Source organism: Hansschlegelia beijingensis, assembly GCF_014196425.1.
GTDB classification, from domain to species: Bacteria; Pseudomonadota; Alphaproteobacteria; order Rhizobiales; family Methylopilaceae; genus Methylopila; species Methylopila beijingensis.
This window is the reverse complement of the sequence record NZ_JACIDR010000007.1, coordinates 1-56,852: the sequence shown is the minus strand read 5'-3', so window position 1 is coordinate 56,852 and position 56,852 is coordinate 1. Positions and strand designations below refer to the sequence as shown.

The following is a 56,852-nucleotide window of genomic DNA, read 5'->3' as shown; positions in this document are numbered from 1 at the left end:
CTGTCCGGGGGCGGGCGCAGGCCTTGGGACCTGCTCGATCCTGATCCGCCCCGGGCCGGTCAGAACCGCCGCCCGCATCGCGCCGTCCGCAGTCGCTCGCCCGGTCATGCGCCCTCGCTGTTCGCCGCCCCGCCGAAGGACCTCGGCCGCGCCTCGCATGCGGTTTTGGGGCGCGGACCAGAAAAGACATCCCGCAAGCGCGCAACCCCGCGGGAAAGCTGGCGACAGAGGTCGACGCCATCAAAATACAAATTCTATGTAGATTATTGACATTGTGGTGCCGGCGTGGCGCTCTCCGGATGGTCCATCGGAGCCGCCGCCATGCCCCGCCTCGCCCAGCCTTCGTCAGGCGTTCTCGCCCGTGAGTGGTCGAAACCGGCCGCCGCTCTATGAGCGTCATGGCTTCAAGCGAGTTCGGCGGAACCGCGGTTTCGCGCGTGGCGACGCGGGCCCCGCGGCGTCCGTTCCGGGCGCCGAGCGCGCTGCCGGGCTTCGGCCTCGCCTATGGCTTCACCTGGCTCTATCTCGGGCTGATCATCCTGATTCCGCTCGGCGCGGTCGTGCTGTGGGCCGGCTCGCTCGGCCCCGCCCGGCTGCTGGCGATCGCGACCGAGCCGCGCACGCTCGCCGCGCTCAAGCTGAGCTTCGGGCTGTCGCTTGCGGCGGCGGCTCTCAACGCCGTGTTCGGCCTGCTGCTGGCATGGGTGCTGACGCGCTACGACTTTCCGGGCCGCCGCCTGGTCGACGCCGCGGTCGACCTGCCTTTCGCGCTGCCGACCGCGGTCGCCGGGATCGCGCTGTCGGCGATCTACGCGCCGAACGGCTGGGTCGGCGCGCTCGTGCCCTTCAAGATCGCCTACACGCCGCTCGGCGTGTTCGTGGCGCTGGTGTTCATCGGGCTGCCCTTCGTGGTGCGGACGGTGCAGCCGGTGCTGGCCGACGTGGACCAGGCGCTCGAGGAGGCGGCCGCGACGCTTGGCGCCGGCCGCGCCCGGACGGTTTTCAGCGTGGTGCTGCCGATCCTCGGTCCGGCGCTGCTGACCGGTTTCGCGCTCGCCTTCGCCCGCGCGGTCGGGGAGTACGGCTCGGTGATCTTCATCGCCGGCAACATCCCCTACGTCTCCGAGATCGCGCCGCTCTTGATCGTCATGCGGCTCGAGGAGTTCGACTATGCGGGCGCGACCGCGATCGCGACCGCCATGCTCGCCCTGTCCTTCGCGATCCTGCTGCTCGTCAATCTGATCGAGGCCTGGTCCCGGCGGAGGCTCGGCCATGGCCGCTGATCAGGCCGCGCTCGCGGCGCCGCCCCACCCGACGACCGAGCCGCGCGCGGTCCGGCTGGCCGCGATCGCGCTCGCGCTGGGCTTCCTGGCGTTCTTCCTGGCGCTGCCGCTCGTGGCGGTGTTCCACGAGGCGCTGCGGGGCGGGGTCTCTGCCTATCTCGCGGCGTTCGACGATCCCGACACCTGGTCGGCGATCCACCTGACCATCCTGGTCGCGGCCATCGCGGTTCCGGCGAACCTCGTCTTCGGCCTTGCGGCCTCGTGGGCGGTGGCGAAGTTCGAGTTCCGCGGCAAGAGCCTGCTCGTCACGCTGATCGACCTGCCGTTCTCGGTGTCTCCGGTCGTCTCGGGCATGTGCTACGTGCTGCTGTTCGGCGCGCAGGGCTATTTCGGCCATTACCTGCAGTCGTACGGAATCCAGATCATCTTCGCGGTTCCGGGGATCGTGCTGGCGACGATCTTCGTCACCTTCCCGTTCGTGGCGCGCGAGCTCATTCCGCTGATGCAGGAGCAGGGCGTCGCGGAGGAGGAGGCGGCGCTGTCGCTCGGCGCCGGCGGCTGGCGCACCTTCTGGAGCGTGACGCTGCCGAACGTGCGCTGGGCGCTGCTCTACGGCGTGCTGCTCTGCAACGCGCGCGCGATGGGCGAGTTCGGCGCGGTCTCGGTGGTCTCCGGCCATCTGCGCGGCCTGACCAACACGGTCCCGCTGCAGGTCGAGATCCTCTACAACGACTACAACTTCATCGCCGCCTTCGCGGTGGCGTCGCTGCTCGCGTGCCTCGGTCTGGTGACGCTCGGCGTGAAGTCCGCGCTTGAATGGCGGTACGGGGATGAGCTGGCGTCGGGCCGCCGCCACTGAGGGCGGCGCCGCGGCGTCAGCCTCGTCCCGCCCGCGCCGCGATCAGGAACAGAACGGCCGAGCCCGCCATGGCGGGCAGCGTGGCGCCGAGGCCAGGCAGCAGGTGGCCGACGCCGTGATAGATCGCGACGCCGGCGAGCCAGGCGACGAGCCCCGCGCCGCGCACGCCGCCGGAGAACCAGTAGGCGCCGCCCCGGCGGTCGATTTCGGCGACCTCGATCCGGCGCCGGCGGACGATGAAGTGGTCGGCCAGCGCGACCCCGAACAGCGGCGCGAACACCGAGCCGATCAGCAGCAGGAAGCCCTCATACTCGGTGAGGGGGAGCGTCAGCGCGATCAGCGTGCAGAGCGCGCCGAAGCCGAGCGCCAGCCGGCGGACGGGGGCGCGCGTCAGCGTGCCGGTCGAGACCGCGGCGGAGTGGACCGCCGCGAAGGCGTTGTCGGTCTCGTCCAGCAGGATCAGAAGCAGCGCGAAGCCGCCGCCGGCGAGCGCGAGCGTGCCGGCGATCGACGCCTCGCCGCCGGAGCTCAGCGCATAGGTCGCGCCGAGCCCGTAGAACCAGACATTGCCGAGGAAATAGCCGAGCGCGGAGCCCCGGAAGGCCCCGCCGGGCGTGCGGCTGAAGCGGCCGTAGTCCGCGATCACCGGGAGCCAGGAGAGCGGCATCGCCGCCACCAGGTCGACCGCGGCGCCGAACCCCATGCCGCCCTGGCCGGGCCGCGCGAACAGCGCGGCGAGATCCTGCCGGGCGAGCAGCGCGTAGGTGAGCCAGGCCGAAGCGGCGAGGATCAGGTAAAGGCCCCATTCGCGCAGGAAGCGGCGCACGAAGGACACCGGGCCGCCGGCGGCGATCGCGGTCGCCAGCCCGCCGAACAGCAGCGTCCACATGACGGGCGACGAGACTCCTGTCAGGTCCGTGGTCAGCGTATCGGCGGCGTCCGCCATGACGATGATCTCGAACGAGCCCCAGCCGACCAGCTGGATGACGTTGAGGACGGCCGGGAGCGCCGCGCCCCTGATCCCGAGCGAGGGCCGCAGCGTCGCCATCGCGGAGAGGCCGCTCTCGGCGCCGATCATGCCTGCGAGCGCGAGCGGCAGCACCCCGAGCACGCTGCCGCAGACGATGGCCGCGAACGCCTGGCCCAGGCTGAGCGCCGGGACCAGCAGCGAGCCCGCCTGCAGGACGAGCAGGCCGAGCCCGAGCGAGAACCACAGCGCGAACGAGTCCCGCGCGGCGAACACGCGCCGTTCCGCCGGAACCGGGATCAGCGGCGCATAGGCGGCGTCGGTCGAGGCCATGGGGGCGTCCGCTCCGGAGAAGGGATGTTCGCCCATAGCACGTGGGCCGCCGCCGCGCGCGCCCTCTGGTGGCGGCGCCTATGCGCCGCCGCGACGCCGCTGGCCTGCGGGCTGCGGCTCCCCGGCGAAGGTGCTGACCTCGACGGCGGTCTCGGCCACCAGCTCCTGCAGGGTGGTCAGCCGTCGCGTCTTGTAGACCGCCGCGAACGGGATCGGCGGCGGCTGGGGCTGGCTCGGCAGGATGCGCAGCGCGCCCTCGGCGAGCTCCTTCTCATAGCAGGAGGGCGGCAGCAGGCTGATGCCGACGCCGGCGGCCGTGAGGATCGAGAGCACCGTCATGCTGTTGCAGAGATCGGGGCGCTGGGTCGAGCCGCTCGCCGCAAGCCACGCCGACACGGTCTCGAAATGGACCGAGTTCTCGCCGAGCGAAAGAATGCGGATCGACTTGAAGTCCGAAGCTTCCAGCGGACGCTCGGGCAGTTCGACCCCGCGCCCCGCCATCCAGCAGAATTCGACGGCCCCGAGCGGGCGCGCCACCAGGCTGGTGTCGAAGGAGCGGCCGGGGATCAGCGCCACGTCGAGTTCGCCGGCCTGCAGGCGGTTGCGCAGCGGCGCCGTCAGCGAGATGTCGAGCTCGAGCGTGATCTTCGGATAGAGCCGGTGCAGCCTGGCGGCGAGCGCCGGCAGCCAGGTCATCGCGACAAGCTCCGCCACGCCCACCCTGACCACGCCGGAGAGCGCCTCGCGCGGGCCGATCTGCTCGCGGATCTCGCTCTGCAGCGCGAGCGCGCGCTCGGCGTAGCTCACCAGTTCCCGGCCCTTGGCGGTGAGCGTCGCCTTCCGCTGGCTGCGGTCGAACAGCGTGACGCTGAGGTCCTGCTCGAGCTCCTGGATGCGCGCCGAGACCGTCGACTGCGTGGCGTTCAGTTTCCCGGCCGCGGCCGCGAAGCTGCCGAGCCGCACGATTTCCAGGAAGGTTTGAAGCTGGCGAAAATTCATGGATGAGCCGTCCCGCCATCGAATAACTCGAAGTCTATCGATCGGAAACAATCGTTTTCAATCGGATTTTCCGGATCATAAGGTTCGGGCGGATCGGGAGGTCCGACCTCGCGATCTCAACGAAAAGAACGCCCGCCTGGCGCAGCCAGATGCGGGCGCCTGGACGCGCCGGGCGCTTACTAAAGGCCGCGACGACGGGGTGTCGCGGCCTTGGGGCGTCCAAGCGTCAGCGACGTGGACACGATAGTCCCGGGGAGGGACGTGAGGAGGACTGGATGGCGTCTCATGAGGGGGCGTCGGCGCTTAGCGACGCCGACACCGCGCGCCACGCCCGGCGCGCCGTGATCGCCTCGACCGTCGGCACGATGATCGAGTGGTATGATTTCTATCTCTACGGCCTCGCCGCCGCGCTGGTGTTCGGCAAGCTGTATTTCCCGGCCACGGACCCGTATTCGGCGACGCTGCTGTCGTTCTCGACCATGTTCGTCGGCTTTGTGGCGCGCCCGCTCGGCGCGCTGATCTTCGGCCATTACGGCGACCGCATCGGCCGCAAGACGACGCTGGTGGTGACGCTCATGCTGATGGGCGTGAGCACGGTCTTCATCGGCCTGCTGCCGACCTATGAGTCGATCGGCGTCTGGGGCGCGGTCGGGCTCGTGCTCCTGCGCGTCCTGCAGGGCGTCGGCGTCGGCGGCGAATGGGGCGGCGCTGTCGCGGTCGCGACCGAGTGGTCGAAGTTCAACAAGAGCCGCGGCCTGGCGGCCAGCTGGCCGCAGTTCGGCTCGCCGCTCGGCATGCTGATGGCGGTGGGCGCGCTCACCCTGACCGCGCAGTTCGGCGACTCCGCCTGGTTCGAATCCGTCGGCTGGCGCATTCCGTTCCTGTTCAGCGCGGTGCTGATCGGCGTCGGGCTGTACATCCGCCTGGGCGTGCTCGAGACGCCGGTGTTCCAGAGGCTGCAGAGCGAGAAGAAGGTCGCCCGCGCGCCCGTGATGGAAGCGGTGCGCGGCTACTGGAAGCAGATTCTGCTCACCTGCCTGATCCGCACCGGCCAGCAGGCGCCGTTCGTGATCTTCACGACCTTCCTGCTCGCCTACGGCACCAAGAACCTCGGCTTCGACCGACAGTTCCTGTTCAACTGCGTTCTCGTCGCCTGCGTGGTCTCGCTGTTCGCCAATCCGTTCTTCGGCTGGGCGTCGGACAAGATCGGCCGCAAGCGGATGTACGTGATTGGCGCGGCGACGATGCTCGCCTTCGCGTTCCCGTATTTCTGGATGCTGGACACCAAGATCCCTGCGCTGGTGGTCTTCGCGATCGTGATCTCGATCCCGATCCACGACATGCAGTGGGCGCCGCTCGCCGCCTTCACGACGGAGAGCTTCCCGCCGAGCGTCCGCTACTCGGGCTCCTCGATCGGCTACCACCTCGCGTCGCTGACCTCGGGCGGGCCGGCGCCGCTGATCTGCGCCTATCTGCTGCACACCTACGGCACCTCGACGGCGCTCAGCGTCTACATCGCGGTGATCGCGGCCATCAGCCTGATCTCCGCCTTGCTCCTCAAGGACCGGTCGCAGTCCGACTACGCGACGAATGAAGGTTGGGCCCGGGGCGACGCGAGCACGGCGGCCACGCCGGTCAAGCCGACCCCGGTCTCCGCGACCTCGTAGGCTCCGTTCGCCCACGGAGACTATGACGTCGGCGGCCGGCGAGGAGACTCGCCGGCCGCCGCACGCTCCTTCGGCGGCCCGCCCGCCATATCGAATTAATCGACGAAACCTGATCGAAAACTATCGTTTTCAATCGAAAAACGCGAAGCCTACTATCCTGATCAGAGGCGCCGACGCGGCATCGCCGTGGTCCGGAGAAGATCAGCGCCGGGGCGCAACCCGCGCGGAACCATGGGAGAGCGCATGATGCTCGATCAAAATCATCGCGGTGAGGACGCGGCCCTCTCGCCGCTCGAGGCCGCCAAGCGCAATCCCCTGATGCTCGGCCTCTTCCTGCCGATCCAGTCCGGCGCCTGGAGCCCGTCGCGGGCCCCGCGCGAGACTTCCTGGACCTTCGACTACAACGCTCGCTGCACCATCGAGGCCGAGCGCCTCGGCTTCGACCTCGTCTTCGGCCTCGCCCAGTGGATGGGCAAGGGCGGCTATGGCGGCGAGATGAAGTTCCGCGAGCAGGCGACCGATCCGCTGCTGGTCACCGCCGGGCTCGCCGCGCTCACCAAGCGCATCCTGCTCGTCTCCACGGTCCACATCCTCTACGGCTGGCATCCGCTGCATCTGGCCAAGTTCGGCGCCACCATCTCGGAGATGAGCGGCGGCCGCTGGGGCCTCAACATGGTCACCGGCTACAAGAAGAGCGAGTTCGAGATGTTCGGGCTCGAGCCGATCGAGCACGACCATCGCTACGTCATGGCCGACGAGTTCGTGACCATGATGGAGCGGCTCTGGTCCGAGGACGAGAACATCACGATCGACGGCCGCTTCTGGAAGATGAAGGACGCCTTCATCGCGCCGAAGCCGGCCGGCGGAAAATGCCTGCTGGTCAACGCCTCGTCCTCGGGCGCGGGCCTCGCCTATGCGGTCAAGCATTCCGACCTGATCTTCGTGACGAGCCCCGCCGGCGCCAATCTCGACAAGGCCTGCGAGGCGCTGCCCGCCCACACCGCCAAGATCAAGGCGGCGGCGCAGGAGATCGGCCGCGACGTCCGCACGCTGATCAACCCGCATGTCATCTGCCGCGAGACCGAGGCCGAGGCCTGGGCCCAGTACAACGCCATCCTGGAGAACGCCGACCCGGTCGCGGCGCAGAATTTCTACCAGACCTTCGCGGGCGGCGATCAGGCGTCCTGGAAGGCCGCCACCAAGGAGCAGTGGACGATCGGCGGCAACGTCCACATCGTCGGCACGCCCGAGCAGGTGGTGGACGGCTTCAAGCGGCTCAAGGCCGCCGGCATCGACGGCGTCCAGGTCAACTTCTATGACTTCCTGCCCGACCTGAAGTTCTTCGGCGAACGCGTGCTGCCGCTGATGCGGCAGGCCGGGCTGCGCCTGGAGGGGCCGCTCGCCGCGGCCGCCTGATTCCCGCCTTCGCCACCCCAGTCTCCGCACCGCCGTTTCCGGGAGGTTCATCCCAAATGTGCGTCTCCGACCAGATCACCTCGAATGAGTTGCGCGCCTTCGCGGGCCACTTCGCGACGGGCGTCGCCGTGGTCACCACCCAGAGTCCCGAAGGCGAGCTGTGCGGGGTGACGATCAACGCGGTGACGTCGCTGTCGCTCGACCCGCCGCTGTTCCTGATCTGCCTCGACCACAAGTCGAACACGCTCGGGGCGCTGCTCGGGAGCGGGCATTTCGGGCTGCATTTCCTGGCCCGGGAGCAGACGGAGGTCTCCCGGATCTTCGCCTCCAAGCAGCCGAACAAGTTCGAGACGGTCGGATACAAGATGGGCGCGTTCGGAAGCCCCCTGCTTGACGGCGTGCTCGCTGCGGCCGAATGCACCCTCTCCGAGATCTGCCAGGGCGGCGATCACACCATCATCATCGGCGAGGTCGCCAAGGTGCATGTGCACGGCGGCGAGCCGCTGCTCTATCATCGCGGCGCGTATGCGGCGCTGGAATGCGAAAGGCTGGTGGCATGAGCATGAACGGCGCAGCGTCCGTGAGACCTCTTGAGGGCCTGCGGGTGCTCGAATTCGCGCAGATCGCGGCGGGGCCGTTCACCGGCATGCTGCTTGCTGATCTCGGCGCCGACGTGGTGAAGGTCGAACGTCCCGACGGCGGCGACGGCATGCGCGGCTGGCCGCCGCTGCACGCCGGCGACGAGGGCGAAGGCGAGTTCAGCGGCAATTTCACCTCGCTCAACCGCAACAAGCGGTCGATCGCGCTCGACATCAAGGACAAGGCCGACCTCGCGAAGCTCTACGAGCTGGTCGAGAACGCCGACGTGTTCATCGAGAACTTCCGCCCCGGGGCGCTGAAGCGGGCCGGCCTCGGCTACGACCAGCTCAAGGCGCGCAACCCGCGGCTGGTCTATTGCTCGATCACCGGCTACGGCCAGACCGGGCCCTATTCGCAGAAGGGGGCGTTCGACGTCACCGCGCAGGCCATCAGCGGCCTGATGAGCGTCACCGGCGAAGAGGGCCGGGCTCCGGTCAAGTGCGGCGTGCCGGTCGGCGACTTCGCCACCGGCCTCTATGCCGGCTACGTCATCCTGGCCGCCGTGATGCGGGCGCGCGAGACCGGCAAGGGCGCGCATGTCGACTGCTCGATCCTCGGCTCGCTGCTGGGCATCTCGGCGCTGCAGACCAGCGAGTATTTCGGCACCGGCGTCGCGCCGCGCCGGCTCGGCTCGGCTCATCCGCGCAACGCGCCCTATGCGGGGTTCCAGGCCTCCGACAAGCCGTTCACGATCGCGGCCGGCAACGACAAGCTGTGGCGGGACACCTGCGCGATCGTCGGCCGGCCGGACCTGCCGGACGATCCGCGCTTCACGTCGCAGTCGCTGCGCGCGAAGAACCAGAACGAGCTCGCCGCGATCCTGGAGCCGATCTTCGCGACCCGCACGGCCGCCGAATGGCTCGCGGACTTCGACGCCAGGGGCGTGCCCTGCGCGCCGATCAACGACTTCGCCGACATCCTCTCCGACCCGCATGTCGACGAGATGGGCTGGCTGCAGCCGGTGACGATGCCGAACGGCGCCGAAGCCAAGACGGTCGGCTTCCCGATCGGCCTGACGGACTACGAGTTCGAGATCACGCGGACGCCTCCGCGGCTCGGCGAGCACAATGACGAGGTGATGAGCGAATGGACGGAACGCCGCTACGCCAAGGCCCTGTGAGGGCCGGCTCCGCCGCCGCGGGAGCGTTCCGCACGCTGACGATCGACCGGCCCGAGAAGGCGAACGCGCTCGACGCCGCGACCGTCGACGCGCTGCTCGCCGGCTTCGAGGCGGCGCTGCCGGACAGCAAGCCGATCGCCTTCATGGGCGAAGGCAAGGCGTTCTGCGGCGGCTTCGACTTCACCGGCGTCGAGGAGCAGAGCCAGGGCGACCTGCTGCTGCGCTTCGTGCGGATCGAGACGCTGCTGCAGGCCGTGCGCCATGCGCCGGTGGTCACGATCGCGCTCGTCGGGGGGGCGGCGTTCGGCGCCGGCGCCGATCTCGCGGCCTCCTGCGCCTACCGGATCGGCTCCCGCGAGGCCCGGTTTCGCTTCCCCGGCTTCCGCTTCGGGGTGGCGCTCGGCACGCGGCATCTGGCGCGGGTCGTCGGCCAGGACGCGGCGCGCGCGATTCTGCTCGAGAACCGCACCATCGGGGCCGAGGAGGCGCTGAGCCTCGGCCTGCTGACCCATCTGGTCGAGCGCTCCGAGCTCGAGGCCGAGGCCGAGAAGATCGTCGCGGCTCACCAGGGCTTGCCGGCGCAGACGGCCGAGCGCCTTCTGGCGCTCACGGGCGCGGACACGCGCGACGCCGACATGGCGGATCTGGTGCGCTCGGTGATGCCGGACGGTCTTCATGACAGGATCGCGCGCTACCGCAACGCCGGCCGCTGAGATCGCGCCCGCGGAGCTGACGCGCGCGCGGATCGACCGCGCGGGCGTCGCCTGCCTGCTGGTGGCGACGCTCGGCTGGGGCCTCAACTGGCCCATCGTCAAGCTGCTGCTGCAGGAATGGCCGCCGCTGTTCGCGCGCGGATCGGCCGGACTCGTGGCCGCCGCCGTGCTCGCAACGCTGGCCGCGCTCAAGGGCGAGCGGCTCCTTCCGGCGCGCGGGTCGCGATGGCGGCTGGCCTGGGCCGCCTTCACCAACGTCTTCGCCTTCATGGGCTTTTCGACGCTCGCTCTGCTCTGGCTCAAGGCCGGCGAGGCGGCGCTGCTGGTCTACACCATGCCGGTCTGGGCGGTGCTGTTCGCGTGGCCCGTGCTGGGCGCGCGCCCGAGCCTGCGATCGACGCTGGCGCTCGTGCTGTGCCTCGCCGGCACGCTGATCCTGTTCGGCGACAGCCTTGCGGCCTTCGACGCGGCGAAGCTCCCCGGCGTCGCCTTCGCGCTCGCGGCCGCGGTGCTGTTCGCCATCGGCACCGTGACGGGGCGCGGCGGGGTGCCGCTGCCGCCGATCGCCAACACCGCCTGGCAGGTCGGGCTCGGCAGCGCCCCGATGATCGTGCTGAGCCTCGCTTTCGAGCAGCCCCGCCTCGGCGCCCTGAGCGCAACGGGCCTCGCCGCCTGGATCTACATGACCGCCGTGCCGATGGGGCTCTGCTATCTCGCCTGGTTCGCCGCGGTCCGGCGCCTCTCGCCCTCGACCGCCGCCACCGGCTCGCTGTTGGTGCCGCTGATCGGCGTGCTCGCCGCAGCGCCCATCCTCGGCGAGGCGATCACCCCGGCCGCGGTCGCGGCCATGGTTCTCGTGCTCTCGGGCGTCGCTCTGGTGGTGACCCAGCGCGGAACGCCGCTCTCGCCGGGGCGCCCGGCCGCGGACTGAGCCAGCCGGCCGCGCTTGCGCAAGCTCCTCATCCTCGCCTAGAGCCCCTCTACGGGCGGGCCTGGACTTTCCGCAGGGCGGAGCCGGCCGCGCCCAGGGAGCAAGCAGCCGGATGGATTACGTTCGCGAGATCCTCGACGCGCGCGTCTATGACGTCGCGACGCACACGCCGCTCGACCGCATGACCCGGCTGGGGGCGCGGCTCGGCCGCGACGTCCTCCTGAAGCGCGAGGACATGCAGCCGGTGTTCTCGTTCAAGATCCGCGGCGCCTACAACCGGATCGCGCGCCTGTCGGAGGACGAGCGGCGGGCCGGCGTCGTGTGCGCGTCCGCGGGCAATCACGCGCAGGGGGTGGCGCTGTCGGCGCAGCGGCTCGGCGTCGAGGCGCTGATCGTGATGCCGGTGACGACGCCCCCGATCAAGATCGACGCCGTGCGGCACTTCGGCGGCGAGGTCCTGCTTCACGGAGACACGTTCGACGACGCCTACGCGTTCGCCCGCATGATGGGCGCGGAGCGCGGCATGACGTTCGTCCACCCCTATGACGATCCGCATGTGATCGCCGGGCAGGGCACGATCGGGGTCGAGATCATGCAGGATCACCCGAGGCCGATCGAGGCGCTGTTCGTGCCGATCGGCGGCGGCGGGCTGGCGGCCGGCATCGCGTCCTACGTCAAATATCTGAGGCCGCAGGTGAAGATCGTCGGCGTCGAGCCCGCCGACGCCGCATCCATGAAGGCCGCGCTCGCGGCGAACGAGCGCGTCGTGCTGCCGCGCGTGGGTCTGTTCGCCGACGGCGTGGCGGTCCGGCAGGTCGGCGAGGAGACCTTCCGCCTGTGCCGCGAACTGCTCGACGAGGTGCTCACCGCCGACACCGACGAGATCTGCGCGGCCGTGAAGGACATCTTCGAGGACACGCGGGTCCTCGCCGAGCCGGCCGGCGCGCTGTCGCTCGCGGGCCTCAAGGCGTACGCCGCGCGCGGCGGCGAGCCGCGCGGCGCGCTGATCGCGATCAACAGCGGCGCGAACATGAACTTCGACCGCCTGCGGCACGTCGCCGAGCGGGCCGAGGTGGGCGAGGCGCGCGAAATCCTGCTTGCGGCGACGATTCCCGAAGAGCGGGGCAGCTATCGGCGCTTCATCGAGATGATCGGCGGCCGGACCATCACGGAGTTCAACTACCGCTATGCCTCCGGCTCCGCCGCGCATGTGTTCGTCGGGCTGAAGCTGACGGACGCCGCGCGCGAGAAGCCCCAGCTGATCTCGGGGATGGAGGCCGCCGGCTATTCGGTGCTGGACATCAGTTCGGACGAGATCGCGAAGCTGCACATCCGCCACATGGTCGGCGGCCGCGGGCAGGGCATCTCGGACGAGATCGTGCTGCGCTTCGAGTTTCCCGAGCGCCCGGGCGCGCTGCTCCGGTTCCTGGAGGCGGTGGGCTCGGACTGGAGCATCACGCTGTTCCACTACCGCAACCACGGCGCGGACTATGGACGGGTGCTGGTGGGCCTTCAGGTGCCGGCCGCCGACCGGCCGAGGTTCGACGAGAAGATCGCGAGCCTCGGCTATCCCTACGAGGACGAGTCCGAGAACGCCGCCTACAGGATGTTCCTGGGCCCGAGCTGACGCGCGCGGGCCCCAGTCAGTCCTTCCCCGTAGGCAACACCGAGGCGAGCGCCTGGCGGGCGGTGTTCTTGAGCATGGCTCCGGCGTTCGGGTCGCGCGGCCAGGCCGTCATGAAGTTGCGGATCTGCTTCAGCGTCAGATGCGGCGGCATCGGCGGCACGTCCGGATCGGTGCGCACCTCGAGCACCACAGGCCTGTCCGCGGCGAGCGCTTCATCCCAGGCGGCGCCGAGCGCCTCCGGATCGTCGACATACAGGCCCTTGAGGCCGATCAGCTCGGCGAAGCGGTGATAGGGCACGTCCGGCAGGACTTGGGTCGCCTCGAACTTGGGGTCGCCCTCCATCACCCGCTGCTCCCAGGTGACCTGGTTGAGGTCCTGGTTGTTGAGCACCATCACCACGAAGTTCGGCGTCGCCCAATCCCGCCAGTATTTCTGGACCGTGATGAGCTCGGCCATGTTGTTCATCTGCATCGCGCCATCGCCCACCATGGCGATCACCGGACGCCCCGGATGCGCGAACTTCGCCGCGATCGCGTAGGGCACGGCCGCGCCCATGGAGGCGAGGCCGCCCGACAGCGAGGCCATCATGCCGCGGCGGATCTTCAGGTCGCGGGCGTACCAGTTGGCGCAGGAGCCGCTGTCGCAGGTCAGGATCGCATGGTCCGGGAGGCGGGGGCTCAGTTCGTGGAACACGCGCTGCGGGTTGACCGGCTCGGCCGGCGCAAGCGCGCGGTTCGCCATCGTCTCCCAGGAGGCCCTGACGCTCTTCTCGACCGACTTGCGCCAGGAGCGGTCCTGCTTGGCCTTGATCAGAGGGATCAGCGCTCGCAGGGTCTCGACGGCGTCGCCGACGAGCGGAACCTCGGCCGGATAGCGCAGCGACAGCATGCCGGGCTCGAGGTCGATCTGCACTGCGCGCGCCTGGCCCGGCGCCGGCAGGAACTCCGAATACGGAAAGCCGGTGCCGACCATCAGCAGCGTGTCGCAGCCTTCCATCAGCTTCGCGCTCGCCGGGGTGCCGAGCAGGCCGATGGAGCCGGTGACGTAAGGCAGGTCGTCCGGCAGCGCGGCCTTTCCGAGCAGCGCCTTGGCGACGCCGGCGCCGAGCAGCTCGGCGATCTGCACCACCTCGTCGGTCGCCTGCATCGCGCCGGCGCCGACCAGCATGGCGACCTTCTCGCCCGCGTTCAGGACATCCGCGGCGCGCTGGAGATCGTGGTCGAACGGCACGACCCTGGGCCGCGAATAGCCGACCCCGGACTGCACCGCGCCATGCGCGAGCGGCGGCTCCTCGTAAGCCTGCTCCTGCAGGTCGTTCGGGAAGATCAGCGCGGTGACGCGCCGTTCGCCGATCGCGATCCGGCAGGCGCGGTCGACCAGATGGCGCACCTGACCCGGAACCGTCGCTTGTTCGCAGAACGCGCCGGCGACGTCCTTGAACATCGACTTGAGGTCGACCTCCTGCTGGTAATGCGCGCCGAGCGCGGTGCGCGCCTGCTGCCCGGCGATCGCCAGCACCGGCATGTGGTCGAGCCGCGCGTCATATAGCCCGGTGATGAGGTGCGACGCGCCGGGCCCCGAGGTCGCGAGGCAGACGCCGAGCTCGCCCGTGAACTTGGCGTGCGCCGAGGCCATGAAGGCCGCCATCTCCTCATGGCGGACCTGGACGAATTCGATGTCGCCGTCGCGCCGGCCGAGCGCGCCGAGCAGCCCGTTGATACCGTCGCCCGGATAGCCGAAGACGCGCGTGACGCCCCAGGCCTTCAGCCGCTCCCAGAAATAGTCGCCGACCGTGGTGGCCATGGTGGAGGTCTCCATGTGCGGGGGCGTCGCCGGGGCGCCGGGATGCCTAGGCAACATCGCAGGCCGCGCGTCGGTTCCTGCGCGTGGCCCCGCGAGAAGCGCCGGAAGGCGCGGTCGGACGCCGCATGGAGCAGCGCCGCGCCGCTGTCGTGCTGGCGTCGGATCAGCGCGCGGCGGCCCGGCGCGCGGCGGCGTAGAGCAGCGCGATCGCGCCCGCGAACGCCGCGGCCGCAAGGGGCTCCGCGAGCCGGTGCGGGGAGACGAGCGCCAGCGGCGCCTCGTTCCCCGTTCCGGCCACCAGCCCCGCGAAGACGACGCCGAACAGGCTTTCGCCGACGATCAGCCCGGTCGCCATCAGCACGCCCATCCGCCCGGCGAGCTCCCGATCGCGCGCGCCCGACGCCCAGCGCCCGTAGAGCCAGCCCAGCGCCGCGCCGATCGGGACCAGCAGCGTGATCGACATCGGCAGGTAGACCCCCATGCCGACGCCGAGCGGCGGGAGGCGCATCCTGCCCGCGCGGCCAAGCGCCTCGTCGAGCGCGACAGCCGTCGCGCCGATGGCGGCGCCGATCGCGATCCGGCTCCAGTCGAGGTCGCCGCCCAGAACGCCCTTGACGAGGGCGGCGATGAGCGTCGCCTGCGGGGCGGCGAGCGCGTTGGGGCCGGCGCCGGGCGCGCCCGAGAAGCCGAAGGCGCCGTTCAGCAGGTTCAGCACCGGCGGGATGATCAGGGCGCCGAAGATAACGCCGAAGACGAGCGCCGCCTGCTGCCGCCACGGCGTGGCGCCGACCAGTTGCCCGGTCTTGAGGTCCTGCAGATTGTCGTTCGAGATCGTCGCGACGCCGAACACGATCGCGGTGGTGATCAGGGCGTAGGCGGCGAGCGCCTGAACCCGGTCCGGCGGGCCGCCCGCGCCATAGGCGGCCGCCAGCAGCAGCGCCGCGCCGAGCGCCGCCAGAATGCCGACGCCCGAGATCGGGCTGTTGGACGAGCCGATCAGGCCCGCCATGTAGCCGCAGATCGCCGCCACCACGGTCCCGGCGATCAGGATGTACGCCGCCGAGCCGATCACGATCGGCCAGGGATTCGCCGCGACCGGCGCGCCCGTCGCGAAGCCGAACAGCAGGATGGCGATGGGCGCGATCGCGAGTCCGATGACACCGCCCACCACGGCGATCGGCAGGTCGCGCTCGGCGAGGTCGAGCCGGTCGCCCTGTTCACGGCGCAACCGGGCGGCCGCCAGCGCCGTGCGGACGCCGTTCGCGATCGGCCCGAGGATCTTGAGAAGCGTCCAGAGCGCCGCGACCCCGATGACGCCCGTTCCGATCAGCCGGACATCGCCACGGAACGTCTGGGACACAAGGACGGAGAGGGGCTCGGTCAATCCGTGCGCGGCGGTGGAGACCGGGACGAGCACAGCCCAGCTGATCAGCATGCCGATGAACATCGCGAGCCCGACCGAGACGCCGACGAGATGGCCGACTCCGATCAGCGCGAGCGAGAAGCTGCCCGACACGGAGGTCGCGCCCGCGCCGACCCGGAACGCGACGGCGGCCTCCGCGGCGATCAGCCGGGTGTTCGCGACCACGGCGAAGGCCGCGGAGGCGAGCGAGCCCAGCAGCAGCATCCGCAGGCCGCGCTGGTTTTCCTCCGCGCCCTGGCCCGAACCAGCGCCGACCTTCAGAACCTCGGCCGCCGCAACGCCTTCCGGGTAGGGCAGGTCGGACCCGGTGACCAGCGCGCGCCGCAGCGGGACCGAGAGCATCACGCCAAGGATTCCCCCGAGCCCGATGACCGCGGCGCTCGTGAGATAGGGAAAATCGGTCCACCAGCCGATGATCACGAGCCCGGGCAGCACGAAGATGATCGCCGACAGCGTGCCGGCCGCCGAGGCCACCGTCTGGACGATGTTGTTCTCGAGGATCGTCGCGCCGCCGACGGCCCGGAGAGCCGCCATGGAGATCACCGCCGCCGGGATCGAGGTCGCGAAGGTGAGGCCGACCTTGAGGCCGAGATAGACGTTGGCGGCGGTGAAGGCGACCGTGATGAGGCCGCCCAGGGCGACGCCCCGCAGCGTGAGCTCGCGGCCGTGCGCGGAGAGGTCCGTCCGACCCGCCATGATGCCGCTCCGCCCTTCGCCAGGACGCCCCGCAGGCGCCGGTCGTCGCCGCAAGGCTGGCCGACCACGAGCCTAGCGGGCTGGCGCGGGACCCGGAAGCCCGGCGGACTCCCCTTGGCGCGGCGTCAGCCGTGCACGCGGCGCATCACGGCGATACGGACCAGATCCTGAAGCGTCGTCGCCTTGAGCTTGTCCTTCAGGGTCGAGCAGGTGTTGGCGACGGTCTTGTAGCTGACGCCGAGATCGTCCGCGATCTGGGCGTAGGCCTTGCCTTCGCCGAGCAGCGCCAGGATCTGCAGCTCGCGGGCGGTGAGGTCGGTCTCGTCCTTCCGGCTCCGGGAGCCGAGGAGGGCGACCTGCACCGCCATGTCGTGCCCGATATAGGGCTGGTTGCGGCGCACCTTCTCGACGGCTTCGAGGAAGGTCTTGGGCCCCGCGTCCTTGGGGACGAAGCCCGTCGCGCCGACATTGAGCGCGCGGCGGGCGATGATCGGGTCGCCATGCATGCTGAGCACCAGCACGGGCGTGCTTTCGTCATGCCGCCTGAGGCGGCGGATGAACGACAGCCCCGCCAGCCCCTCGCCGCGGATCGCGAGATCGACCACGATCAGGTTCGGTCGCCGGCGACGATACAGCTGATAGCCGGCGAGCGGCGTCGCGGCCTCCAGCACCTCCGCGAAGCCCGCCTCCAGCAGGACGCTGCGGCAGCCCTGCAGCACGATCGGATGATCGTCGATCACCAGCACGCGGCTCACGCGTCGGCTCCTTTGAATCCGCGGAAGGGCGGGCGCCGGAGCCCCTTCGCCTGCGCGCTCATCGTTCTTCCCCTGTCGTCGGGCCCGGCAGGCCCTTGCGCTTGAGCAAGGCGAGCGCCTCTTCGCGCGAGGCGCCCTGAAGCCGCGCCGTGACGTAGTGCTTGCCGGTCTCGCCGAAGCCGGCGTGTTCGCCGTCCTGCGCGATCGAGGAGAGCTGTTCGATGATCGTCCGCGCGTCCTCGTTGACGCCGTTCTCCCTCAGCATCGCCTCGAGCTGAACGGCGCGGTTCGCAATCATGCGGCTGCCTTCGTAGAACCGTGCGTCGGCGGTCGCCAGAACGGCCTGCAGACGTCGCGCCGCGTCTTTCTCGGCGCGGCCGCCGCTCTCGCGGTTCGCGAGCCATTCCGAAGGCGCGGTCTTGTCGCCGACCTGAAGCCAGTCCTGGCCGGCGCCCGGGGCCGCGCGGCGCAAGGGCTGCACGGCCTGCGTCTTCTCGCTGGAGTCGTCATCGCAAGCCGCGAGAGCGATGAAAAGCGGAATAATAAGAAAGATCCTCAGGATCAACTTAATAAGTTTATATTTATACATCGCCGAGGCGCGCTCCGAGCCAGCGCGCCGTCGATAGTACAAAAGTGACTGCGTGGCCAGCCGTCGTCGCCCGCCCCGTGAGGATTGAGCGTCCGCGCCCGGATGGCGGCGTGATAGGCGGCTAAGCCTCTAAAAAATCTCTGAGATTTTCATGAGACTGGCATGCCAGAAGGCGGGCTGCGCCGTGGCAAAGGGGCAGGGAAATGTGCCCACCCGATTTTTCCACTCTCCCCCGAGACAGCATTCTGCCGTTCGTTAAAAGTCGCGCTGCTGCAGAACGCAAGAAGCGCCGACGCGCAGATCAATAAAAAGGTTCGGCGCACCGCCCTCCGGACCATCGCGTCTCAGCGCGTCGCCAGAGCAACGGCTCGAGCGCCGCCGCTTCCACGAACCGGAAACGCAAGGGGATCCATATGACCAGTCTGAGAACTTCCGCGTCGGCGGCGACGCTTGTCGCGGCGGCTGCGCTGGGGCTCGCCGCCTCGGCGCTTCCGGCGCGCGCCAACGACAAGCTCGTCGAGCTCTCCAAGAGCAATGAGAACTGGGTGATGACTGGTCGCACCTACAGCGCCCAGAACTACAGCCCGATGACCCAGATCAGCACGGAGAACGTGAAGAATCTGAAGCCGGCATGGTCGTTCTCGACGGGCGTGCTGCATGGCCACGAGGGCACGCCCCTGGTGGTCGGCAACAAGATGTACGTCCACACGCCGTTCCCGAACATCACCTTCGCGCTCTCGCTCGACGAGCCGGGCAAGATTCTCTGGCAGCACAAGCCGAAGCAGTCGCCGACCGCCCGCGCCGTCGCGTGCTGTGACGTCGTCAACCGCGGCCTCGCCTACTGGCCGGGCGACGGCAAGCATCCTGCCCAGATCCTGAAGACCCAGCTCGACGGCCACATCGTGGCGCTCAACGCCGAGACCGGCGAAGAGCTCTGGAAGATGGAGAACTCCGACATCAAGGTCGGCTCCACGCTCACCATCGCGCCTTACGTCATCAAGGACACCGTCCTGGTCGGCTCCTCGGGCGCCGAGCTTGGCGTGCGCGGCTACGTCACCGCCTACGACGTCAAGACGGGCGCGCAGAAGTGGCGCGCTTACGCCACCGGTCCGGACAACGAGCTGCTGCTCGCGAAGGACTTCAACAGCGCCAACCCGCAGTACGGCCAGTTCAACCTCGGCACGGACAAGACCTGGCAGGGCGACGCCTGGAAGATCGGCGGCGGCACCAACTGGGGCTGGTACGCCTACGACCCGGAGACGAACCTGTTCTACTACGGCTCGGGCAACCCGGCGCCGTGGAACGAGACGATGCGTCCCGGCGACAACAAGTGGACGATGACCATCTGGGGTCGCGACATCGACACCGGCGAGGCCAAGTTCGGCTACCAGAAGACGCCGCATGACGAGTGGGACTACGCCGGCGTCAACGTGATGATGCTGTCGGAGCAGAAGGACAAGGAAGGCAAGCTGCGCAAGCTGCTGACCCATCCGGACCGCAACGGCATCGTCTACACGCTCGACCGGACCAACGGCGACCTGATCTCCGCCGACAAGATGGACGACACGGTCAACTGGGTGAAGCAGGTCGACCTGAAGAGCGGCCAGCCGATCCGCGACCCCGAGTTCGCGACCCGGATGGACCACAAGGCGACCGAGATCTGCCCGTCGGCCATGGGCTATCACAACCAGGGCCACGACTCGTACGATCCGGAGAAGAAGAAGTTCTTCCTCGGCATCAACCACATCTGCATGGACTGGGAGCCCTTCATGCTCCCGTATCGCGCCGGTCAGTTCTTCGTCGGCGCCACCCTGTGGATGTATCCTGGCCCGAAGGGCGACCGTCAGAACTACGAGGGCCTTGGCCAGATCAAGTCGTATGACGCGATCACGGGCAAGTTCGACTGGGAGAAGATGGAGCGCTTCTCCGTGTGGGGCGGCACCATGGCGACCGCGGGCAATCTCGTGTTCTACGGGACGCTCGACGGCTTCCTCAAGGCGCGCGACAGCCGCAACGGCGACCTGGTCTGGAAGTTCCGTCTGCCCTCCGGCGTGATCGGCCATCCGATGACGTATGAGCACAACGGCACCCAGTACGTCGCGATCTACTACGGCGTGGGCGGCTGGCCGGGCGTCGGTCTGGTGTTCGACCTGAACGACCCGACCGCAGGCCTCGGCTCGGTGGGCGCCTTCAAGAACCTGCAGAACTACACGCAGATGGGCGGCGGCCTGATGGTGTTCTCGCTCGACGGCAAGAACCCCTACGACGACCCGAACGTCGGCGAGTACAAGGGCAAGAGCCTCTGATCGCAGGCTTCGGCCGCGACGAGATCCCGCCGGCCTCCGGGCCGGCGGGATCCGAAATCCGAACCTTCTAGGAAATGTCTCGTGAGCGCCCCCGCCCTCGGCGGAGAAGAGCAGCGTCGGGACCGGGAGAGCCTAAATGACCTCGAACAGCTGGAATGCGGTGCGCGCCGCCTTCTTAGCCAGCGCGACGGCGCTCGCGGCGCCTGCCGCCGCGGCGGCCGAGACGGCCGCGGCGCAGGACCAGGGCGCGCTCCGCGTCTGCGCCTCGTCCGTCGAAGCGCCTTACTCGATGAAGGACGCCAAGGGCTTCGAGAACAAGATCGCCATCGCGGTGGCGGAGGCGATGGGCCGCAAGGCCGAGTTCGTCTGGTTCGACAAGGCCGCGATCTATCTGGTGCGCGACGGCCTGGACAAGAAGCTGTGCGACGTCGTGCTGGGCGTCGACACGGGCGACGAGCGGCTGCTGACCACGAAGCCCTATTTCCGCACCGGCTATGTCTATGTCACGCGGCCCGACGAGGGCGACATCGGCACGAACTGGCAGGCGATCGAGAAGCCCCAGTTCACCAAGTTCGCGGTGCGCTTCCAGACGCCGGCCGAGCTGATGATCAAGCAGGCCGGCAAGTACGAGGACACGGTCTCGTATCAGCTTTCGCTGGTGAACTTTCAGGACAAGCGGAACAAGTACACGCAAGTCGCGGCCGACAAGCTCGTCAGCGAAGTGGCGTCCGGCGAGGCCGACATTGCGATCGCGTTCGCGTCCGACGTCGCCCGCTACGTCAAGGAGTCGTCGAAGCCGCTGAACGTCACGATGATCGACGACGACTTCACGCTCTCCGACGGCACCAAGGTCCCGCTGCACTACGACCAGGCGATGGGCGTCCGCAAGGACGACAAGGAGCTCGCAGCCGCGCTCGACGCCGCGATCAAGAAGGCTCAGCCGCAGATCGACCAGGTGCTCCGCGACGAAGGCGTTCCGTTGCTGAAGCAGAGCACGTGAAGCGCCCAAGGGCGTATCTCTTTAGTTCGAAAGCGATTGGATAGTGATGATCAGGAAGATGTGGATCGCCGCGCTGGCTTCGGCGGCGGTGATGACCGCGATCCCGACGGCGAACGCGGCGATCGAACTGCACAATACGGTCACGGGCGAGCCGCTGAACCTTGACGACGCCGGCCCCGAGGGCAAGGACGTCGCGGCGTTCAAGGAGTTCCTCGAGACCGGCAAGAATCCTTACCTGGATCAGCCGAACTGCCTGGCCAAGGCGCAGGAGCTCTATCTCGGCGCCTGCTCGGGCTGCCACGGACATGTCGGCGAGGGCAAGATCGGGCCGGCCCTGAACGACAGCTACTGGACCTATCCGGACAACAACACCGACAAGGGTTTGTTCGAGACCATCTTCGGCGGCGCAAGCGGCCAGATGGGGCCGATGTACAATCTGCTGAACGTCGACGAGATACTTCTCGCGATGGCCTGGGTCCGGCATATGTACACGGGCTCGAAGGAAGACGCCGCCTGGCTCAACGAGAAGCAGCTGGCCAACTTCAAGCCGTTCGACGGCAAGGACGCGCCGAAGCCGCAGGGCGACACGCTGCCCGAATGCAAGGTCGACTGAGGGGATCTCCCGCCCGCGGGGGCGGCGAGGAAGACGGAGCGGCCACGCGCGCCTGCTCCGGTGACTGAACGAGAGCGCTAAGCGTCAAGGAGGAATGCCCATGTCCAAGATCAAGAGCATCTGCGGCTTTGCGGCCGCCGCGGCGTTCGCGTCGGTCGCGCTCGCCGCTCCGGCCCTCGCCTATGACGGCACCAACTGCAAGGAGCCGGGCGTGTGCTGGGAGCCGAAGCCCGGCTATCCGGCCAAGGACAAGATCGTCGGGTCGAAGTACGACCCGAAGCATGATCCGAAAGAAGTGAACAAGCAGAGCGAATCCATCAAGGCGATGGAGGAGCGCAACCGGAAGCGCGCCGAGAACTACGCCAAGACCGGCAAGTTCCAGTACGACGTCAAGAAGATCGGCGCGAACTGATCTCGCTGCGGCCGGCCGCCTGACAGGCGCGCCGGCCGTTCCTCGATCCCTGGCGGTCCGCGCGCATTCGGATCGTCTCCCTCGTCGCCGGAGCGGGCTCTTCCGACCGTTCCATGGGATGGCGACACGCGCCTAGCGGCCGCCGATCGTCGGGTTCATCGTCCCGAAGGACTGGCGACGGCGGCCGCCCTTTCGGAAGGAGAGGCGTCGCATGACCATGTCGAGGGCCGCTGAACTGCGCGCCGGGGGCGAGCAATCGCCGGCGTCGCTGGGAGAGTGGCGCGAGAAGGCGCTCGCGTTCGAGCGCGAGGTGGGAACCGCCGTCGTGGGCCAGCCCAGAGTGGTGCGCCTGCTGACGGTCGCGCTGTTCGCGCGCGGCCACGTGCTGCTCGAGGGCGACGTCGGCGTCGGCAAGACGACGATCCTGCGCGCCGTCGCCCGGGCGCTCGGCGGGCCGTTCGAGCGCATCGAGGGCACGGTCGACCTGATGCCGACCGACATGCTCTACACCGCCTTCGTGGACGACGACGGCAAGCCGCGCGTCGAGCCCGGGCCGGTGCTGCATCATGGCGAAGACCTCGCGGTCTTCTTCTTCAACGAGATCAACCGGGCGCGGCCGCAGGTCCACTCGCTGCTGCTGCGGCTGATGGCCGAGCGCAGCGTCACCGCGTTCGGCAAGGAATGGTCGTTCCCGCACCTGCAGGTGTTCGCCGACCGCAACCGGGTGGAGAAGGAAGAGACCTTCGAACTGCCCGCCGCGGCCCGAGACCGGTTCCTGATGGAGATCGCCGTCGACGCGCCGACCGATCCCGAGGTGCGGCGCGAGCTCGTCTTCGACCCGCGCTTCTACGATGTGGACCGGCTGATCGGCGGCGTCGCGGAAGGGGTCATCGATCACCGCCAGCTCGGCGAGGTCGGCCGCGCGATCCAGGAGTCCGTCCACGCCAGCCGCGCGCTCGAGAACTACGTCCTGGCGCTGTGGGACGCGCTGCGCGCGCCAGCGGCCGCGGGCGTGGAGATCGCCGGCGTCGACATGAGCCGTCTGCTGCAGGGCGGCGCGAGCCCGCGCGGCGTCGGCGCCCTGGTGCGCGCCGCCCGCGTCACGGCCTGGCTCGAAGGCCGCGACATGGTGCTGCCCGAAGACGTGCGGGCGATGTTCGGGCCCGTCATGGCGCACCGCGTGTTTCTTGATCCGATCTACGAGACGCGCCGCGAGCGCATCGTGCCGGACCTCTGCCGGCAGGTCTTCGAGCGGGTCCCCACGCCGTGACCCAAGGGCGCGCCTCCGAGGCGCCGGCTCCCCGCGATCTGCCTTACAGGCTGTTCGGGCGGGCCCGGGGCGTCACGGCGGGCGCCCACCGGGCGGTCGGATCCGGAGGCGCGGGCGCCTTTCTGCGTCACGCCTCGCTGCTCGAACTGCCCGACGCGCGGCGCATCGACATGCGCGCCTCGCTGCTCGATCCGCTCGGCGGCATGAAGGTTCGGCGCTTCGAGAACCGCGCCCGCATCGACGTCTTCATCCTGCTCGATCTCTCGGGGTCGATGACCTTCGCCCGCGACGGCGAGCACGATCCGGTCGCGGAGCTCTGCGCCACGATCGCGCACGCGGCTCTGCGCGGACAGGACCGTTTCGGGATGATCGCCGCCGGACCAAAGGCGCGCGCGGACCTCGCGATCCGGGCGACCCGGCGGCGCGGCGTCGCGGAGGAGGTGTGGCGCGCGCTCAGGAGCGAGCCGGGCGAGGGGAGCGGCGTCGCCGGGCTCCTCGATAGCCTGGACCAGCTTCCCGCCCGGCGCTCCCTGGTGTTCGTGGTGTCGGACTTCCTGCTGCCCTCCGCCGCCACCGACGCGCTGCTCGCCGGGCTGTGGCGTCACGACGTGGCGCCGATCGTCGTGCGCTCCAGCGCCGTGGAGCGCCGGCTCCCGGCCTTCGGCCTCGTGGAGACCCGCGACCTCGAGACCGGGCGCCGCCGTCTCGTGCTGATGCGCAAGTCCCTGCGCGAGGCGTGGCTCGACAAGAGCCGCCGCCGGCGCGCGGAGCTCGAGCGGATCTTCCTGCGTCACGGAAGGCCGGCTTTCGATCTCGTGGACCGTTTCGACGCCGACGCCTTCGCCGACTATCTGCTTTCCGGAGGCGCGTAGTGGCCCGGCTCGCCATCGCGGCCGCGCTCGTCCTGCTGGTCTCGGCCGGAACCGCGGCGGCGCAGATCCGCAGCGTCCGCACCGAAGGCCCGCGGCCGTTCGGCGTGCTGCTCGGCGACGTGCTGAAGCTCACCACGACCGTCGACGTCGACGCGCCCTTCAAGCTCGACGGCTCGACCCTGCCGCGGCCTGGCCCTCTCACCTATTCGCTGGAGCTCCGGTCGATCGACGTGACCGAGCAGGCGGCGCCCGGGGGCGGAACGCGCTACCGGATCGCCGCCGAGTACCAGACCTTCTACTCGGCGCTCGAAACCGGCGAGCAGACCATCCCGTCCTTCACGGTCGCGGTCTCGGACGGCTCGCGCCGCGCGGAGACGCAGGCGGGCGGGTGGAGCTACCTGACCTCCCCGCTGCGCCCGATCCAGAGTCTCGCAGGAGAAAGCGACCAGCGCCTGCGACCCGACGTCCAGCCAGTCATTCCTCCGGTCGGTCCCGCGCGGGATCGGCTGATCGCCGTCGCCGCGCTGGCCGCGCTGCTGGCCGTCGCGCTGGCGTGGAGCCGCGCCTGGCCGCCCTTCCACAAGCGGCGCTCGCGACCGTTCGCGGCCGCCGCGCGCGAGGTGGCGCGGCTCGTCCGGCGCGGCGAGGACGGGCGCCGGGCCGCGCTTCTGCGGCTGCACCGCGCTTTCGACGCCGCCTGGGGAAAGCGTCTGCTCGGCGAGGACATCGGCGCGTTCCTGCGCGACCACCCCGCCTTCGCGTCCCGCGCGGAGGAGATCCGGTCGTTCTTCGCCGCGTCGCGGCGCGCCTTCTTCGGGCGGGAGCAGGGGGACGTGCTGGCGCCGGACGCCCTGGTCCGGCTCGCGCGCGATCTCGCGCGGGCGGAGCGCGGCGCGTGAGCTGGCTTGGCGTCCTCGGGGTTGACCACCCCTGGGCCCTCCTGCTGGCGCCGCTGGCGGCGCTGCCGTTCTTCGCGTCCCCGCTACGGCTCTCGGCCACGCCGTCAGACGATCTTGCGCCCGACGATCCGCTGTCGGCGGGGCTCGGCGCGGCGCTCGCGGCCGCTGGCTGCATCGCGCTCGCGGGGCTCGCGCTCGGCCTCGCCGGGCTCCATCTGCGCGAGCAGAGCGTGGAGCGCCGCGGCGTCGGGGCCAATGTGGCGCTGCTGATCGACCGCTCGAGCAGCATGGACTCCACCTTCGCAAATCGCCTTCCGGACGGCGCCGAGGAGTCCAAGTCTGCGGCGGCGCGCCGGCTGTTGACCGACTTCGCCTCGCGGCGGCCCGCCGACCGCGTGGCGGTCGCGGCGTTCTCCACCTCGCCGATGCCGATCATCCCGATGACGGACGAGCATGAGGCCGTCCGCGCCGCGATCGCGGCCATCGATCAGGCGGGCCTCGCCAAGACCGACGTCGGCCGTGGCCTGCTGCTCGCCTTCTCGATGTTCGACGCGTCCTCGAGCGAGAGCTCCCGGGCGATCGTGCTGGTCTCGGACGGCGCCGCGGTGATCGACCGGCGCGTGCAGGACGCGCTGCGGGACGCCGCCGCGAAGTCTCCCGCGAGCCTCTACTGGCTGTTCCTGCGAACCGAGGGCTCCAAGGGCATCTACGACGCGCCGGCGGCCGGCGAGGAGGACTCGCCGTTCTCCAATCCCGAGCGCCATCTGCACATCTTCCTCAAGAGCCTCGGGCTGCCCTACCGGGCCTTCGAGGCGCGGAGCCCCGGCGACGTCTCCGACGCGATGCGTGAGATCGACCGGCTCGAACAGCGTCCCACGCTCTATCGCCAGAAGCTGCCGCGGCGGGACCTCGCGCCCTGGTGCTACGGAGTCGCGAGCTTCGGCCTCGCCCTGCTGCTCGCCGCCAAGCTGCTCGAACGACGCCTGGAGGAAGCGCCATCCGACGCGAGCGTTCCGGAGCCGGCTCGATGAAGTTCGTCGCCACGATCCGCAACGCCCTTCTTCCCGTGGCGCTCATCGCCGCCCTCGCCGGCGTGGCCTGGTCCGCATGGGCGCTCTATGGCCGTCTTCACGACCGCGCGGTCGTCCGGGATCTTCTGGCCAATCAGGACGTCTCGCCTCCGCCGACGGCGAAGGCGGACGTGCTGTTCGCCCGCGGCTACTACCTGCTCATCCGCGACCGGATCGATGAAGCGCAGGGCTACGCGCGGCCCATCGCGGACCGGGGAGACCGGCTGCTGCTGGCGCGCTTCCACTACGACGTCGGCAACGCCCGGCTGAGGCGCGCGATCGCGCAGGTCGAGGCCAGCAAGATCGACGCCGCGATCCCCGAGGTTCGTCTGGCGAAGGCGGCCTACAGGTCGGCCCTGCTGGCGGATCCGGAGCTTTGGGACGCCCGCTACAATCTCGACGTGGCGATGCGGCTGGTGCGGGACTTCCCCGAGCTCGAGCGCGGCGACGAAGAAGCCCAGGGTCAGCCGAAGAAGCTCTGGACGGATCTGCCGGGCCTTCCGCGAGGGCTGCCTTGAGCTTCCGGCCCGATCTGCGCTTCTGGGCGCTGGCGGCAGCGCTTGTGCTCGCTCTCGCGGCCCTCTGGGGGCCGACCGCGCAGGCCGAACGGCCGGTCTACAATCTTGTGGCCTTCATCGACATCACGATGAGCATGAACGCGCGGGATCAGACGCAGGACGGCCGCCCCCAGAGCCGCCTCGACGCGGTGAAGGAAAGGCTGACCGCCGCGGCCGCCCGCCTGCCGTGCGGGACCAAGATGGGCCTCGGCGTCTTCACCGAGCGGCGCTCGTTCATGCTGCTCGCCCCGCTCGACGTCTGCAAGAATTTCACCGCCTTCGCGGGCGCGGTGAGCGGCGTCACCTGGCGCATGGCCTGGGAGGGCGACAGCCGCGTGTCCTCGGGCGTGTTCGAGGCGCTCCGGCTGGGCCGCGCGATCGACGCCGACGTGCTGTTCTTCACCGACGGCCAGGAAGCGCCGCCCCTGCGCACGGATATTCCGCTGAGCTACGACGCCGACGGACCGGCGGCGGCGCGCGGCCTTCTGGTCGGGGTCGGAGGCGACCAGCCGACCCCGATCCCGAAATATGACGATTTCGGCCGGGAGATCGGCTTCCTCGAGATGTCCGACGTGCCTCAGGAGTCGCGGATCGGCCCGCCGCCGGCCGACGCCGAATCCAGGCCCGGCTACAATGCGCGCAACGCGCCGTTCGGCGAGATGCCGGCGGGCGAGGAGCATCTCACCTCGGTGCGCGAGCCGCATCTGCAGGAGCTCGCCCGTCTCACCGGGCTTGGCTACGCCCGGATGGGCGCGCCCGACGCTCTTGCGGAGGCGATAGCCGCCAACGCCCGACCGACCGCCAAACCCGTCCGGATCGGTCTCGCCGTCATTCCCGCGGGGCTGGCGCTCGCCATCCTGGTCGCGCTCTACGCCGCCCCGCTCGCGGCCCGCCGCAGAAGCGGCCGCCGCGCCCAAACCGCCTGAAGGAGAAATGCTTCCCATGAACATCCGCACCCCGCTCGCGACCGCCTTCCTGCTCGCCACGATGATCCCGGCCTTCGCGCATGGCCCCACCCCCCAGAAGGTCGCCGAGAAGATCGAGATCAAGGCCGAGCCGGCGAAGGTCTGGTCGGTCGTCAAGGATTTCGGGGCGCTGCAGAGCTGGCATCCGGACGTCGCGAAGAGCGTCGTGGACGGGCAGGAGCGCACGGTCACGCTGAAGAAGGGCGGCGAGTTCAAGGAAGGACTCGACGTCGCCGACGACCAGCAGATGGAGCTCAACTACCGGCTGTCCGGCGACGCCGGAGACGCCCTGCCGGTGAGCTCCTACAGCGCCGCCATCAAGATCGCTCCGAAGGACGGCGGCTCCGAGGTCACCTGGGAGGGCCGCTTCTATCGCGCCGACACGGGCAACGAGCCGCCGGAAGGCAAGGACGACGCCGCCGCCGTGGAGGGCATGACCTCCTTCCTCAAGAACGGCCTCGAGGGCTTGAAGAAGAAGCTGGAAGCCGGCGGATGAGACTGGCGCTCGCGGCGGCTGCGTTCGTCGTCGGGATCGGGCTGTCGGCGGCGCGGGCGGAGGAGGCCGCCTTCGCGGCCGTCTCGCAGGCGGGCGGGGAGGTGTCCTTCCTGAGCCGCTCGGGCCCCGAGGGCGCGTCCGTGAAAGTCGACGACGCTCCGGCCTCGATCGCCGTCGGGCCCGACGGGCGCACGCTCTATGTGACGCATCCGGACCGCGGCCGCGTCACCGTGGTGGACGCCGTCACCCGCACCGTGACCGAGAGGTTCAACGTGGCCGGCAGCCCGTTCGGGGCCGCCGCCACGGATAGCGAGCTCTACGTCACGGACTGGACCAACGGGAGCCTCATTCGGATCGACGCTCTGACCGGCGCGACCACCGGGACGATCTCCGTGGGCAAGTCGCCCGCGGGGCTCGTCCTCGACCTCAAGCGGGGCCGCGCCTACGCGGCGGACCGCGAGGGCGACGCGGTCAGCGTCGTCGATCTGAAGGCGATGCGACGCGTCGGCCAGGTGAAGGTCGGCCGGGCGCCCTTCGCGCTCGGTCTTTCGCCCGACGGCGCGCGGCTGTTCGTCGCCAACGTCCAGAGCGGCGATTTGTCCGTGATCGACACGTTCAATCTGACGGAGCTCGCGCGCACGCCGGTCGGCCGCATGCCATACGGGGTGGCGGTCACCGCCGATGGCGAGCGCGTCGCGGTCACGCTACAGGAAGAGGCGGCGCTGGTGGTGCTCGACGCCGCGAAGCTCACGCCGCTCGGCCGGATCAAGGTCGGCAAGTACCCGGAGGGCGTCACGATCGCGGCGGACGGACGGTCGGCGGCTGTCGCCAACTGGTTCGACGACAGCGTCACGATCGTCGACCTCGGCTCCATGGAGGCCTTGAGCCTCATCAAGACCCCGGCGGGACCGCGCTACCTCGCGGCGCTCGCTCAATGACAAAGACAATCGGGAGAGAAAGACCAATGCGTAACGCGGTTCTCGTCGCGAGCGCGATCATGGCGAGCGTGATCGTGGGCCCGGCCTCGGCGCAATCCCTGGAGAATGTTCCGCCACTCGATCTCGGCGCCGCCATCGGCGAGCCCGGCGAGGGCTGGCGCAAGCAGTCGGCGACCGATGAAGGCCTCACCTTCGTCTGCGAGAGCGACGCCTGCGGCGGCCGCGGCGTCCTCGGCATCGGCCAGGCCAAGACCAGCCCGGACTACGTGAAGGCGGTGATCGCCGATCCGGAGAAGATGCTGAAGAGCTATCAGTACGGCTCCGAGGAATCCATGAAGCCGTCGGGCTGCTCCTTCAGCTCCTACGCCACGAAGCGGATCGGGGAGCAGCGGGTCCAGTACACCAGCATCGGGACCTGCCCGCAGGGCGGCCACGCGGCGATGACCACGATCTTCGACGGCAACCGGCCCTACATGATCTCGGTGCAGGTGTTGACCGGGTCGGAGGCGGCGGCCGTGAAGCTCCGCGACCAGACCACGGACAAGCTCAACTCCGCCCTCTGACCTGTGACCTGGCTCCCGGAGCGTTCCGGGAGCCAGATCGTCACCTTATCGCGCCGGGCGCTTGCCCGCCCGGGCGGCCTCCTTCTTGTCCCGCACGCGGGCGGCGGGGCGGGGGCCGGGCCTCCCGGCGCCGGGCGCCGCGTGAGAACGCTTGGCGTGCGGCGCGCGCTTCTCCGCCTGAACCGGAATGCGGCCGTCCGGCGCTTCGCAGGCGGAAATGGCGGCCTCGCCCTTTCCGGCCCGCACCGCGATGGCCGCGAAGGCTTCCGCGGCCTCGGCGGCGATCTCGAAGCGGCTCTCGCTCTCGAAGATGCGGATCGAGCCGATGTCCTGGCGGGTGAGCCCGCCCCGGCGGCAGATCATCGGCAGCAGCCAGCGCGGCTCGGCGTTCTGCTTGCGGCCGATCGCGATCCGGAACCACGCGCTCGGGCCGAAGGCCGCGCGCCGGGCGGCGGGCGCCGTATCCGGGCGCGGCTGGCGGTCGCTTGCGCCGTGTCTTTCGCGGGCGACGTAGCTGTCGCGAGCGCCGTGGCGCTCGCCGGGATCGGAGACTTCCTCCGGCGCGGGCAGGCGGGCGCGGTGCAGCCGCGCCAGCGCCACCGCGAGCTCTTCCGGCGTCTTGCGCGCGATCAGCGTGCGCGCGAGAGCGAGGTCCTCCTCGCTCGCGGGCTCGTTCAGCGCCGGATCGGAGAACAGCCGCTCCTGGTCGAGCGCGCGGATGCTCTCGGCGGTCGGCGGGCCGCTCCACACCGGGGTGACGCCGGCGTCGACCATCATGGTCTCGGCCTTGCGGCGACGCGACGGCGGCACGAGCATCACGCTGATCCCCTTGCGCCCGGCCCGGCCGGTCCGGCCGGAGCGGTGCTGCAGGATCTCCGCGTCGTGCGGCAGGTCGGCGTGGATCACCAGCCCGAGATTGGGCAGGTCGATGCCGCGGGCCGCGACGTCGGTCGCCACGCACACCTGGGCGCGGCCGTCCCGCAGCGCCTGAAGCGCGCGGTTGCGCTCGGCCTGGCCGAGCTCTCCGGAGATCAGAACGGCCGAGAAGCCGCTTTCGGACAGCGTCGCATGCAGCCGGCGCACGGCCTCGCGGGTCGAGCAGAACACGATCGCGGCCGTGGGGTCGGATGCGCGCAGCACGTTGATCACCGCGTGGCCGATCTCGCGCGGATGCACGCGCATCGCCCGGTGCTCGATGTCCGCGTGTCCGCGCCCCTCGCTCGCCGTGACGATGCGGGCGGCGTCGCGCTGGAACTTGCGCGCGATCGCGGCGATGTCGGCCGGAAGGGTGGCGGAGAACAGCAGCGTGCGGCGCTCCGCCGGAGTGGCCTCGAGGATGAACTCGAGATCCGGCCGGAAGCCGAGGTCCAGCATCTCGTCCGCCTCGTCGAGCACCACGACCTTGAGGCTGGAGACGTCGAGCGCCCGGCGCTCGATGTGGTCCCGAAGACGACCCGGGGTTCCGACGACGATGTGCGCGCCGAGCTCGAGCTGGCGGCGCTCCGCGCGCGGATCCATGCCGCCCACGCAGGCGACGATGCGGCCGCGGGCCTCGGCGTAGAGCCAGCGGAGTTCACGCTCGACCTGCAGGGCGAGCTCGCGCGTCGGCGCAACCACCAGCGCGAGCGGCGCGCCGGCCGGCGCGAACGCGCCGTCGGCCAGCAGCGTCTCGCCCATCGCGAGGCCATAGGCGACGGTCTTGCCCGAGCCGGTCTGGGCGGACACCAGCAGGTCCCGGCCGGACATCGCCTCCTCGACGACCGCGCTCTGCACGGGCGTGAGCTCGGAATAGCCGCGGGCGGCGAGCGCCCGGCTGAGGGGGGAGTCGTTGAGCGGCAGGGACACGAGAAGCTGCTTTCGATGCACGCGGCGCGGCGAGCCGACGCCGCGCGCGACGTCCGAGCCAGCCATGACCTGGATATGAATTGGCGGCCTTATAGCAGAACAGGCGCGAATATGCGCGGCTATTCCGACGCCGGTTCCGGAGCATTTCCGTGACATCCGGGGGCGTCCCGGGCGGCGGCGCCGCGCTCAGCGATGGCCGCCCGCCAGTCGCCTGGTGAAGCGACTGTTTGGAAAAAGCGATCGGACGTCCGCATTTTTTATCGTTTGTTCTCGCAGGCGGCCGTCCGTAGCGTGCTCCGGCGCAGGAGCGTCAGACGATGCCCCGGGCGCTCTCGCCGCCTGACCGCCCGATCCAGGTCACCAACGAGCGTCATCCCGCCATGTCCAAGCAGATCCGGCTCAACGCCTTCGTGATGAACTGCATCGGCCATCAGTCGATGGGCATGTGGCGGCATCCGCGCGATGAATCGCGGCGCTACCGGACGCTCGACTATTGGACGAACATCGCGCGCACGCTGGAGCGCGGCCTGTTCGACGGTCTGTTCATCGCCGACGTGCTCGGCGTGAACGACGTCTATGGCGGAGACGCCTCGGCCGCGATCCGGTCCGCCGCGCAGATCCCGATCAACGACCCGCTGATGCTGGTCTCCGCCATGGCGGGGGCCACCAGCCATCTCGGTTTCGGCGTCACCTGTTCGCTGACCTACGAGACGCCCTTCGTCTTCGCCCGCCGGATGTCGACCCTCGACCACCTGACCGGCGGCCGCATCGGCTGGAACATCGTCACCGGCTACCTCGACAGCGCGGCGCGCGCCGCCGGCATGCGCAAGCAGGTCGCCCATGACGAGCGCTACGACATGGCCGAGGACTACATGGCGGTCGTCTACAAGCTCTGGGAGGCGAGCTGGGACGAGGACGCGATCGTCTGCGACCGCGAGACGGCGGTGTTCGCGGACCCCGCGAAGATCCGTGTCATCCGGCACGACGGGCCGTACTTCCAGATCGAGGCGATGCATCTGTGCGAGCCGTCGCCCCAGCGGACGCCGGTGCTCTATCAGGCCGGCGCCTCGCCGAAGGGCATGGGCTTCGCGACGCGCCACGCCGAATGCATCTTCATCAACGGCCCGTCCAGGCACGTCATCGCGGGCTATGTCCGTCGCCTGCGCGAGGCCCTCGTCGCTCGGGGGCGCGCGCCGGACAGCGTGCTGATCTTCAACATGCTCACCGTGATCGTGGCGGAGACCGACGCGGAGGCCGAGGCGAAGCTCGCGGAGTACCGCCAGTATGTGAGCCGCGAGGGGGCTTTCGCCCTGCTGTCGGGATGGAGCGGGCTCGACTTCTCGCAGCTCGACCCCGAAGAGCAGGTCCGCCACGTCAGGACCGACAGCATGCAGACCGCGATCGACCGCTTCAGCGCGGCCAACCCCGACAAGACCTGGACGGTCGGCGAGATGGCGGATTTCTCCGGGATCGGCGGGGCCGGCCCGGTGATCGCGGGATCGCCGCAGACGATCGCCGACGAGCTCGAAGGCTGGATGGAGGCGACCGGGGTCGACGGCTTCAACCTCGCCTATACGGTCATGCCCGAGTGCTATGTCGACTTCGTCGATCTGGTCGTGCCGGAACTGCGCAAGCGCGGCGTCTACAAGCAGGACTATGCGGAAGGCACGCTGCGCGAGAAGCTGTTCTTGGCGGGACCGCGGATCGGCGCCGGTCATCCGGCGGCCGAAATCCGCGCCCTGAAAGGTCAGGCGCCCGCGCTCCAGGACGCATAGGCGGGCCGCCGGTCCCGGCAGGACCGGCTCAACCCGGAATGTCGATCGCGGCCGGCGCGCCTTCGGCTTTCGCCGGACGCGTCGGCCACGATGGCCGTCAGCGCAGCATTTCGGTCAGAACGCTGCCCTCGCAGCCGTTCGGCGGCCGGACGTTCAGGATGTGCGCGACGGTCCGGGCGAGGTCGACCGTCTCGGAGTCGCCGTACTTGCCGGGGGCGATCCAGGCGGGCCCGTACATCGCCAGCGGCACGTTGGTGTCGTAGGCCCAGGGGGAGCCGTGGGTCGACGCATAGCCCTTGGGCTTGGCGAACAGGTACCAGTTCGGCTTGTTCATGATGACGATGTCGCCGCTGATCTTCTGGTGCCAGGCGAGCGTCACCTGCTTGGCGAGCCTGGTCGCCGGCATCTGCCCCCGCTCCAGCTGGGTGCGGGTGAAGACCGCCTCGACGCCCGGATACTCCCGCAGGAAAGATGCGATCGCCTCCTCGACCTCGACCTTGTCGAGCTTGCGCTCGGCCAGCATCGCATAGTCGACGTAAAGGTTCGGGTTCCACCAGGTCGTGACGTACTTGCCGTCGCCGTACTGCTTCGAAAGCGCGGCGTTGACGTCGTTGATCATGGCCTCCGGATCGATGCGCCCGGCGTCGAGCCTGCGGCTGGAGCTGTATTCCGGGATGTTCATGAAGCCATGGTCGGCCGACAGCGTGATCAGAACGTTGTCGAGCCCGACGCGCTCGTCGATGAACTTGAACAGATCGGCGAAGACGCGGTCGAGGCGCACCGTCTGATCATGGGACTGGCGGCTCTCCGGACCGAACAGGTGGTTGACGTAGTCATGGCTGGTCCAGCTCAGGGCGAGCAGATCCGGCGCGCCCGACGGATTGCGGCCGAGGTTCTCGCCGTCGATGGCGGCTTTCACGAAGTCCAGCATCAGCAGGTCGCCGAACGGCGTCCACATGGTCGCGTCGTAATAGCCCTTTCCGGGCTTGTCGCTTGCGCCCCCACCGTCGATCGGGTGCGGAAACTTGACGCCCAGCCCCTTGTAGTTCGTGGACCAGGGCTGGTTGTCGGGAACCGATCGGGCATAGGCCTCGTCCGGCATGGAGAGGGTCCATGTCTGGCCGAAGAACTTGTCCTGCGGCTTGTTCGCGTAGAACGCCGTCCACCACTCCGGATACGCGGCCATATAGTAGTCGGAGGTGATGAAGCGCCCGGTCGTCGTGCTGTGCAGGTAGGCGACGCTGAACTGGCCTGCGAGGCCGATCGAACTGCGGTCCTTGCCGGCGATCGCGATCACCTTGGACTTGCCGTTGGCGTAGATCAGCTCGTCGCCGACCGTCGTCACCTTGATGTTGAACGGCGAGGTGCCGGCGTGGTCGGGCGTTTCCTCGTCGAGGTATTTGTGGCGGGGGTCTTCCGTGGAATAGACGCGCTTCTTCGTCTGCTTGTCGATCCAGTCATTGCCGATCACCCCGTGCTTGTAAGGGTGGGCGCAGGACAGCAGGGTGGCGTGTCCGACGCCGGTGTAGGTGGTGGCGTGACTGTAATGGTTGTTGCCGTACCAGGCGCCCTTGTCCAGCAGCAGCTTCAGGCCGCCATCCGCGAGCTGGTCGTAATACTTGACGAACTGTTCCTGCGGGAAGCCGTCGATGGCCATGAACAGCACCAGCTTCGGCGGCGGGGCGACCGCTTCGGCGGCCGTCGCGGCCTTTCCGGCCGCCGCGATCAGGGCCACAGCCGCTGATCCCGCGATCAACGATCGAACACCAAGTCGAGATAGGCGCGACATCAGACTACCCTCCCGTTTCTTTGTTATCGAGAGAGTTTATTTGAAGTTATATTATGCGCAATGGCTGTTGCGATGCAAAAGATCTGCAACGGGAAGTCACAGCAGATCCCGGTGACAACCTTCCTGTTCCGGCGGAAATGTGCGGCGCGCCAAAGCTATGGCCCCGAGGCCCGCGACTTGGGGCGGCGCACCATCCGCGATATCGCGTCTCCAGCAGGTGCGGTCGCGGTAGAGATCCATCACGCGGCTGCCCGCGGCGGCGCAGAAATCCGCGTCGCCGCGCTGCTCCGCCAGCTCGTGCCGCCGGCCACCGATCTCACGGATGGCGGCTTCCGAGCCCGCCAGGCGCGCGGCGTCCTCCTCCGCCTGCTGAGAAGGCTCGGCCGGCGTCGTCAGCCCCTTCGGCAGGAGCGCAAGCGCGACGCTGGCCATCGTCGTCGAGACGATGATGACGCCCGCCGCGAGAAAGATCGCGAGATCGCGGGCCGGGAACGGAGCGCCGTCGCCGAGGGCCAGCGGCAAGCCGGCGGGCGTCATGGCCCCGCGCCGGCGGCCGCGCCATGCCGCCCGCACGTTTGCGTGAGATTTCCGCCGCCATGAGAGGCGAATGCCTCATGACGATATGGAAAATTGCACAGTGCGGTGCAGCACTCGCACTTTTCCGTGCCGGCGCCTTCGTGGCACTGTCAGGTCGTCAAGAGCTCGCGGAAAGAAGACGCAAGCAGCGCCTTCTGCCGTTGAAGTTGGAAGGTCCGGATCGTGGGCGCGGAAACCGCAAAAGCGTACCTGAGTAAGGCTGTTGAAAAGTCGATCGGACCGGCGCTGCTGGTCGGAGTATGGTGGATCGCCTACAGCGCGCAGCTGGTGAACAAGGATCTTCTGCCGTCGCCGTTCACGACGATCCATGACACATTCGGTGAAGTCGCCGCCGGCGCCTTCAACCAGGACTTCATGAGCACCCTGTCGCGGGTGGGCTGGTCGATCGTGATCGCCGTCGCGGCCGGCGTGCCGGTGGGCATCATCCTCGGAGCCAAGGCGGCGGTCTACCGGTCGGTCGAGTTCCTGATCGACTTCTTCCGCTCGACGCCCGCGACCGCGATGTTCCCGCTCTTCCTGCTTCTGTTCGGGCTCGGCGACGCGGCCAAGATCGCGGTCGCGGCGTTCGCCGCCTGGCTGGTCATCGTCTTCAACGTCGCCTACGGCGTCCTGAACGCGCGCCGCACACGGATCCTCGCGGCGCAATCCATGGGCGCGTCGTCCCTGCGCATCTTCGGCGACGTCATCTTCTTCGAGACGCTGCCGCAGACCTTCGTCGGCCTCCGCAACGCGGTTTCGATCGCCCTCGTGGTCATCATCGTCGCCGAGATGTTCATCGGCGCGACCGACGGGCTCGGCCACCGCATCATCGACGCGCAGATCTCCTACGAGCTGCCCGACATGTACGGGTCGATCCTGGTGACCGGCGCGCTCGGCTACGGCCTCAACCTCCTTCTGCTCGTGCTCGAAGGCCGGCTCATCCACTGGTCCGGCCGATGATCGCCCGCCCTCTCTCCTCCCGCAGCTCGCACCGAAAGAGCCACCGCATGCGCGCCTCCGCCGCACCGCTCGCCCTCGCCGCTCTCCTCGCCGCCGGCGCTCCCGCCCTCGCTTGCGACCGCATGGAAAAGGTCACAGCCGCCTGGCTGCCGATCATGCAGACCACCGCCTACTACGTGGCGCTCGAGGAGAAGCTCTTCGAGAAGGCCTGCATCGAGATCTCGTCCGCCAAGATGGAGTCTCCCAACCACATCATCGACGCCCTGGTCTCCGGCCGCGCGGATTTCGGCCCTCCCGGCGCGGCGGCCGGCATCGCGATGGTCGCGGAGCAGAAGTTCCCGGGCACGTTCAAGGTGTTCGGGCTGCAGGGCGGCGGCATCAAGGTGGACCGGATCAATGACGGCCTGATCGTGAAGCCCGACAGCCCGATCCAGACCTTCATGGATCTCAAGGGCAAGACCCTCGGCCATGTGCCCGGCATCCAGTGGCGCACCATCGCCCGGCATCTGGTGCGCGAGTCGGGCCTCGACCCCGACAAGGACGTGAAGCTCGTCGACCTGGCGGTCGCCATGCAGGTGCCTGCGGTGGTCGGCGGCACCGCGGACGCGACGCTCTCGCTGGAGCCGGTCGGGTCGATCGCGGCGGCGTCCGGCAAGGCCAAGCGCGCCATGGTCAACCCGGTCGCGGCCGTCATCGCCGACCCGTTCTACTCGGGCGCTTCGCTGATCACCGTGCGCTTCCTGAAGGAGCGGCCGGCCGTCGCCAAGAAGGTCGTCGAGGTGATCGACCAGGCGACCGCGCTGGTGAACGCCGACTTCGACAAGTACAAGAAGGTTCTTCCGAAATACACCGCCATCAGGGAAGAGCAGCTGCCCTCCGTCGCGCAGCCTTACCTGCGCGGCTTCTCGGACATCAACGAGGTCGACACGGCGTCCTATCAGGCTCTCGTCGACGTCTTCATCAAGGAAGGCGTGCTGTCCGGGCCGCTCGACGTACGGACCAAGATGCTCACCGCCGCCGATCTCGGCAGCTGACGGCGAACTGGGGAGCGACCGCCTTGGCCTCGATCCACGCGCTGAAGCCGACGCCCACGGAGCCTCCGGCGCCCCGCGCCGGCAGGGTCGGCAAGCTCGCCATCCGGGGCTTGTCGAAGAGCTTCAACGGCGCCGTCGTCTACAAGGACTTCAACCTCGAGCTGCCGCTCGGCTCCGCGATCTCGATCTTCGGGCCGAACGGCTGCGGCAAGAGCACCCTGATCAACATGATCTCGGGCCTCACGCCGATGGATGCGGGGGAAGCCCTGTATGACGGGCGCACCACCCGGGAGACGCGGATTTCCTACGTCTTCCAGAACTACCGCGAGGCGCTGTTTCCCTGGCGCCGCGCCATCGACAACATCGAGTACCCGCTCAAGCTGATGGGCGTGCCGAGGGCCGAACGGCGGCGGCGCGTCGAGGAGATCGTCGCCGAGTTCGACATGAAGTTCGACCTTGCGGCTTATCCCTACACGCTCTCCGGCGGCCAGCAGCAGACGATCTCCATTCTGCGCGCGCTGGTCACCGACCCGGAGGTGCTGTTCCTCGACGAGCCGTTCTCCGCCCTCGACTATGAAATGACGCTGCTGATGCGCGCGCAGCTGCAGAAGATCTACCTGAAGCGCCGGATCACGACCTTGCTCGTGTCGCACGATTTGGAGGAGGCGATCGAACTCGCCGACAAGCTGGTGCTGCTGACCCGCCGCCCCACGCGGGTCGCCGAGATCGTCGAGGTGGATCTGCCCTGGCCGCGCGACGCCGAGGCCACGACATCGGAGGCCTTCGTCGCCCTGAAGCGGCGCTGCCTCGAGACTTTCTGGCGCGAAGTCAAAGCCGCGCCCGAGCCGAACTGAGTTCCTGGCGGCCTCCGCCACGCCGTTACACAGAAGGACCATCATCATGACGAAGCGACGCTTCCGCGCCGCAGCGGTGCAAACGCTCGCGCGCCTCGGGGACTACGACCACAACATCAAGCTCGCGACGCAGTATGTCGAGGACGCGGTCCGCCAGGGCGCCGAGCTCATCGTGTTCCCCGAATGCATGGACACCGGCTACCTGTTCGACTCCGCGGAGCACGCTCGCGAGCTCGCCGAGACGGTGACTGACGGGCCGTTCGTCACCGCGCTGTCGGCGCTGGCCGCCAAGCACGGCGTCTACATCGCGAGCGGGATCACCGAGTGGGATCCGGAGAAGAAGAAGATCTTCAACTCCGGCGTGATGTTCGACCGCAAGGGCGGGCTCGCCTGCCACTACCACAAGCAGTTCCTCGCCACGCACGACCAGAACTGGTTTGAGTTCGGCGAGCGCGGCTGCCCTGTGGTCGACACCGATCTCGGCCGGATCGGCCTCCTGATCTGCTTCGACGGCCGCATCCCCGAGATCTTCCGCTCCATGACGCTGCAGGGCGCGGAGATCATCGTCGACATGGCGAACTTCTTCTCGATGGACCAGGCCGACATGTGGGGCCCGGCGCGCGCCTACGAGAACGGCGTGTGGCTCGTCGCCGCCACCAAGGCCGGCTATGAGCGCTCGATCTACTATCCCGGCGGCAGCATGATCGTGGACCCGAAGGGCCGCGTCGTCTCCAAGGTGCCGTACGACACGCACGGCATGGCGGTCGCCGACGTCGATCCCGAGATGGCCGGCGACAAGTCGATCTACGCCGCTGACGACAAGATCGCCGGCCGCCGTCCGGAGACCTATGGCGCCCTCGCTCTGCCCTACGAGCAGACGCCGGTCTGCGGTCTTGCGGACCAGCCGCTCGTTCCCTCGAAGAGCGTCACCAAGGTCGCGGCCGTGCAGATGCACTGCACGCGCGGCGCGGCCGACCCGGAGGTCGTGCTCGAGATGATCGACCACACCGCCAAGCTCGGCGCGAAGGTGATCACGGCGCCCGAATACGCCTTCTCGCCGACCTGGGCTCCGAGCGCCTCCGAGGCGAAGGAGCAGGCGAGGGCGACGCCGGCGATCCTGGAGAAGGTCTCCGCCATCGCGTCCAGATATGGCTGCCTGATCGCCGCCCCGGTGATCGAGGAGGACGCCGGCAAGCTGTTCGTGTCGACCGTCCTGATCGGTCCGGACGGGGGGCGCGTCGGCAGCTACCGCAAGACGCATCTGACGGCCGAGGAGCGCGCCTGGGCGACCGCGGGCGACGCCTACCCGGTGTTCGACACGCAGTTCGGCCGCATCGGCGTGATGTCGGGCTTCGACGGGGTGTTCCCCGAGACCTCGCGCTGCCTCGGCGTCGGCGGGGCCGACATCGTGCTGTGGCCGGCGGCGCTGCGCGAGCCGTATGAGCGCGAACTGCTCGCCGTGCCGCGCGCCGAGGACAACCGCGTCGCGCTCGTGCTCGCGAACCGGGTCGACTCGCCCTATCCGGGCGGCAGCATGGTCGTGCCCCCCACGGGCTTCCCCATGTGGGACATCAACGTCGCGGCGCCCCGGTCGCTCCAGCTTGGCGCGGTGATGCCGCGGCATGTGGACCTCGCGGTCTGCCGCCAGAAGATGATGATCCCGAAGGTGGACATGTTCGCCAACCGCATGCCGGAAACCTATGCGCCCCTCGTCGCGGCCTAAGGTTTCGGCCCTTCCGGAGCCGGCGTCATCGCCGGCTCCGACGCTGGCGCTGGCCTCCGCGTCAGGTAAGACTCTGCCGATTACGTCGATCGACGGAGGCCGAGGGATGAGCGAGGCCAGAGCGCCGCTGCGCTACGACTGGAACGACATCGTCTACTTCCTCGCCGTCGCCCGTCACAAGAACCTCGGCCGCGCCGCCAAGGTCCTGCGGGTGGACCACACGACGGTGAGCCGCCGCGTCCGGGAGCTGGAGCGCAGCCTCGGGGCCAATCTGTTCAAGCGCAGCCGCACCGGCTTCACGCTGACGGAGATCGGCACGCGGCTCATGCGTCACGCCGAAGGCATGGAGAACCAGGCGAACGCCCTGACCGAGACGGTGGGCGTCGGCAGCGACGCCGGCGGCGCCGTGCGCATCGCCACCATGGAGGGCATCGGCAGCTTCTACCTCACCGCCCGGCTGGGCGCGTTTCGTGAGCGACATCCCGGCATTCTGGTCGAGTTGATCACCGACACCCGCACGCTCGATCTGACGCGACGGGAAGCGGAGATATTCGTCACGTTCTTCCGCCCGCCGGGCAGGGGCCTCCAGACCGCGAAGGCCGGAGAGTTCCGCGTATCGCTGTTCGCCTCCGAGGCCTATCTGGCCCGGCATGGCCATCCGAGCAAGACGGCGGATCTCGAGGCGCATGACTTCATCGACTTCGTCGACGAGTACATTTCCGTCAACGAGAACAAGTGGCTGTCGGACGTGTATCGGCCGGCCAATACGGTGTTCCGCAGCACCAGCCTGGTCGCGCAATACGCCGCCGTGACGTCCGGACAGGGGATCGCGATGCTTCCGAGCTTCGTCGCGGCGAACAATCCCTCGCTGAAGCCCGTGCTTCCGAAGCTTTCAACGGTGCGGGACATCTGGATCTCCACGCATGAGGACACGCTTCATGTGTCGCGGATCAAGGAGGTTGTGAAATTCCTCCAGCGGCAGATCCACGAGGACCAGGATTACCTTCGTGGCGGCGCGACGCATGACGGCGACGACCGCGTCCGGTTGAAATGATCCGCCCATCGCGCCCATGACCGTCGCGCGGCGCCGCGCGACGGCTTCCCGGCCGTCAACGGTTTCAGATGAGCCAGACCGGCTTGCGCGGCAGTTCCCGGCGCACTGTCCGGTCTCGGGTGGAGCAATGCGATAACCGCTGAAATCTTGAGCGGCGACGAAGCCGCGCTTTGATCGTTGAAAAGTTACTCTCAGATTAGGTCGTCTAATCGCCCACCGTCTTCGCGACATGGCGCGGATGGCACGTCCCTTGCCAGCAACGCCCTAGGAACCTGGCGAACGCGGGGCGTGACGCGATGAGCTCTACAAGCCTGAAGATCGATCCAGTCGCTCCGGCGACCGGCGCGCCGAACCGCTGGGTTCAACTGGCGGCCGGCGTCGCCTGCGTCGTCATGATCGCAAACCTTCAATACGGATGGACGTACTTCGTCGATCCCATCAACGCCCGGCACAACTGGGGAAGGGAGGCGATCCAGTGGGGCTTCACCATCTTCATCATGGCCGCGACCTGGCTGGTGCCGATCGAAGGGTGGTTTTCCGATCGCTTCGGGCCGCGGTCGGTCGTGGCGATCGGCGGCGTGTTCGTGGCCGCGGCATGGGTGATCAACTCGCAGGCCCAGAGCCTTCCCATGCTCTATCTCGGCATGGCCTTGTCCGGCATCGGCAATGGCGCGGTCTGGACGGCGTGCATGGGCAACGCGCTGAAGTGGTTCCCGGACCGGCGAGGACTTGCGGCCGGCCTGACCGCGATGGGCTATGGCGGCGGCTCGGTGCTGACGATCGTCCCCATCATCAGGGTCATCGAGGCCCACGGCTATGAAGCCGCCTTCTTCTGGTTCGGGCTGGCGCAGGGCCTGGTCATCCTCGTCCTGAGCTTTCTTCTTGTCGCTCCTGCCACCAGGGCGAGGCCGGCCCAGAACGCGCCGATCTCCGCTCCGGAGGGCGCGAGGCCGGGGGAGATGCTCAGGACGCCGATCTTCTGGGTCATGTATCTGATGTTCGTGACGGTGGCGGCCAGCGGGCTGCTCGTCACGGCCCAGATCGGTCCGATCCTGAAGGACTATGACATCGCGAACGCAGTGGTTGATCTTTTGGTCGTCACGTCGACTGTGGTCGTCGCCTCCGCGGTGATCAACAACGTCATCAACGGGCTGGCGCGACCGGTGTTCGGCTGGATCTCGGACAGGATCGGCCGCGAGAACGTCATGGCGATCTCTTTCATCCTGGGCGCGGGCGCGTACTGGGCTCTCGGCGCGTTCGGAAGCGACCCGTATCTGTTCATCCTGACGGTCGCGCTCGTCTACTTCACCTGGGGCGACATCTACGGGCTGTTCCCGGCGCTCTGCACCGACTTCTTCGGCTCGCGCTACGCCGCCACGAACTGCGCCATCCTGTACACGGGCAAAGGCGTCGCGGCCGCGCTGGTCCCGGCCGGCAGCTGGCTGCGCGCCTATACGGGCAGCTGGTACTCAGTCTTCCTCGTCGCGATGGTCCTGAACCTCCTGGTGGCCGCGGTGGCCCTGTTCATCCTGAAGCCCGCGGGCAGGGCGAGGTCCGCCGAAGGGGGCCGGGCGCCCGCAGCGCCTGTCGGACTCACTGTCCAGGAGGCGCGCTCGTGATCGCGGTCATCATCGAGATGACGCCGGCCGAGGGCCGTGCGGACGAATACTTCTCCATCGCGAAACGCCTCAAAGACGACGTCGCGACCATCGACGGCTTCATCTCCGTCGAGAGGTTCGAAAGTGTGACGCAGCCGGGAAAACTGGTGTCGATCTCGTTCTGGCGAGACGAGGCGGCCCTGCGCCAGTGGCGTCTCCACGGCCGTCATCAACTCGCGCAGGACGCCGGCCGCGGCGGCATCTTCAACGATTATCGGGTGAGGATCGCCAGCGTGATCAGAGACTACGGCCTGACCGACCGCGCCCAGGCGGCCGCGGACGGGGGCGCCGCGTCGGGCTGAGCGGCGCCGGCCCGCGGCCGCGCCGCGTCTGTCTCGCGCGCGCTTCCGATTCCGGCGCGCGGGTTGCTTGCCATCCGGGGCGGGGTCCCGTTCTATCGGGTTCGCAACAGGGTTGTCGGCGCGTGGCTCTGAACCTCAGGCATCTCCGCTACGTCGTCGCGCTGGCGCGCCATCGCCATTTCGGCCGGGCCGCCGCGGAGTGCGGGATCACCCAGTCGGCGCTCTCCCAGGCGATCCGCCAGATCGAGAGCGACCTCAACACCCTGATCATCGACCGCCACAACCAGGGCTTCGAGGGCTTCACCCCTCAGGGGGCGATGGTGCTGGCTTTCGCGCGCCGCACGCTCGACCACCACGAGCATCTCGTTCAGGACATCATGTCGGCCGGGGACGAGCTGAGCGGCCACGTCCGGCTGGGCGTGATCCCGGTCGCGACGCCCGGCATCTCGATCATCACCACCGCCTTCAACCGGCTCTTCCCCGACGTGAGCGTGTCGGTGACCTCGCTCAACTTCATGGATCTGAAGAGCGGTCTCGAGAACTTCGATCTCGACGTCGGCATCAACTATCTCGACCACGGCGCCTCGGCCGGGCTGCGGCCCTACTTCCTGTATGACGAGAGCTATTTCCTCATCGCGCCGGCCGACCACCCGATCGCGCAGCGGAAATCCGTCACATGGACCGAGGCGGGCCGCCTGCCGCTGTGCATGCTGACGCCGGACATGCAGAACCGCCGGATTCTGGATCGGGTGTTCTCCAGCGTCGGCGTGACGCCGCGCACCGTGCTTGAGACCAACTGCGCTCTCGCGCTCTGCTCCCATGTGCGTCCCGGCCACTGGTTCGCGGTCGTGCCGAACAGCTTCTTCATGATGGTCGGAGACTGGAGCCAGACGCGGGCGGTGCCGTTGATCGAACCCCGCATCACCAACACGATCGGGATGATGGTGCTGGAGCGCGAGCCGCAGCCTCCTGCGGTGCGCGCCTTCATCGAGGTCGCCGAGGACATCCGCATGGCGAGCGAACTGATGCGCTACGCCCCGGCGCATCTGAGGCCGGAGCGCGGCGATCAGGAGACGGGGCCGACCACCGACACCCCGATCATGCAGTCGCGCGTCACCAGCCCGGCGAGCTGATCCTCGCTCATGGCCTCGCTTCCCGCGGGCCGCTGCGGGAGCACCAGGTAGCGCATGTCGGCGTTGCTGTCGTGGACCAGCACGCGGGCCTCGTCCGGCACCTTCAGCCCGAACTCCTCCAGCACGGCCCGCGGCTCGCGCGCGGCGCGCGAGCGATAGGCCTTGCTGATGTACCAGGCCGGCGGCTGGCCGAGGATCGAGCGGGGATAGCAGGAGCAGAGGGTGCAGCAGACCAGATTATGGGTCGTGGCGTCGTTCTCCACGACGATGAGCTGCGCCTCGCCGACCCCGACCCCGAGCTCGGCGGCCGCCGACTTGCCGTCCGCCAGAAGCCGCCGCCGATAGTCGTCGTCGACCCAGGCGCGGGCGACGAGCCGCGCCCCGAGATGGGCCCCCGGAGACTCCAGGCGCTCGATCTCTCGCCGCACCTCTCCGGGGAAGACGAGGCCACGCTCGACCAGCAGCGTCTGCAACGCGTCGACCAGGATCTGGCCTTCGATGTTGCCGGCGTCGTCCTCGACGACGAGCGGCTCGTGGGCGTCATGCCCGTGGCCATGATCATGATCATGATCGTGGGCGTGGTCGTGGTCGCTCACGGGCGGCCTCCATGTTCGAAAGCTTCGTCGTCGCGCGCCGGCTCACCGTCCAGCGGGGCGGCCGCCGCCGGCGCGAGCCAGTGGTCGTAGAGCTCGAGGCAGAGCATGTCGGCCGGCGAGCCCCGGTAGTCGTCCCAGAGGTCGGTCATCGCGAAGCCGACCCGGTAAAGCGGCACGACGGGGCCGCAGACCTTGCCGACCGAGAGCTCCTCGGGGTTCAGGTAGGAGCCGCAGCGGTGCAGCACGACGCCCTCGCGCCGGCGGACGTAGAACGGCGTCCTGACATGCCCGGGCTTGCCGAGCTCCAGGACCGAGACCCGGTCGCCCGCGTCGAAACGGGGCCTCATGACCGGCAGGCGGCCGGCGGCGCCCACCGCGCGCGGGCCTCGGCCATGGCGGCGTCGAGCTCGTCGCGCGTGAACACGTCCTTCTCGATGAGGATGTCGATCATCGCCTCCAGCCGCCGGCGGTAGAAGGACAGCTTCTTGTACTTGTCCTCGCCGAACGACTCGAACCCGCGCCGCAGTTCGTCGAGGGACATCATGCGGCGCGTGCCGTCGCCGAGCAGGCTCCGGATCGCCTCGACCTGCTTTTCCCAATGCAGCCAGGGCAGCTCGACGATGGGGATGGGGCCGGCGTCCTTGCCGCCGATGTCGTGGTAGCCGCGTGTCATCGCGTTCTCTCAGATGCTCTTGATGGGGAAGCTGTCGACATAAGCCTGGGGCGCGGAGGGATCGAACGCCCGGCCCATCACGACGGTTTGGAACGGCGTCACCGAGGCCTCGAAGCCGATCTCCTTCATGCGCCTGGCGGCGTCGGTCGCGAGGAAGACCTTTTCGGCCATGGCCGCATAGTCGACGTCGGCCGGAACCATGTTCCAGCGGCGCAGCTGGGTCAGCAGCCAGATCGCGGTCGAGCGGTGGGGAAGCGCCTTGAAGCCGATGCGGTCCGGCTCGTTGACCACCTTGCCCAGCCCGTCGGCGTAGCGGCCCGTGAGCACCTGCTCGAGAACCGTCTGGGGCTGGTTGAGATAGGCCGCAGGCGCGAGCAGCTCCGCCACCTGCTTGCGGTTCTCGGGCTTGTCCGCGAACTCGGTCGCCCGCACCACGGCGCGGAACATCGCCGCGTAGCTGTTGGGGCTCTCGGTGATGAACCTGTCCGTGACGGAGAGCACGCAGCAGGGGTGGTTGGGGAAGATGTCGCGCGTCAGCGCGTGCAGGAAGCCGACGCCCTCGAACACCGCGCGCTGGCCCCACGGTTCGGCGAACAGCATCCCGTCCAGATTGCCGGACGCCATGTTGGCGACCGAGTCCGGCGGCGGGAACACCCGGAGCTCGACGTCGCGGTCGGGATCGAGGCCGTTCTCGGCCAGATAGTACCGCAGCAGCATGGCGTGCATCGAATGCTGGTGCGGGATGCCGAACTTGAAGCCCTTCCAGTCCCTCGGATCGCGGCGATCCTTGTGCCGGACGCTGAGCGTGATCGCGTTGCCGTTGACGTTCTGGACGGTCGACACGTGGGTGGGCAGCGTCGGCCCGCCGACGCCCATCGTCATGGTGAGCGGCATGGCGAGCACGAGATGGCTGGCGTCGAACTCGGCCGAGATCAGCTTGTCGCGCACGATCGCCCAGCCGGGGGTGCGGGCGAGATTCACCTCGAGCCCTTCCTTGCCGTATTCCCCCATCGCGTGGGCGAGGAGAAGCGGCGTGGTGCAGGTGATCGGCACATAGCCGACGTTCAGCTTCGTCTTCTCGGGCTTTGCGGCGTCCTGCGCGATCGCCCGGGCGGCGCCGAGAGGAAGAAGCTGGGAGATCGCCGCCAGCGCGGTCGACGCGCCGACCGCCTTGAGGAAGGCGCGCCGGAACATCGGGTCGGGCGCTATGGCGCCGAGGATCGCGCTCTCGACCAGACGGTCCACGCGGGCCTCCACGCCGTCATGGGCGCCGCCGTACAGCGCGCCTTGGGACATCTCGCGATGGCTCTCGAGGGCTCCGCCGCAGCCGCATGCGCAGCGCGGCTTCAGCCTGGGAGGCGTTTCGGTCATGCGCCGGGTCCGTGCTTGGTGTGGGCCACGGCGCTCATCAGCAACCTCCATGCCACGGCCCTTCCCGGCCGCCGTCGACGGGCGATCAAGCCAATAGCCGGGCTCATTAGGATCGCTAATCGGCACGTTAGGGGGCGCGGCATCCATGCTGGGCGGCCGCCGGTCTAATATTTGGACTGTGCATCCGGCTTGATGTGGCCGAGGCTCTGTTGCCGGGCGCGGGCCAGAGCAGCGCGCTCATCTGTCCTGGAGGTGGAGCCAGTGAACGGCCTCGGCGGATTGAACAAGTCGGAGCAGGGCGTCGTCCTGGGCTTGGTGCAGCTCCAGTTGCCCACGGTCTTGACGCCCGAGGACCTCGCGGCCCAGACCAGGGTCATCGTCGAGATGGTGGGCAAGGCGCGCCGGAACCTCGGGACGATGGACCTCGTGGTGTTCCCCGAATATGCGCTGCACGGCCTGTCGATGGACATCAACCCGGCGATCATGTGCCGGATCGACGGGCCGGAGGTCGCGGCTTTCAGGCAGGCCTGCATCGACAACCGGATCTGGGGCTGCTTCTCCATCATGGAGCTGAACCCCGGCGGCATGCCCTACAACACCGGGCTCATCATCGACGATGAGGGCGAGATCCGGCTGAACTATCGCAAGCTCCACCCCTGGGTGCCGGTCGAGCCGTGGGAGCCGGGCGATCTCGGGATCCCGGTGATCGAGGGGCCGAAGGGCGCCAAGATCGCCCTCATCATCTGCCATGACGGCATGTTCCCCGAGATGGCGCGCGAGTGCGCCTACAAGGGCGCGGAGATCATGATCCGCACCGCGGGCTACACCGCTCCGATCCGCCAGAGCTGGCGTTTCACCAACCAGGCCAACGCCTTCCAGAACCTGATGGTGACCGCGAACGTCTGCATGTGCGGCAGCGACGGCTCGTTCGACTCCATGGGGGAGGGCATGATCGTAAACTTCGACGGGACCGTCATCGCGCATGGCGAGACCGGGCGGCCGAACGAGATCATCACCGCGGAGGTCCGCCCCGATCTGGTGCGCGAGGCGCGGATCAGCTGGGGCGTCGAGAACAACATCTACCAGCTCGGCCACCGCGCCTATGTGGCGGTGAAGGGCGGCGCGCAGGACTGCCCCTACACCTTCATGCACGACCTCGTGGCGGGGACCTACCGGCTGCCCTGGGAGGACGAGGTGAAGGTGGTCGACGGAACCTCCTGCGGCTTCCCCGCGCCGACGCGGCTCTACGGCGAGCGGACGAAGCAGGCCGCCGAATAGCGGGGCCTCCTGCCAACATTCGGTCGTCGCGTAGCTCTCTGGCGGGACGCCCTGTCCGCCCGCCAGACTTTCGCGCGCCACGGCCGAAACCCGCGCATTCCCCCCGATCAGCCCCGCTGCCGCGCGACCCGGGCGGATCTTTGCGCGCGACCCGACCCCTCTGGATCTCCCGCGTCGGACGGACGTTTGCTAGAGACGTTGTCCGCCGACAACTTCAGGAGAGCCTCATGATCAATCTGTCCGGCCGGACGCTGCGCCGCGGGTCGCGTGCAGCGAAGCTGCTGGCGGCGGCAGCCTTGGCGGCTCTTCTGGGCGGGGCGCCGCTCGGCGGGGCTTTTGCGGAGTCGGCGGGGCCGGTCCCGATCGCGCTGCTCGGGGTGAAGATGCAGAACGATCACGCGGAGTGGATACCGACCTCGGACGCCGAGCGCGACCGCATCAGGAAGCTCGAAGAGACCTTCAGGACGATGCTGGAGCAGTCCGGCAGGTACACGTTCAAGCCGATCGATCCGTCCATGCGGGCACAGATCGATCAGGACCAGGCGCTTGGATCGTGCGCGGGCTGCGAGCTCCGGTACGGAAAGGCCGCAGGGGCCAGGGAGGTCGCCTGGATCGAGGTGCAGAAGGTGTCCGAGCTGATCCTGAACCTCAACGTCTACATGGCGGACGTCGAGACCGGGAAGCGGATCTTCGGGAAGAGCGTGGATCTGCGCGGGAACAGCGACGAGTCCTGGCGGCACGCGATCAGGTATCTGGTGAAAAACTATCTGCTGCCTTCAGCGAAGAGCTGAGGGCGCCGGCCAGCGCGGGCCGCGCGCCTCTTCGGGGGCGCTCGAGCATTCGCGCCTCAAGACGCGTTCGGGCCTCGCCCTGCCCGGACGCCGGGGCCGGGCGAGGCCGGGAACGGCATGTCAGCCGTTGTTCCGGTTAGCGTCCCACCGGATCGCCTCTTCGGTGCTCTGCGGCGCCGGATAGCTCCGCGTCCGCTCGAACCGGACCGAGCCGGTCCTCTCGACGGAAACGTCGTGACGCGACGACGCGGCGGCCTGCTCGGACTGAACCGCCGGGGCGTAGCCGCTGTGGGCGCTCGAGGCCAGTCCCTGCGCCGAAGCCATGCTGCAGCTCAGAGCCAGGGCGCCGATGGCGTAAATGATGGTCTTCATGATCTTCTCCCGTTGTGAGGCGCCGTCCCGTGACGGCGTCGTGAGGAGAGATTTAATTCGGGGACCACGCCGGCGACATTGCACGTGGATATCGCAGTTTCATACGTTGGTTTGCATCACGTAGTCTGTCGGACTTGCTGGTTCGGCGGCGCGATATTGTGGCGGGCTTCCAGATTAAGCCGCATTCCCGCCACGAGGGAGGGCCCTCTGCAGGCCGTCGCCGGGGCGACCGGCGCGGCCTGGCGACAGCTGCGGCGTTCACGACGGGAGATCTGTGCTGGCGCTCTGCGGGCGATGAGGCGGCGGCGCGTTCAGGCCGGCTCGGCCAGCGCGTCCTCGATGCACCGGATCAGCGTGTCGCCGTCGGAAGGCTTCGTGAGGAAGCGGTAGGCGCCGTTCGCAAGAACTTTCCGGCGCACATCTTCGGTCGGGAAGGCGGTCATGAATATGATCGGGAATCGAACTCCCGCCGACAGCAAGACTTCCTGCAGCCGGTCCCCGGTCATCGCCGGCATCTGAACGTCAGAGATCATGCAGGCCGGCTGCTCGCTGACGCCGTCACGCAGAAACTCCGGACCCGAACCGTAGGTGCGGGCCTGATAGCCGAGCGATCGCACGAGACTGGCGAGCGAGGCGCGCACGCCCTCGTCGTCGTCGACGATCGCGATGGTGGGGGGCTTCGGCATAGCAATCCTCTGCATCTCTCAGATGCAACGAGCGGCGCTCGACCAGGGCTCAATCTAGGTCGGCCCCTCGAGATCGTGAATCATACACAGGTGTGCGCAGGACGAGACGGCCTGATACGGCTCGATCGCTTGCGTCGTGAAGGCCGCGATCGCAGGCGACTTTACGTCTTCTTGCTGGCGACTTCGCCGTAGCCGAGCGCCACGGCCATCCATCCCGGGCCCGCCACGCATCCCGCCCTGCGGCGCGTCAGCCACTCGCCTCCGGACTGGCGTCTCGCCAAGACTGAATCGGCCGCCCTGAAGCCGGAACACGACTCGGCACATACGTGAGTATAGGGCGCGAGAACCATCGTCTGATCGATTTAACCTAATGAAGAACGATAATCGGCGGCGTAGTTACTCCAAACAGCTCACCAAGGACCCTGACCATGATGGACCGCCGCATGTTCTCCGCCGTCCTGGCGGCCGGCGCCGCCGCTGCCGCGGTCGGCGTGGCCGCGCCCGCTCGCGCCCAGCAGAAGAACCCGCCTGTTCGCGCCAACAACGTCGTGCTGGCGCACGGCCTGTTCGCCGACGGGTCGTGCTGGAGCGAGGTGATCGCCCGGCTGCAGGCCGAAGGCCTCAACGCGACCGCGGTGCAGAACCCGCTGACGACGCTGCCGGAGGCCGTCGCGGCGGTCGAGCGCGTGCTGGACCGGCAGGACGGTCCCGCCGTGCTGGTAGGGCATTCCTTCTCCGGCATGCTGGTCACCGAGGCCGGGGTTCACCCCAAGGTGTCGTCGCTGGTCTATGTCGCCGCCCGCGCGCCGGACGCTGGTGAAGACTATACGGCGCTGGCAAAGACCTATCCGACCCCGCCCGCGAGCGCCGGGATCGTCTTCGACGGCGGCGAGGGGCGACTGACCCGGGAGGCCTTCCTCAAGGACTTCGCCGGCGACCTTCCCGAAGCGAAAGCTCTGGTGCTCTACGCGGTGCAGGAGCCCTTCCGCAAGGAGCTGCTCGCCGGCAAGACCACCCACGCCGCGTGGCGGTCCAAGCCCAGCTTCTATGCCGTCTCGACCAATGACCGCACCATCAACCCTGATCTCGAACGGTTCATGGCGAAGCGCATGGGCGCCAAGACGATCGAGGTGGCGGCCAGCCATCTGTCGCTGATCTCGCAGCCCGAAATCATCTCCAAGCTCATCCTCGAGGCCGCCGGCCGCTGAGGCCGCCCCACCGGCGCAATGGCGCCGGCGCGGTCGCTTGCAGCCAGGAGGCTGACATGACGAGTCATCAGAACAACTTCACGGCGGAGCGTGAAGTTGATGTTTCCGAGGCTCTCGACATCCCTCGCGCCGAAGCGAGGCCGTCGAGCGCGCCGGCCGTGGCAGACAAGACGCGCGCTGCGGGGAGAACCCGGGGCAGGCTGGCGAAGCGTCTTCTGATGGCCGGCGCGGCGATCGCGGCGCTCGCCGTCGGCGGGTACTATGGCCACGATTACTGGACCGTCGGCCGCTTCCAGATCTCGACCGACGACGCCTATGTCCAGGCCGACAACGTCAACATCGCGCCCAAGATCCCCGGCTACCTCGCCCGCGTGCTGGTCGGCGACAACGAGCCGGTGCGAGCCGGTCAGATCCTCGCAGAGATCGACGACCGGGACTCTCGCGCAGCGCTCGACCAGGCGAAGTCCGACGTGGCCATCTCCATGGCCGCCATCGAGGGCGAGAAGGCCGCGATCGCGGCCCAGGCCTCCGTCATCGACGCCGCCAAAGCGACGCTCGATCTCGATCAGGCGAATCTGACCTTCGCCCAGCAGGAGAACCGCCGCTTCTCGGACCTCGCCAAGACCGGCTACGGGTCCGTCGAGAACGCCCAGAACGCCGCGTCGCGGATCGCGGCGGCGCAGGCGACCGTGCAGCGCGACCAGGCCTCGCTCGCCTCGGCGACCAAGCAGGTCGACCAGCTCAAGGCCGACCTCTCCCAGGCCGAGGCCAAGCTCCTGCACGATCAGGCCGTCGAGCGTCAGGCCGAGCTCAACCTGAGCTACGCCACCATCGTTTCTCCGTCGGACGGCGTCGTCGGAAACCGCACGCTGCGCGTCGGCCAGTATGTCCAGGCGGGCACTCAGCTGATGTCCGTGGTGCCGCTGAGCGAAGCCTACGTCGTCGCGAACTACAAGGAGACGCAGCTCACCGACGTGAAGCCCGGTCAGCCGGTTGACATCGAGGTCGACATGTTCCCCGGCCGGGTCTTCCACGGCGTCGTGGACAGCCTCGCGCCGTCGAGCGGGCAGACTTTCGCGCTGCTGCCGCCCGACAACGCCACAGGCAACTTCACCAAGGTCGTGCAGCGCATACCGGTGCGCATCAGCCTCGCGGGCGACGCCCAGGCGGCCGGCGATCTCCGCCCCGGCATGTCGGTCGTGCCAAGCATCGACACGCTGGCGAAGCCTCGCCCGGCCCTCGTCGCCGGCGCGGCCAAGTAGCTCGCCGGGGAGGCCGCCATGTCCGCGACGACAGCGACGATGACGGGGCCGGCGCCGTTCGGGGCCCGCGCCGGGGCCAGCCTGACGGACTGGATCGCTGTCTCGGCCGCGATGATCGGTGCCTTCATGGCGATCCTCAACATCCAGATCACCAACGCATCCCTGCTCGACATCGAGGGAGGCATCGGCACCGGCGTCGACAACGGCGCCTGGATCTCGACCGCCTATCTGATCGGCGAGATCATCGTGATCCCGCTGACCGACTATCTCAGCCGGGTGTTCTCGTTTCGCCGCTACATGCTGGCGAACGCCGTCCTGTTTCCGCTGTTCTCGATCGCCTGCGCGTTCACGCACGATCTCGGCTCGATGATCGTGATGCGCGGCCTGCAGGGCTTCGCCGGCGGCGTGCTGATCCCGATGGCCTTCACGCTGATCCTGACCAAGCTGCCGAAGCCGCAGCAGCCTGTCGGCCTCGCGATGTTCGCGCTCGCGGTGACGTTCGCGCCGGCGATCGGGCCGACCATCGGCGGCTACCTCACGGAAAATTACGGTTGGCGGTCGATCTTCTACGTCAACGCGGTTCCCAGCGTCGTCATGATCGTCGCGCTTGCGGCCACGCTCGAAGCGAGCCCGATGCGTCTCGGTCTGCTGAAGGAAGGCGACTGGTCCGGCATCGTCACGATGGCGATCGGGCTTGCGGCGTTCCAGACCGTGCTTGAGGAGGGCGAGAAGGACGACTGGTTCGCTTCGCCCTTCATCTTCCGGCTGAGCTTCGTCGCGGCGGCGTTCTTGGCCGTCTTCATCTGGATCGAGCTCACGACCGCGAAGCCGCTCGTGAACCTGCGGCTGCTGAAGGAGCGCAACTTCCTGATCGGCGTCGTCGCGAACACGCTGCTCGGCGCGGCGCTGTTCGGAACCGTGTACCTGCTGCCGCAATATCTCGGCCAGGCGCAGCGCTACAACGCCGAGCAGATCGGGTCGGTCCTCGCCTGGACCGGCCTGCCGCAGCTCCTGCTGATCCCCTTCGTGCCCATGCTGATGCGGCGCTTCGACGTCCGCCTCATCACCTTCGCCGGCCTCGCGCTGTTCGCCGGAAGCTGCTTCATGAACGTGGCGCTGTCGCCCGACAGCGCCGGCGACCAGTTCTTCCTGCCCAACGTCATCCGGGCGCTCGGCCAGGCGCTTGTCATCGCCCCGATCAGCGCCATCACGACCAGCGGCATCGCGGCCAGGGACGCCGGCGCGGCGTCCGGCCTGTCGAACATGCTGCGGAACCTGGGCGGCGCCGCCGGCACCGCCGCGCTTGCGACCATCGTCACCAAGCGCGAGCAGTACCACTCGAACATCATCGGCCAGTCCGTGAACCTCGGCAGGGACGAAGTCCGGGCGCGCATCGGCCAGATGGCCGGCTATTTCATGTCCCACGGCGCGACGGATCCGGCGCTCGCGAATCACGAGGCGATCGTCCAGATCGGGCAGGTCGTCCGGCGCCAGTCGCTGATCATGGGCTTCGGGGACGCCTTCGCGGTGGTCGGCGTGCTGCTTGCGGCGGCGGCCGTCGCCATTCTGGCCGCGGCGAAGGCCCGTTCGGGCGCCGACAGCTGACGGCCGGGGAGGGGGCGCGGCTACGCCGCGAGGCGATCACGACGGGGCGGCGAGCGCCGCGACCGTTCCGAATTTCTGCACCAGCGCGCGCTCCGAATGAACGCCCGCCTTGCGATAGATCTTCATGCGGTAGTTGTTGACGGAGCGCTTGCTGATCGCGAGCCGCTGGGCGATTCCGCCGGTCGAAGAGCCGGACATCATCAACTGGAAGACGATCCTCTCCTGAGCCGTGAGGCGGCGCTCGAAGGCGGCGCTGTCGGCGCCTCCGCTTCCCCTGACGGTCTCCGGCGGCGGCTGGTCGAGCAGGATGAAGATCGTGCCGCCGGGCGCCAGGGGGAAGTATTCGGAGAGCGTCTCCCTTTTCAGAACATGCGATTTCAGCGGCGTGAGCCGCTCCGGATCGGGCTCCTGGGTGGCGCGCAGGACCGATCGATCCTGCTCCGCCGCCGCCCGCCACGCGGGAGTGGAGAGGATCTCCAGCCCCCTGCGGTCCTTGATCAGCATGGGGCGGTCGGCCGGAAAGCCGTCGCAGGCGCGCCTGGAGCGACGAAGCTGCGCGAACAGGCGGCCGGTGTGGGTCGCATAGAAGCCGTCGAGCAGGGGAAACACGGTCCGGGCCAGCTCGATCTCGCTCTCGTGGAAATAGCCGGTCTCGCGTTCGAGAAAGACGCCGATCGAGGCGTGCCCCACTGTGGAGAAGAAGACGCCGAGCTCGTCGCTGACGTTCGCGACCGGCTTGAACACAGCGTTGTAGGCCGTGGGGTCGACGCCGTGGTCGGAATCGTCGAACTGGCGCAGGGTCCTGACTCCCGGCTTCTCGTTGAGCGCCCAATGCCTGGAGAACGGGTCGAGGCCGCTGCAGTTCGCGTCGTAATGCGCGAGCACCTCCGCCGGCACGTCGCGGGTGAAGATGACGTTCGGAACGGCGCCGCGCGCATAGCGGATGATCCAGCTCGAGCTGTGCGGGATCAGCGATCCGAACGTGCTGACGAGCTCCCGGTGGAACGTGTCTTCGCCGAGCGAGGCGGTCAGGGCCGCGAGCGCTGCGAACCAGGCTTCGCCGCCCAGGGTCGTCATTCTGTGCGGCGCCATCGTCTGCATCAGGCCAGAAGAGCCATGTATTTCTGAACCAGCTCCCGCTCGGTCGAGACGCTCGCCTTCCGGTAGAGGCGGATCTTGGTGTTCTTGACCGTGCCGGGACTGATGCCGAGCTTCTCGGCGATCCTCGGCGTCGGGACGCCCCTGAGGGTGAACTCCATCACCTCCCGCTCGCGCGGGGACAAGCGGGCGAGCTCGTCGGTCGGCGGCAGCTGTCCGTAGCCGTGCGGCCGATGCTCGACCACGAACATCGAGCCGCCCGGCGCCAGCGGGAAATCGGCGCCGAGCTGCTCGAGCCTCAGGATCATCGCGCCGATCGCAAGCTCCTCCACGCCGCCTCTCGCGGCGAACGCCACCTTGTCGAGCAGCGACGGCGTGACCTTCTCGAGGGTCCGCCAGGAAGCGCTCGCGTAAACCGTCTCGCCCGCGCGGTCGCGGATCAGGGTCGGCCGGTCCGGCAGCCCGAACGCCTCCGGGGCGTCGCCAGCCGCGAGTTCGCTGAAGATCCAGCCGAGATGGACGCGGTGGAAGCCCGCGAGCGCAGGGTAGAGCAGCCTGGCGCGCTCGATCTCCTCCTCGCTGAAATGTCCGTTCTGTCGCTCCAGGAAGAACGCGAAGCAGTTGTGCGCGGTCTCCGGCAGGAAGATGCCGAGCTCGTCGTCCATCTTCGCCGCCGTTAGGAAGCGCTTGGTGTAGAGCAGATAGTCGGCGCTCTCGTCGTGGAGCTGCGACAGGGCGTAGACGCCGCCTTCGCGCTGGCCGTTCCAGCGCTTGCAGAACGGGTCGATGGCCGAGCAGCGGGCGTCGTAGATCGTGCGCACCGCGTCCGGGACGTTGTGGGTGTAGACGACGTCCGGCGGCAGCTTGCCGGAGTAGCGGATGATCCAGACCGCCTCGCTCGGAATGCTCGCCTCCAGGAGCTTGATCAGCTCCCGGTGGAAATGCTTCGAGCCCATGGATTTCACGACCTCGCCCGCGATCCCGTGCCAGATGGCGTCGTCCATCCGAGGCAGGTCCGATCGAGCGCGGGCGTCAGTCATCGCTCAGGCGAATCTCCGGCCCAGCCGCAGGGGCGGGAGCCGGTTTGAGGGAGGTCGCATTCGACGATCACCTCGCTTGCTCTTCATGCGTTCGACGTCTCGATGGTGACAGTCGGCACTATTGCCGCCGCTGACGCACCCGGAGATCATCAATTGCGCATCGGAGAGCGCCCCGCAAGCGGGTTGAGCAACGGCCGTCAGTGTATTCTGGCGGGCCTTCGTTTCGACCTGTCCGGATCTGGCGCTCCGCGTCGCTATACATCTTATCGGTGGATGCACTCCAGTGTTGGTGTCCGAGATAAAGAGCCGTCCGGTTTATGGCGGGTTGCGGGTTGACGGTTCTGCGCGGCGTCATCTTGTGGCTGCGGAGGGCGAGGGGGCTGTGGC

General features: G+C 68.7%; 54 protein-coding genes (1 of these 54 running past the window's edge). 36 read left to right on the top strand and 18 right to left on the bottom strand.

The genetic code is table 11. From position 1 onward, the window contains the following. On the bottom strand, positions 1–108 hold the 5' portion of the coding sequence (locus tag GGR24_RS16435) for an MDR/zinc-dependent alcohol dehydrogenase-like family protein (protein ID WP_246398606.1). 879 nt of this gene lie to the left of the window's left edge; the window shows 108 of its 987 coding nt (coding positions 1–108); the start codon lies at positions 106–108; its stop codon lies off the left edge, out of view. A 290-nt stretch (positions 109–398) separates the two neighbouring features. Between GGR24_RS16435 and cysT the strand changes: the two genes are divergently transcribed. Both cysT and cysW read left to right on the top strand, forming a co-directional pair. Further along, complete coding sequence (gene cysT / locus GGR24_RS16430) at positions 399–1,283, top strand: sulfate ABC transporter permease subunit CysT (RefSeq protein ID WP_183396482.1); 885 nt, start codon at positions 399–401, stop codon at positions 1,281–1,283. Next, the gene (cysW, locus tag GGR24_RS16425; RefSeq protein ID WP_183396481.1) at positions 1,273–2,142 is read left to right on the top strand and encodes a sulfate ABC transporter permease subunit CysW; all 870 of its coding nucleotides are present in this window, start codon (positions 1,273–1,275) and stop codon (positions 2,140–2,142) included. Before cysT ends, cysW begins: the two co-directional genes overlap by 11 nt. Positions 2,143–2,158: 16 nt before the next feature. On the opposite strand, the gene cytX is transcribed toward cysW, so the two are convergent. After that, a complete protein-coding gene (gene cytX, locus GGR24_RS16420) occupies positions 2,159–3,442 on the bottom strand; it encodes a putative hydroxymethylpyrimidine transporter CytX (RefSeq protein ID WP_183396480.1) in 1,284 nt (427 codons plus the stop codon). Positions 3,443–3,520: 78 nt separating this feature from the next. Next, the gene (locus GGR24_RS16415; RefSeq protein ID WP_183396479.1) at positions 3,521–4,441 is read right to left on the bottom strand and encodes a LysR family transcriptional regulator; all 921 of its coding nucleotides are present in this window, start codon (positions 4,439–4,441) and stop codon (positions 3,521–3,523) included. Between the two features lie 275 nt (positions 4,442–4,716). Here GGR24_RS16415 and GGR24_RS16410 point away from each other — a divergent pair, with 275 nt between their 5' ends. From GGR24_RS16410 to ilvA, 7 genes are all read left to right on the top strand, one after another. Beyond that, entirely contained in the window at positions 4,717–6,108 is a 1,392-nt protein-coding gene (locus GGR24_RS16410) for an MFS transporter (protein WP_183396478.1), read from the top strand. 243 nt (positions 6,109–6,351) lie between these two features. Further along, the gene (locus tag GGR24_RS16405; protein ID WP_246398604.1) at positions 6,352–7,524 is read left to right on the top strand and encodes an LLM class flavin-dependent oxidoreductase; all 1,173 of its coding nucleotides are present in this window, start codon (positions 6,352–6,354) and stop codon (positions 7,522–7,524) included. Between the two features lie 56 nt (positions 7,525–7,580). Continuing rightward, complete coding sequence (locus GGR24_RS16400; RefSeq protein WP_183396477.1) at positions 7,581–8,084, top strand: flavin reductase family protein; 504 nt, start codon at positions 7,581–7,583, stop codon at positions 8,082–8,084. 20 nt (positions 8,085–8,104) lie between these two features. Further along, positions 8,105–9,283, top strand: coding sequence for a CaiB/BaiF CoA transferase family protein (locus GGR24_RS16395; protein ID WP_343066284.1), 1,179 nt, complete (start codon positions 8,105–8,107; stop codon positions 9,281–9,283). Continuing rightward, the gene (locus GGR24_RS16390; protein WP_343066283.1) at positions 9,280–9,996 is read left to right on the top strand and encodes an enoyl-CoA hydratase/isomerase family protein; all 717 of its coding nucleotides are present in this window, start codon (positions 9,280–9,282) and stop codon (positions 9,994–9,996) included. Before GGR24_RS16395 ends, GGR24_RS16390 begins: the two co-directional genes overlap by 4 nt. After that, entirely contained in the window at positions 9,959–10,927 is a 969-nt protein-coding gene (locus GGR24_RS16385; RefSeq protein WP_183396474.1) for a DMT family transporter, read from the top strand. Before GGR24_RS16390 ends, GGR24_RS16385 begins: the two co-directional genes overlap by 38 nt. Positions 10,928–11,039: 112 nt before the next feature. Continuing rightward, entirely contained in the window at positions 11,040–12,554 is a 1,515-nt protein-coding gene (ilvA, locus tag GGR24_RS16380; RefSeq protein ID WP_183396473.1) for a threonine ammonia-lyase, biosynthetic, read from the top strand. 16 nt (positions 12,555–12,570) lie between these two features. On the opposite strand, the gene GGR24_RS16375 is transcribed toward ilvA, so the two are convergent. The 4 genes from GGR24_RS16375 to GGR24_RS16360 form a co-directional block, all read right to left on the bottom strand. Further along, the gene (locus GGR24_RS16375) at positions 12,571–14,358 is read right to left on the bottom strand and encodes a thiamine pyrophosphate-requiring protein (protein WP_183396472.1); all 1,788 of its coding nucleotides are present in this window, start codon (positions 14,356–14,358) and stop codon (positions 12,571–12,573) included. A gap of 163 nt (positions 14,359–14,521) precedes the next feature. After that, positions 14,522–16,477: an OPT family oligopeptide transporter gene (locus tag GGR24_RS16370; RefSeq protein ID WP_183396471.1), complete on the bottom strand. Its 1,956-nt coding sequence runs from the start codon at positions 16,475–16,477 to the stop codon at positions 14,522–14,524. Between the two features lie 125 nt (positions 16,478–16,602). After that, on the bottom strand, positions 16,603–17,232 hold the full coding sequence (locus GGR24_RS16365) for a response regulator (protein WP_183396469.1): 630 nt from the start codon (positions 17,230–17,232) through the stop codon (positions 16,603–16,605). 58 nt (positions 17,233–17,290) lie between these two features. After that, positions 17,291–17,713 carry a hypothetical protein gene (locus tag GGR24_RS16360; RefSeq protein WP_183396468.1) on the bottom strand — a complete coding sequence of 141 codons (423 nt, stop codon included), beginning with the start codon at positions 17,711–17,713 and terminating at the stop codon, positions 17,291–17,293. Positions 17,714–18,234: 521 nt separating this feature from the next. Between GGR24_RS16360 and GGR24_RS16355 the strand changes: the two genes are divergently transcribed. From GGR24_RS16355 to GGR24_RS16295, 13 genes are all read left to right on the top strand, one after another. Continuing rightward, positions 18,235–20,127 (top strand): methanol/ethanol family PQQ-dependent dehydrogenase, encoded by a 1,893-nt coding sequence (locus GGR24_RS16355; RefSeq protein WP_183396466.1) that lies wholly within the window; start codon positions 18,235–18,237, stop codon positions 20,125–20,127. A gap of 136 nt (positions 20,128–20,263) precedes the next feature. After that, complete coding sequence (moxJ, locus tag GGR24_RS16350) at positions 20,264–21,127, top strand: methanol oxidation system protein MoxJ (RefSeq protein ID WP_183396464.1); 864 nt, start codon at positions 20,264–20,266, stop codon at positions 21,125–21,127. A gap of 46 nt (positions 21,128–21,173) precedes the next feature. After that, a complete protein-coding gene (gene moxG, locus GGR24_RS16345) occupies positions 21,174–21,740 on the top strand; it encodes a cytochrome c(L), periplasmic (protein WP_183396463.1) in 567 nt (188 codons plus the stop codon). Positions 21,741–21,840: 100 nt separating this feature from the next. Next, positions 21,841–22,152, top strand: a complete 312-nt coding sequence (locus GGR24_RS16340; protein ID WP_183396462.1) for a methanol dehydrogenase [cytochrome c] subunit — start codon at positions 21,841–21,843, stop codon at positions 22,150–22,152. Between the two features lie 217 nt (positions 22,153–22,369). Next, on the top strand, positions 22,370–23,422 hold the full coding sequence (locus GGR24_RS16335) for an AAA family ATPase (protein WP_183396597.1): 1,053 nt from the start codon (positions 22,370–22,372) through the stop codon (positions 23,420–23,422). Continuing rightward, complete coding sequence (locus GGR24_RS16330; RefSeq protein WP_343066282.1) at positions 23,419–24,294, top strand: DUF58 domain-containing protein; 876 nt, start codon at positions 23,419–23,421, stop codon at positions 24,292–24,294. The genes GGR24_RS16335 and GGR24_RS16330 overlap by 4 nt, the downstream gene beginning before the upstream one ends. Next, on the top strand, positions 24,294–25,193 hold the full coding sequence (locus GGR24_RS16325; protein WP_343066281.1) for a hypothetical protein: 900 nt from the start codon (positions 24,294–24,296) through the stop codon (positions 25,191–25,193). The genes GGR24_RS16330 and GGR24_RS16325 overlap by 1 nt, the downstream gene beginning before the upstream one ends. Then, positions 25,190–26,224 carry a VWA domain-containing protein gene (locus GGR24_RS16320; protein ID WP_183396461.1) on the top strand — a complete coding sequence of 345 codons (1,035 nt, stop codon included), beginning with the start codon at positions 25,190–25,192 and terminating at the stop codon, positions 26,222–26,224. The genes GGR24_RS16325 and GGR24_RS16320 overlap by 4 nt, the downstream gene beginning before the upstream one ends. Next, the gene (locus tag GGR24_RS16315; RefSeq protein WP_183396459.1) at positions 26,221–26,781 is read left to right on the top strand and encodes a hypothetical protein; all 561 of its coding nucleotides are present in this window, start codon (positions 26,221–26,223) and stop codon (positions 26,779–26,781) included. The genes GGR24_RS16320 and GGR24_RS16315 overlap by 4 nt, the downstream gene beginning before the upstream one ends. After that, on the top strand, positions 26,778–27,746 hold the full coding sequence (locus tag GGR24_RS16310) for a VWA domain-containing protein (RefSeq protein ID WP_183396458.1): 969 nt from the start codon (positions 26,778–26,780) through the stop codon (positions 27,744–27,746). Before GGR24_RS16315 ends, GGR24_RS16310 begins: the two co-directional genes overlap by 4 nt. Positions 27,747–27,762: 16 nt before the next feature. Then, positions 27,763–28,281 (top strand): SRPBCC family protein, encoded by a 519-nt coding sequence (locus GGR24_RS16305; protein ID WP_183396457.1) that lies wholly within the window; start codon positions 27,763–27,765, stop codon positions 28,279–28,281. Next, positions 28,278–29,219, top strand: a complete 942-nt coding sequence (locus GGR24_RS16300) for a YncE family protein (protein WP_183396455.1) — start codon at positions 28,278–28,280, stop codon at positions 29,217–29,219. Before GGR24_RS16305 ends, GGR24_RS16300 begins: the two co-directional genes overlap by 4 nt. Before the next feature lie 26 nt (positions 29,220–29,245). Beyond that, on the top strand, positions 29,246–29,782 hold the full coding sequence (locus tag GGR24_RS16295) for a hypothetical protein (RefSeq protein ID WP_183396454.1): 537 nt from the start codon (positions 29,246–29,248) through the stop codon (positions 29,780–29,782). A gap of 45 nt (positions 29,783–29,827) precedes the next feature. Here the strand turns inward: GGR24_RS16295 and GGR24_RS16290 are convergent, their stop codons facing one another. Next, complete coding sequence (locus GGR24_RS16290; protein WP_428978238.1) at positions 29,828–31,627, bottom strand: DEAD/DEAH box helicase; 1,800 nt, start codon at positions 31,625–31,627, stop codon at positions 29,828–29,830. Between the two features lie 380 nt (positions 31,628–32,007). On the opposite strand from GGR24_RS16290, the gene GGR24_RS16285 reads away from it, so the two are divergent. After that, on the top strand, positions 32,008–33,402 hold the full coding sequence (locus GGR24_RS16285; protein ID WP_183396594.1) for an LLM class flavin-dependent oxidoreductase: 1,395 nt from the start codon (positions 32,008–32,010) through the stop codon (positions 33,400–33,402). A gap of 97 nt (positions 33,403–33,499) precedes the next feature. On the opposite strand, the gene GGR24_RS16280 is transcribed toward GGR24_RS16285, so the two are convergent. Together GGR24_RS16280 and GGR24_RS16275 are read right to left on the bottom strand one after the other, a co-directional pair. Beyond that, the gene (locus GGR24_RS16280; protein WP_183396452.1) at positions 33,500–35,137 is read right to left on the bottom strand and encodes an alkaline phosphatase family protein; all 1,638 of its coding nucleotides are present in this window, start codon (positions 35,135–35,137) and stop codon (positions 33,500–33,502) included. 150 nt (positions 35,138–35,287) lie between these two features. Continuing rightward, positions 35,288–35,728 (bottom strand): hypothetical protein, encoded by a 441-nt coding sequence (locus GGR24_RS16275; protein WP_183396450.1) that lies wholly within the window; start codon positions 35,726–35,728, stop codon positions 35,288–35,290. A gap of 222 nt (positions 35,729–35,950) precedes the next feature. On the opposite strand from GGR24_RS16275, the gene GGR24_RS16270 reads away from it, so the two are divergent. From GGR24_RS16270 to GGR24_RS16235, 8 genes are all read left to right on the top strand, one after another. Next, on the top strand, positions 35,951–36,727 hold the full coding sequence (locus GGR24_RS16270) for an ABC transporter permease (protein ID WP_343066280.1): 777 nt from the start codon (positions 35,951–35,953) through the stop codon (positions 36,725–36,727). 47 nt (positions 36,728–36,774) lie between these two features. Beyond that, the gene (locus GGR24_RS16265; protein ID WP_183396449.1) at positions 36,775–37,761 is read left to right on the top strand and encodes an ABC transporter substrate-binding protein; all 987 of its coding nucleotides are present in this window, start codon (positions 36,775–36,777) and stop codon (positions 37,759–37,761) included. A 23-nt stretch (positions 37,762–37,784) separates the two neighbouring features. Continuing rightward, a complete protein-coding gene (locus GGR24_RS16260) occupies positions 37,785–38,615 on the top strand; it encodes an ABC transporter ATP-binding protein (RefSeq protein ID WP_183396448.1) in 831 nt (276 codons plus the stop codon). Positions 38,616–38,661: 46 nt separating this feature from the next. Beyond that, the gene (locus GGR24_RS16255; protein WP_183396447.1) at positions 38,662–40,338 is read left to right on the top strand and encodes a carbon-nitrogen hydrolase family protein; all 1,677 of its coding nucleotides are present in this window, start codon (positions 38,662–38,664) and stop codon (positions 40,336–40,338) included. Between the two features lie 106 nt (positions 40,339–40,444). Beyond that, positions 40,445–41,392 (top strand): LysR family transcriptional regulator, encoded by a 948-nt coding sequence (locus GGR24_RS16250; protein ID WP_183396446.1) that lies wholly within the window; start codon positions 40,445–40,447, stop codon positions 41,390–41,392. 296 nt (positions 41,393–41,688) lie between these two features. Then, complete coding sequence (gene oxlT / locus GGR24_RS16245; protein ID WP_183396444.1) at positions 41,689–43,011, top strand: oxalate/formate MFS antiporter; 1,323 nt, start codon at positions 41,689–41,691, stop codon at positions 43,009–43,011. Continuing rightward, positions 43,008–43,352 (top strand): antibiotic biosynthesis monooxygenase, encoded by a 345-nt coding sequence (locus GGR24_RS16240; RefSeq protein WP_183396443.1) that lies wholly within the window; start codon positions 43,008–43,010, stop codon positions 43,350–43,352. Before oxlT ends, GGR24_RS16240 begins: the two co-directional genes overlap by 4 nt. Before the next feature lie 122 nt (positions 43,353–43,474). Continuing rightward, entirely contained in the window at positions 43,475–44,485 is a 1,011-nt protein-coding gene (locus GGR24_RS16235) for a LysR substrate-binding domain-containing protein (RefSeq protein WP_183396442.1), read from the top strand. On the opposite strand, the gene GGR24_RS16230 is transcribed toward GGR24_RS16235, so the two are convergent. The 4 genes from GGR24_RS16230 to GGR24_RS16215 are packed head-to-tail and all read right to left on the bottom strand — an operon-like array spanning position 44,419 to position 47,125. Then, a complete protein-coding gene (locus GGR24_RS16230; RefSeq protein WP_183396441.1) occupies positions 44,419–45,081 on the bottom strand; it encodes a nitrile hydratase subunit alpha in 663 nt (220 codons plus the stop codon). The two genes, GGR24_RS16235 and GGR24_RS16230, sit on opposite strands and share 67 nt — an antisense overlap. Continuing rightward, positions 45,078–45,428 carry an SH3-like domain-containing protein gene (locus tag GGR24_RS17800; RefSeq protein ID WP_183396439.1) on the bottom strand — a complete coding sequence of 117 codons (351 nt, stop codon included), beginning with the start codon at positions 45,426–45,428 and terminating at the stop codon, positions 45,078–45,080. The genes GGR24_RS16230 and GGR24_RS17800 overlap by 4 nt, the downstream gene beginning before the upstream one ends. Next, positions 45,425–45,754: an SH3-like domain-containing protein gene (locus GGR24_RS17795; protein WP_183396437.1), complete on the bottom strand. Its 330-nt coding sequence runs from the start codon at positions 45,752–45,754 to the stop codon at positions 45,425–45,427. The genes GGR24_RS17800 and GGR24_RS17795 overlap by 4 nt, the downstream gene beginning before the upstream one ends. 9 nt (positions 45,755–45,763) lie before the next feature. Next, positions 45,764–47,125 carry a CmpA/NrtA family ABC transporter substrate-binding protein gene (locus GGR24_RS16215; protein ID WP_183396436.1) on the bottom strand — a complete coding sequence of 454 codons (1,362 nt, stop codon included), beginning with the start codon at positions 47,123–47,125 and terminating at the stop codon, positions 45,764–45,766. Positions 47,126–47,386: 261 nt separating this feature from the next. On the opposite strand from GGR24_RS16215, the gene GGR24_RS16210 reads away from it, so the two are divergent. Then, positions 47,387–48,403, top strand: a complete 1,017-nt coding sequence (locus tag GGR24_RS16210) for a formamidase (protein WP_183396435.1) — start codon at positions 47,387–47,389, stop codon at positions 48,401–48,403. Positions 48,404–48,630: 227 nt separating this feature from the next. Next, positions 48,631–49,194 carry a DUF3280 domain-containing protein gene (locus tag GGR24_RS16205; RefSeq protein ID WP_183396434.1) on the top strand — a complete coding sequence of 188 codons (564 nt, stop codon included), beginning with the start codon at positions 48,631–48,633 and terminating at the stop codon, positions 49,192–49,194. A gap of 120 nt (positions 49,195–49,314) precedes the next feature. On the opposite strand, the gene GGR24_RS16200 is transcribed toward GGR24_RS16205, so the two are convergent. Next, entirely contained in the window at positions 49,315–49,566 is a 252-nt protein-coding gene (locus GGR24_RS16200; RefSeq protein WP_183396433.1) for a hypothetical protein, read from the bottom strand. A 311-nt stretch (positions 49,567–49,877) separates the two neighbouring features. Continuing rightward, positions 49,878–50,252, bottom strand: a complete 375-nt coding sequence (locus GGR24_RS16195; protein ID WP_183396432.1) for a response regulator transcription factor — start codon at positions 50,250–50,252, stop codon at positions 49,878–49,880. A 428-nt stretch (positions 50,253–50,680) separates the two neighbouring features. Between GGR24_RS16195 and GGR24_RS16190 the strand changes: the two genes are divergently transcribed. From GGR24_RS16190 to GGR24_RS16180, 3 genes are read left to right on the top strand one after another with little or no spacing between them, the layout of a single operon-like run. Next, positions 50,681–51,460: an alpha/beta fold hydrolase gene (locus tag GGR24_RS16190; RefSeq protein ID WP_183396431.1), complete on the top strand. Its 780-nt coding sequence runs from the start codon at positions 50,681–50,683 to the stop codon at positions 51,458–51,460. 56 nt (positions 51,461–51,516) lie between these two features. Next, positions 51,517–52,722, top strand: a complete 1,206-nt coding sequence (locus GGR24_RS16185) for an HlyD family secretion protein (RefSeq protein ID WP_183396430.1) — start codon at positions 51,517–51,519, stop codon at positions 52,720–52,722. Between the two features lie 18 nt (positions 52,723–52,740). Next, the gene (locus tag GGR24_RS16180; protein ID WP_183396429.1) at positions 52,741–54,327 is read left to right on the top strand and encodes a DHA2 family efflux MFS transporter permease subunit; all 1,587 of its coding nucleotides are present in this window, start codon (positions 52,741–52,743) and stop codon (positions 54,325–54,327) included. Positions 54,328–54,363: 36 nt separating this feature from the next. Here the strand turns inward: GGR24_RS16180 and GGR24_RS16175 are convergent, their stop codons facing one another. Both GGR24_RS16175 and GGR24_RS16170 read right to left on the bottom strand, forming a co-directional pair. Continuing rightward, positions 54,364–55,404, bottom strand: coding sequence for a helix-turn-helix transcriptional regulator (locus GGR24_RS16175; protein WP_183396428.1), 1,041 nt, complete (start codon positions 55,402–55,404; stop codon positions 54,364–54,366). Positions 55,405–55,427: 23 nt separating this feature from the next. Continuing rightward, entirely contained in the window at positions 55,428–56,429 is a 1,002-nt protein-coding gene (locus tag GGR24_RS16170; RefSeq protein ID WP_183396427.1) for a helix-turn-helix transcriptional regulator, read from the bottom strand. Positions 56,430–56,852: the final 423 nt, after the last annotated feature.

Coding starts and splice junctions, on each gene's coding strand:
- cysT (WP_183396482.1), top strand. CDS start 399: ATGGCTTCAAGCGAGTTCGGCGGAACCGCGGTTTCGCGCGTGGCGACG.
- cysW (WP_183396481.1), top strand. CDS start 1,273: ATGGCCGCTGATCAGGCCGCGCTCGCGGCGCCGCCCCACCCGACGACC.
- cytX (WP_183396480.1), bottom strand. CDS start 3,442: ATGGCCTCGACCGACGCCGCCTATGCGCCGCTGATCCCGGTTCCGGCG.
- GGR24_RS16415 (WP_183396479.1), bottom strand. CDS start 4,441: ATGAATTTTCGCCAGCTTCAAACCTTCCTGGAAATCGTGCGGCTCGGC.
- GGR24_RS16410 (WP_183396478.1), top strand. CDS start 4,717: ATGGCGTCTCATGAGGGGGCGTCGGCGCTTAGCGACGCCGACACCGCG.
- GGR24_RS16405 (WP_246398604.1), top strand. CDS start 6,352: ATGATGCTCGATCAAAATCATCGCGGTGAGGACGCGGCCCTCTCGCCG.
- GGR24_RS16400 (WP_183396477.1), top strand. CDS start 7,581: ATGTGCGTCTCCGACCAGATCACCTCGAATGAGTTGCGCGCCTTCGCG.
- GGR24_RS16385 (WP_183396474.1), top strand. CDS start 9,959: ATGACAGGATCGCGCGCTACCGCAACGCCGGCCGCTGAGATCGCGCCC.
- ilvA (WP_183396473.1), top strand. CDS start 11,040: ATGGATTACGTTCGCGAGATCCTCGACGCGCGCGTCTATGACGTCGCG.
- GGR24_RS16375 (WP_183396472.1), bottom strand. CDS start 14,358: ATGGCCACCACGGTCGGCGACTATTTCTGGGAGCGGCTGAAGGCCTGG.
- GGR24_RS16370 (WP_183396471.1), bottom strand. CDS start 16,477: ATGGCGGGTCGGACGGACCTCTCCGCGCACGGCCGCGAGCTCACGCTG.
- GGR24_RS16355 (WP_183396466.1), top strand. CDS start 18,235: ATGACCAGTCTGAGAACTTCCGCGTCGGCGGCGACGCTTGTCGCGGCG.
- moxJ (WP_183396464.1), top strand. CDS start 20,264: ATGACCTCGAACAGCTGGAATGCGGTGCGCGCCGCCTTCTTAGCCAGC.
- moxG (WP_183396463.1), top strand. CDS start 21,174: ATGATCAGGAAGATGTGGATCGCCGCGCTGGCTTCGGCGGCGGTGATG.
- GGR24_RS16340 (WP_183396462.1), top strand. CDS start 21,841: ATGTCCAAGATCAAGAGCATCTGCGGCTTTGCGGCCGCCGCGGCGTTC.
- GGR24_RS16335 (WP_183396597.1), top strand. CDS start 22,370: ATGTCGAGGGCCGCTGAACTGCGCGCCGGGGGCGAGCAATCGCCGGCG.
- GGR24_RS16315 (WP_183396459.1), top strand. CDS start 26,221: ATGAAGTTCGTCGCCACGATCCGCAACGCCCTTCTTCCCGTGGCGCTC.
- GGR24_RS16305 (WP_183396457.1), top strand. CDS start 27,763: ATGAACATCCGCACCCCGCTCGCGACCGCCTTCCTGCTCGCCACGATG.
- GGR24_RS16300 (WP_183396455.1), top strand. CDS start 28,278: ATGAGACTGGCGCTCGCGGCGGCTGCGTTCGTCGTCGGGATCGGGCTG.
- GGR24_RS16295 (WP_183396454.1), top strand. CDS start 29,246: ATGCGTAACGCGGTTCTCGTCGCGAGCGCGATCATGGCGAGCGTGATC.
- GGR24_RS16285 (WP_183396594.1), top strand. CDS start 32,008: ATGTCCAAGCAGATCCGGCTCAACGCCTTCGTGATGAACTGCATCGGC.
- GGR24_RS16275 (WP_183396450.1), bottom strand. CDS start 35,728: ATGACGCCCGCCGGCTTGCCGCTGGCCCTCGGCGACGGCGCTCCGTTC.
- GGR24_RS16265 (WP_183396449.1), top strand. CDS start 36,775: ATGCGCGCCTCCGCCGCACCGCTCGCCCTCGCCGCTCTCCTCGCCGCC.
- GGR24_RS16255 (WP_183396447.1), top strand. CDS start 38,662: ATGACGAAGCGACGCTTCCGCGCCGCAGCGGTGCAAACGCTCGCGCGC.
- GGR24_RS16250 (WP_183396446.1), top strand. CDS start 40,445: ATGAGCGAGGCCAGAGCGCCGCTGCGCTACGACTGGAACGACATCGTC.
- oxlT (WP_183396444.1), top strand. CDS start 41,689: ATGAGCTCTACAAGCCTGAAGATCGATCCAGTCGCTCCGGCGACCGGC.
- GGR24_RS17800 (WP_183396439.1), bottom strand. CDS start 45,428: ATGAGGCCCCGTTTCGACGCGGGCGACCGGGTCTCGGTCCTGGAGCTC.
- GGR24_RS17795 (WP_183396437.1), bottom strand. CDS start 45,754: ATGACACGCGGCTACCACGACATCGGCGGCAAGGACGCCGGCCCCATC.
- GGR24_RS16215 (WP_183396436.1), bottom strand. CDS start 47,125: ATGACCGAAACGCCTCCCAGGCTGAAGCCGCGCTGCGCATGCGGCTGC.
- GGR24_RS16205 (WP_183396434.1), top strand. CDS start 48,631: ATGATCAATCTGTCCGGCCGGACGCTGCGCCGCGGGTCGCGTGCAGCG.
- GGR24_RS16200 (WP_183396433.1), bottom strand. CDS start 49,566: ATGAAGACCATCATTTACGCCATCGGCGCCCTGGCTCTGAGCTGCAGC.
- GGR24_RS16195 (WP_183396432.1), bottom strand. CDS start 50,252: ATGCCGAAGCCCCCCACCATCGCGATCGTCGACGACGACGAGGGCGTG.
- GGR24_RS16190 (WP_183396431.1), top strand. CDS start 50,681: ATGATGGACCGCCGCATGTTCTCCGCCGTCCTGGCGGCCGGCGCCGCC.
- GGR24_RS16185 (WP_183396430.1), top strand. CDS start 51,517: ATGACGAGTCATCAGAACAACTTCACGGCGGAGCGTGAAGTTGATGTT.
- GGR24_RS16180 (WP_183396429.1), top strand. CDS start 52,741: ATGTCCGCGACGACAGCGACGATGACGGGGCCGGCGCCGTTCGGGGCC.
- GGR24_RS16175 (WP_183396428.1), bottom strand. CDS start 55,404: ATGACGACCCTGGGCGGCGAAGCCTGGTTCGCAGCGCTCGCGGCCCTG.
- GGR24_RS16170 (WP_183396427.1), bottom strand. CDS start 56,429: ATGGACGACGCCATCTGGCACGGGATCGCGGGCGAGGTCGTGAAATCC.